50 protein-coding genes and 3 tRNA genes are annotated in these 48,857 nt (G+C 63.7%); 24 read left to right on the top strand and 29 right to left on the bottom strand.

Going from position 1 to position 48,857, the window contains the following annotated elements; all coding sequences use genetic code 11:
• Window positions 1-534 precede the first annotated feature (534 nt).
• The 6 genes from B5X69_RS16610 to B5X69_RS16635 form a co-directional block, all read right to left on the bottom strand.
• The gene (locus B5X69_RS16610) at window positions 535-1,494 is read right to left on the bottom strand and encodes a sensor histidine kinase (RefSeq protein WP_079639720.1); all 960 of its coding nucleotides are present in this window, start codon (window positions 1,492-1,494) and stop codon (window positions 535-537) included.
• Between the two features lie 281 nt (window positions 1,495-1,775).
• The gene (locus B5X69_RS16615) at window positions 1,776-2,447 is read right to left on the bottom strand and encodes an OmpW/AlkL family protein (protein ID WP_079639721.1); all 672 of its coding nucleotides are present in this window, start codon (window positions 2,445-2,447) and stop codon (window positions 1,776-1,778) included.
• Window positions 2,448-2,661: 214 nt separating this feature from the next.
• Window positions 2,662-4,128 (bottom strand): S41 family peptidase, encoded by a 1,467-nt coding sequence (locus B5X69_RS16620; RefSeq protein ID WP_079639722.1) that lies wholly within the window; start codon window positions 4,126-4,128, stop codon window positions 2,662-2,664.
• Window positions 4,129-4,167: 39 nt separating this feature from the next.
• On the bottom strand, window positions 4,168-4,896 hold the full coding sequence (locus B5X69_RS16625) for an RlmE family RNA methyltransferase (protein WP_079639723.1): 729 nt from the start codon (window positions 4,894-4,896) through the stop codon (window positions 4,168-4,170).
• Window positions 4,893-5,987, bottom strand: a complete 1,095-nt coding sequence (locus B5X69_RS16630) for a Ppx/GppA phosphatase family protein (RefSeq protein ID WP_079639724.1) — start codon at window positions 5,985-5,987, stop codon at window positions 4,893-4,895. The genes B5X69_RS16625 and B5X69_RS16630 overlap by 4 nt, the downstream gene beginning before the upstream one ends.
• Window positions 5,988-6,173: 186 nt before the next feature.
• Entirely contained in the window at window positions 6,174-6,569 is a 396-nt protein-coding gene (locus tag B5X69_RS16635) for a glycine zipper 2TM domain-containing protein (RefSeq protein ID WP_079639725.1), read from the bottom strand.
• A gap of 193 nt (window positions 6,570-6,762) precedes the next feature.
• Here B5X69_RS16635 and B5X69_RS16640 point away from each other — a divergent pair, with 193 nt between their 5' ends.
• Entirely contained in the window at window positions 6,763-7,770 is a 1,008-nt protein-coding gene (locus B5X69_RS16640; RefSeq protein WP_079639726.1) for an esterase-like activity of phytase family protein, read from the top strand.
• A 14-nt stretch (window positions 7,771-7,784) separates the two neighbouring features.
• Here B5X69_RS16640 and rpmB read toward each other — a convergent pair whose 3' ends face one another.
• Window positions 7,785-8,078 carry a 50S ribosomal protein L28 gene (gene rpmB / locus B5X69_RS16645; protein WP_079639727.1) on the bottom strand — a complete coding sequence of 98 codons (294 nt, stop codon included), beginning with the start codon at window positions 8,076-8,078 and terminating at the stop codon, window positions 7,785-7,787.
• A 138-nt stretch (window positions 8,079-8,216) separates the two neighbouring features.
• Between rpmB and tadA the strand changes: the two genes are divergently transcribed.
• The gene (gene tadA, locus B5X69_RS16650) at window positions 8,217-8,672 is read left to right on the top strand and encodes a tRNA adenosine(34) deaminase TadA (RefSeq protein WP_079639728.1); all 456 of its coding nucleotides are present in this window, start codon (window positions 8,217-8,219) and stop codon (window positions 8,670-8,672) included.
• A gap of 103 nt (window positions 8,673-8,775) precedes the next feature.
• Here tadA and B5X69_RS16655 read toward each other — a convergent pair whose 3' ends face one another.
• Complete coding sequence (locus B5X69_RS16655; RefSeq protein WP_079639729.1) at window positions 8,776-9,480, bottom strand: NAD-dependent deacylase; 705 nt, start codon at window positions 9,478-9,480, stop codon at window positions 8,776-8,778.
• Between the two features lie 146 nt (window positions 9,481-9,626).
• Between B5X69_RS16655 and dapB the strand changes: the two genes are divergently transcribed.
• Window positions 9,627-10,355, top strand: coding sequence for a 4-hydroxy-tetrahydrodipicolinate reductase (dapB, locus tag B5X69_RS16660; RefSeq protein WP_079639730.1), 729 nt, complete (start codon window positions 9,627-9,629; stop codon window positions 10,353-10,355).
• A gap of 5 nt (window positions 10,356-10,360) precedes the next feature.
• Entirely contained in the window at window positions 10,361-11,014 is a 654-nt protein-coding gene (gene nth, locus B5X69_RS16665; RefSeq protein ID WP_079639759.1) for an endonuclease III, read from the top strand.
• Window positions 11,015-11,116: 102 nt separating this feature from the next.
• On the opposite strand, the gene bdcA is transcribed toward nth, so the two are convergent.
• Window positions 11,117-11,830 (bottom strand): SDR family oxidoreductase, encoded by a 714-nt coding sequence (bdcA, locus tag B5X69_RS16670; RefSeq protein WP_079639731.1) that lies wholly within the window; start codon window positions 11,828-11,830, stop codon window positions 11,117-11,119.
• Between the two features lie 77 nt (window positions 11,831-11,907).
• Here bdcA and B5X69_RS16675 point away from each other — a divergent pair, with 77 nt between their 5' ends.
• The 6 genes from B5X69_RS16675 (at window position 11,908) to B5X69_RS16700 (ending at window position 17,499) form a co-directional block, all read left to right on the top strand.
• The gene (locus tag B5X69_RS16675) at window positions 11,908-12,498 is read left to right on the top strand and encodes a TetR/AcrR family transcriptional regulator (RefSeq protein ID WP_079639732.1); all 591 of its coding nucleotides are present in this window, start codon (window positions 11,908-11,910) and stop codon (window positions 12,496-12,498) included.
• 60 nt (window positions 12,499-12,558) lie between these two features.
• Entirely contained in the window at window positions 12,559-13,932 is a 1,374-nt protein-coding gene (locus B5X69_RS16680) for a M20/M25/M40 family metallo-hydrolase (protein ID WP_079639733.1), read from the top strand.
• A 318-nt stretch (window positions 13,933-14,250) separates the two neighbouring features.
• Window positions 14,251-15,165 (top strand): IS1595 family transposase, encoded by a 915-nt coding sequence (locus tag B5X69_RS16685; protein WP_079639734.1) that lies wholly within the window; start codon window positions 14,251-14,253, stop codon window positions 15,163-15,165.
• Window positions 15,166-15,294: 129 nt separating this feature from the next.
• Window positions 15,295-15,609 (top strand): hypothetical protein, encoded by a 315-nt coding sequence (locus tag B5X69_RS16690; protein WP_079639735.1) that lies wholly within the window; start codon window positions 15,295-15,297, stop codon window positions 15,607-15,609.
• Window positions 15,610-15,692: 83 nt separating this feature from the next.
• Window positions 15,693-16,424, top strand: a complete 732-nt coding sequence (locus B5X69_RS16695; RefSeq protein WP_139375838.1) for a hypothetical protein — start codon at window positions 15,693-15,695, stop codon at window positions 16,422-16,424.
• Between the two features lie 574 nt (window positions 16,425-16,998).
• Entirely contained in the window at window positions 16,999-17,499 is a 501-nt protein-coding gene (locus tag B5X69_RS16700; RefSeq protein ID WP_139375839.1) for a hypothetical protein, read from the top strand.
• A 747-nt stretch (window positions 17,500-18,246) separates the two neighbouring features.
• On the opposite strand, the gene B5X69_RS16710 is transcribed toward B5X69_RS16700, so the two are convergent.
• The 11 genes from B5X69_RS16710 to B5X69_RS16755 form a co-directional block, all read right to left on the bottom strand.
• Window positions 18,247-18,609 carry a HigA family addiction module antitoxin gene (locus tag B5X69_RS16710; RefSeq protein ID WP_245798782.1) on the bottom strand — a complete coding sequence of 121 codons (363 nt, stop codon included), beginning with the start codon at window positions 18,607-18,609 and terminating at the stop codon, window positions 18,247-18,249.
• A 21-nt stretch (window positions 18,610-18,630) separates the two neighbouring features.
• Window positions 18,631-18,957, bottom strand: coding sequence for a type II toxin-antitoxin system PemK/MazF family toxin (locus B5X69_RS16715; RefSeq protein ID WP_079639739.1), 327 nt, complete (start codon window positions 18,955-18,957; stop codon window positions 18,631-18,633).
• On the bottom strand, window positions 18,954-19,211 hold the full coding sequence (locus B5X69_RS16720; protein ID WP_079639740.1) for an AbrB/MazE/SpoVT family DNA-binding domain-containing protein: 258 nt from the start codon (window positions 19,209-19,211) through the stop codon (window positions 18,954-18,956). Before B5X69_RS16720 ends, B5X69_RS16715 begins: the two co-directional genes overlap by 4 nt.
• An 83-nt stretch (window positions 19,212-19,294) precedes the next feature.
• Window positions 19,295-19,900 (bottom strand): site-specific integrase, encoded by a 606-nt coding sequence (locus tag B5X69_RS16725; protein WP_245798783.1) that lies wholly within the window; start codon window positions 19,898-19,900, stop codon window positions 19,295-19,297.
• A 98-nt stretch (window positions 19,901-19,998) separates the two neighbouring features.
• Window positions 19,999-20,427 carry a DUF6538 domain-containing protein gene (locus tag B5X69_RS22475; protein WP_425441522.1) on the bottom strand — a complete coding sequence of 143 codons (429 nt, stop codon included), beginning with the start codon at window positions 20,425-20,427 and terminating at the stop codon, window positions 19,999-20,001.
• Window positions 20,428-20,438: 11 nt separating this feature from the next.
• Window positions 20,439-20,514, bottom strand: a tRNA-Glu gene (locus B5X69_RS16735).
• 16 nt (window positions 20,515-20,530) lie between these two features.
• A tRNA-Glu gene (locus tag B5X69_RS16740) sits at window positions 20,531-20,606 on the bottom strand.
• A gap of 91 nt (window positions 20,607-20,697) precedes the next feature.
• The gene (gene recJ, locus B5X69_RS16745; protein WP_079639742.1) at window positions 20,698-22,479 is read right to left on the bottom strand and encodes a single-stranded-DNA-specific exonuclease RecJ; all 1,782 of its coding nucleotides are present in this window, start codon (window positions 22,477-22,479) and stop codon (window positions 20,698-20,700) included.
• Window positions 22,476-24,017 (bottom strand): PH domain-containing protein, encoded by a 1,542-nt coding sequence (locus tag B5X69_RS16750; RefSeq protein WP_176141650.1) that lies wholly within the window; start codon window positions 24,015-24,017, stop codon window positions 22,476-22,478. Before B5X69_RS16750 ends, recJ begins: the two co-directional genes overlap by 4 nt.
• Window positions 24,014-24,544 (bottom strand): PH domain-containing protein, encoded by a 531-nt coding sequence (locus tag B5X69_RS21580; RefSeq protein ID WP_176141651.1) that lies wholly within the window; start codon window positions 24,542-24,544, stop codon window positions 24,014-24,016. Before B5X69_RS21580 ends, B5X69_RS16750 begins: the two co-directional genes overlap by 4 nt.
• Window positions 24,545-24,569: 25 nt before the next feature.
• Entirely contained in the window at window positions 24,570-26,537 is a 1,968-nt protein-coding gene (locus B5X69_RS16755) for an alkyl/aryl-sulfatase (protein ID WP_139375840.1), read from the bottom strand.
• A 74-nt stretch (window positions 26,538-26,611) separates the two neighbouring features.
• Between B5X69_RS16755 and B5X69_RS16760 the strand changes: the two genes are divergently transcribed.
• Window positions 26,612-27,100 carry a flavodoxin family protein gene (locus B5X69_RS16760; RefSeq protein WP_079639744.1) on the top strand — a complete coding sequence of 163 codons (489 nt, stop codon included), beginning with the start codon at window positions 26,612-26,614 and terminating at the stop codon, window positions 27,098-27,100.
• A gap of 36 nt (window positions 27,101-27,136) precedes the next feature.
• Here B5X69_RS16760 and glpX read toward each other — a convergent pair whose 3' ends face one another.
• Window positions 27,137-28,108 (bottom strand): class II fructose-bisphosphatase, encoded by a 972-nt coding sequence (glpX, locus tag B5X69_RS16765; protein ID WP_079639763.1) that lies wholly within the window; start codon window positions 28,106-28,108, stop codon window positions 27,137-27,139.
• 132 nt (window positions 28,109-28,240) lie between these two features.
• Here glpX and B5X69_RS16770 point away from each other — a divergent pair, with 132 nt between their 5' ends.
• A complete protein-coding gene (locus tag B5X69_RS16770) occupies window positions 28,241-28,630 on the top strand; it encodes a hypothetical protein (protein ID WP_245798784.1) in 390 nt (129 codons plus the stop codon).
• A gap of 240 nt (window positions 28,631-28,870) precedes the next feature.
• On the opposite strand, the gene B5X69_RS16775 is transcribed toward B5X69_RS16770, so the two are convergent.
• The gene (locus tag B5X69_RS16775; protein ID WP_079639746.1) at window positions 28,871-30,199 is read right to left on the bottom strand and encodes a homoserine dehydrogenase; all 1,329 of its coding nucleotides are present in this window, start codon (window positions 30,197-30,199) and stop codon (window positions 28,871-28,873) included.
• Window positions 30,200-30,309: 110 nt separating this feature from the next.
• Window positions 30,310-31,197 (bottom strand): hypothetical protein, encoded by an 888-nt coding sequence (locus tag B5X69_RS16780; protein ID WP_079639764.1) that lies wholly within the window; start codon window positions 31,195-31,197, stop codon window positions 30,310-30,312.
• 264 nt (window positions 31,198-31,461) lie between these two features.
• Here B5X69_RS16780 and B5X69_RS16785 point away from each other — a divergent pair, with 264 nt between their 5' ends.
• The 6 genes from B5X69_RS16785 to B5X69_RS16810 all read left to right on the top strand — a co-directional run bounded on the left by B5X69_RS16785 (window position 31,462) and on the right by B5X69_RS16810 (window position 36,138).
• Window positions 31,462-32,115 (top strand): energy transducer TonB, encoded by a 654-nt coding sequence (locus B5X69_RS16785; RefSeq protein ID WP_079639747.1) that lies wholly within the window; start codon window positions 31,462-31,464, stop codon window positions 32,113-32,115.
• Window positions 32,116-32,174: 59 nt separating this feature from the next.
• On the top strand, window positions 32,175-32,981 hold the full coding sequence (locus B5X69_RS16790) for a MotA/TolQ/ExbB proton channel family protein (RefSeq protein WP_245798785.1): 807 nt from the start codon (window positions 32,175-32,177) through the stop codon (window positions 32,979-32,981).
• A 117-nt stretch (window positions 32,982-33,098) separates the two neighbouring features.
• Window positions 33,099-33,617, top strand: coding sequence for an ExbD/TolR family protein (locus tag B5X69_RS16795; protein WP_079639748.1), 519 nt, complete (start codon window positions 33,099-33,101; stop codon window positions 33,615-33,617).
• Between the two features lie 32 nt (window positions 33,618-33,649).
• Window positions 33,650-34,075 (top strand): ExbD/TolR family protein, encoded by a 426-nt coding sequence (locus tag B5X69_RS16800; RefSeq protein ID WP_053555280.1) that lies wholly within the window; start codon window positions 33,650-33,652, stop codon window positions 34,073-34,075.
• Between the two features lie 121 nt (window positions 34,076-34,196).
• Window positions 34,197-35,507 (top strand): UDP-glucose dehydrogenase family protein, encoded by a 1,311-nt coding sequence (locus B5X69_RS16805; RefSeq protein ID WP_079639749.1) that lies wholly within the window; start codon window positions 34,197-34,199, stop codon window positions 35,505-35,507.
• Between the two features lie 67 nt (window positions 35,508-35,574).
• On the top strand, window positions 35,575-36,138 hold the full coding sequence (locus B5X69_RS16810) for a superoxide dismutase family protein (protein WP_176141652.1): 564 nt from the start codon (window positions 35,575-35,577) through the stop codon (window positions 36,136-36,138).
• 45 nt (window positions 36,139-36,183) lie between these two features.
• Here B5X69_RS16810 and B5X69_RS16815 read toward each other — a convergent pair whose 3' ends face one another.
• Complete coding sequence (locus B5X69_RS16815; RefSeq protein WP_079639751.1) at window positions 36,184-37,791, bottom strand: spinster family MFS transporter; 1,608 nt, start codon at window positions 37,789-37,791, stop codon at window positions 36,184-36,186.
• 106 nt (window positions 37,792-37,897) lie between these two features.
• On the opposite strand from B5X69_RS16815, the gene B5X69_RS16820 reads away from it, so the two are divergent.
• On the top strand, window positions 37,898-38,380 hold the full coding sequence (locus B5X69_RS16820; protein ID WP_079639752.1) for a low molecular weight protein-tyrosine-phosphatase: 483 nt from the start codon (window positions 37,898-37,900) through the stop codon (window positions 38,378-38,380).
• On the opposite strand, the gene thpR is transcribed toward B5X69_RS16820, so the two are convergent.
• Window positions 38,293-38,904: an RNA 2',3'-cyclic phosphodiesterase gene (gene thpR, locus B5X69_RS16825; protein ID WP_079639766.1), complete on the bottom strand. Its 612-nt coding sequence runs from the start codon at window positions 38,902-38,904 to the stop codon at window positions 38,293-38,295. The genes B5X69_RS16820 and thpR overlap by 88 nt on opposite strands.
• 150 nt (window positions 38,905-39,054) lie before the next feature.
• Between thpR and B5X69_RS16830 the strand changes: the two genes are divergently transcribed.
• On the top strand, window positions 39,055-39,783 hold the full coding sequence (locus B5X69_RS16830) for a Bax inhibitor-1/YccA family protein (RefSeq protein ID WP_079639753.1): 729 nt from the start codon (window positions 39,055-39,057) through the stop codon (window positions 39,781-39,783).
• 279 nt (window positions 39,784-40,062) lie between these two features.
• On the opposite strand, the gene B5X69_RS16835 is transcribed toward B5X69_RS16830, so the two are convergent.
• Window positions 40,063-40,698 (bottom strand): glutathione S-transferase family protein, encoded by a 636-nt coding sequence (locus tag B5X69_RS16835; RefSeq protein WP_079639754.1) that lies wholly within the window; start codon window positions 40,696-40,698, stop codon window positions 40,063-40,065.
• Window positions 40,699-40,793: 95 nt separating this feature from the next.
• On the opposite strand from B5X69_RS16835, the gene B5X69_RS16840 reads away from it, so the two are divergent.
• Complete coding sequence (locus B5X69_RS16840) at window positions 40,794-41,555, top strand: competence/damage-inducible protein A (RefSeq protein WP_079639755.1); 762 nt, start codon at window positions 40,794-40,796, stop codon at window positions 41,553-41,555.
• Here the strand turns inward: B5X69_RS16840 and B5X69_RS16845 are convergent.
• Window positions 41,528-42,781 carry an MFS transporter gene (locus tag B5X69_RS16845; protein ID WP_079639767.1) on the bottom strand — a complete coding sequence of 418 codons (1,254 nt, stop codon included), beginning with the start codon at window positions 42,779-42,781 and terminating at the stop codon, window positions 41,528-41,530. The two genes, B5X69_RS16840 and B5X69_RS16845, sit on opposite strands and share 28 nt — an antisense overlap.
• 128 nt (window positions 42,782-42,909) lie before the next feature.
• Between B5X69_RS16845 and B5X69_RS16850 the strand changes: the two genes are divergently transcribed.
• The 3 genes from B5X69_RS16850 (at window position 42,910) to B5X69_RS16860 (ending at window position 47,881) form a co-directional block, all read left to right on the top strand.
• Window positions 42,910-43,704, top strand: a complete 795-nt coding sequence (locus B5X69_RS16850; protein ID WP_342745806.1) for a transglutaminase-like domain-containing protein — start codon at window positions 42,910-42,912, stop codon at window positions 43,702-43,704.
• A 515-nt stretch (window positions 43,705-44,219) separates the two neighbouring features.
• Window positions 44,220-45,212: a hypothetical protein gene (locus B5X69_RS16855; protein ID WP_079639756.1), complete on the top strand. Its 993-nt coding sequence runs from the start codon at window positions 44,220-44,222 to the stop codon at window positions 45,210-45,212.
• Window positions 45,213-45,289: 77 nt separating this feature from the next.
• Window positions 45,290-47,881 carry a TonB-dependent receptor gene (locus tag B5X69_RS16860; RefSeq protein ID WP_139375841.1) on the top strand — a complete coding sequence of 864 codons (2,592 nt, stop codon included), beginning with the start codon at window positions 45,290-45,292 and terminating at the stop codon, window positions 47,879-47,881.
• 357 nt (window positions 47,882-48,238) lie between these two features.
• On the opposite strand, the gene B5X69_RS16865 is transcribed toward B5X69_RS16860, so the two are convergent.
• Window positions 48,239-48,312: transfer RNA gene (locus B5X69_RS16865), tRNA-Gly, on the bottom strand.
• A gap of 130 nt (window positions 48,313-48,442) precedes the next feature.
• The gene (locus B5X69_RS16870; RefSeq protein ID WP_079639758.1) at window positions 48,443-48,733 is read right to left on the bottom strand and encodes a hypothetical protein; all 291 of its coding nucleotides are present in this window, start codon (window positions 48,731-48,733) and stop codon (window positions 48,443-48,445) included.
• Window positions 48,734-48,857 lie beyond the last annotated feature (124 nt).

Raw genomic sequence — 48,857 nt, forward strand, 5'->3', positions numbered from 1 at the left:
GCCGCTTCGTTGGCCGCGCCCACACACGAATGTCGCGTCGCCGCTCGACACGGACAATCTCAACATCCGACAGCCCTAATATGCCGTCGATTCCCTGATCAGCCTTCTTCTTCATCAGACTTGTCCTTCCTATGACAAGTCTAACCCAATTTCCCTCATCCCCCGTTCACGAGGAAGAGCCGATTTCCATATTATCAATAGTTTTCTGGAAAAATGGCGGTGTCGCCATTGGCCTGTAACGCCAGATGCAATGACCCAGCTAAAGGCAGCCCGGCGTTAAGGGACCGGCAAAGTGTCGCCCCTGGGGCGCGCTTCTGACCACGATCCATTTCGCGCCCTTCCGGTCTATGCCGCTTGCGCGAGTTGGCAACTGCACGAGCTGATCGATCCCAACGCGACGATCTGATCGGCAGATAAAGGCTGTAGCTTTATATTTCACCGGAAGGGCATTTCCAATAGGCCCAGTCGCGACGGCGCATCGACCATGCAAGTGGCAAGGCGGATAGGGCGTGCGTCACCGGACTGCGCCTGAGGTCATGCAATTTCCGGCTTCAGGCGGAAGCGGCAGCTAACGCCGCCGGGCGGAAACTCGTGCGCAAAATCGGTAAAGACCGGCAGCCGCGCGAGTAGCCTTGTTCCGAGGCCGCGTCTTTGGGGTTCGGTCACTTCGGGCCCGCCGCGCTCGTTCCAGTGGAAGCGGATTCCGGATCCGTCAGCTGGATCCTCCCAGTGAATGGCAACCTGCCCCGACGGCTGCGAGAGCGCCCCATATTTCGCAGCATTGGTGCCAAGCTCGTGAACGGCGATAATCATTGGCGTGCATTGGCTCGGCGGGATGGACACGTCGGGTCCATCCAGTGTGATGCCGCCATGATCGGAAAAAGGCAGAAGCGCCTCCTTGACCAACCATGCGAGCGGGCAGGGGCCCCAGCCGGTGCGCGTGAGCAGATCCTGCGCGCGGGCGAGCGCCTGGATGCGCGGAAGCAGGCGCTCGAAGAAGGTTTCGGCGCTCTCCCCCTGCTTCTCACACTGCCGCGCCAGTGCTTCGATAAGAGCAAGATGGTTCTTCGCCCGATGCCCGAGCTCGGCGGCAAGGTTGCGTTCGCGCTCGATCGTGGCTTTCAGTTCGACGACCGAACGGCGCAGCGTTTGCGCAACCAATATCATCAACGCGGAAGCGAGACCGAACAGGGCCGCGCTTAGCAGCGTTTGCGGGCCGCTCCAATTGTTCGCGAGCCAAACCCCAGACGCGACATTCGCGAGGATCGCAGACCCGATCGCGACGATGGTTCCTGGACGCCAACCGAGAAAAACGGCTGCCAGCAACACCGCGGGGAAATAAACGAGGTAGGGAAGGCGCGCGTCGAAGAAGGGGTTCATCGCGAAGCGAAGCAGCGTCGGAATTGCCAATGCGGTGAAAACCCAGCCGAGCGTCGCTGGAACGGGCCGCGACCCTTTGAGGATCGCGCGTTTAACGAAGTCGATCCGTGTCATATCTCACCCCTGAGACAAGATCGAAATTGGTCCGTTTGAATACCACGGGCGGAGTCGTGTCAAGCGGGTGCCGACACGGTCACGCTATGATGGAAATGAAAAATAATCAGGGACCTACGGTGCTCCGGAGCCATGCCCCCATTGCCCCTCGCAGCGGTGAAGGGGCGACGTCGATGGCAGCCACCGGAGCGAAAGGTGGCACCGCGTCCGGCACCGCCGATTTCGCAGGACGCAGCTCCGACGGGACGCCAGGCCGCGAGTCCGGCGCGGGCATGCCGAGGTCAAAAGCGCAAGGCGGCACCGACGCTCACGACCCAGGGATCAAGCGTGTGACGCGTCTTGAGTACCTCCGTCCTGCCCGCGTACCAGGTGGCCGTCGGGCGCAGGATATAGCGCTTGGTGTCGAGCGAGATCGCAAATCCGCGATCGTTGAGCGGAATATCGACCCCGGCTTGAAAGGCTGCGCCCAATTTGTCGCCCATCTTTTGCCGCGTCGCGCCGAGGGCCAGCGTGGTGGCACCGGGTTTCTCGTCGATGAAGATAAAATAGCTCGGTCCTGCGCCGACATAGGGCCGCATGCCCCCTTCCTTGCCGAAATGATATTTGAAAGTGAGTGTTGCAGGAACGATGCTCGCGTCGGACACGAGCGTCGTGCCGCCGAGCGCACCGCGGCCGCTCACGTCGTGCACGGTCACCCCGGCGATGGTTTCTAGTGAGAGGGTATCAGACAGGAAATATTCGATCGCGACCGTCGGCGCGACATTGTCATCGGCCTTGGACTGGGTTCCGGCGGGAAGGCCAATCTGGTCGGTCTTGATCGCGGTAATCTTGCCATCGGGCGCTACATAGGTTGCAAAGATCTTCACCTGCACGCCGCCGGATTTCGCCGTCGCCGTGCCGGGTACCATCATCGCAGCAACAAGCGCTGCGAGGGGGAGATGGAGGGCTTTCATGGGGTTTTCTCCTCTGTTGATGGAGACCCCATGAATGCGGTACCCGATGAGGGCATTGATCAGGCCCAATTTTTTCTTTGATCTTGGTCAACGAGCCACGCGCTTTCAAGCGCCGTTGATTGTCGCGTTGCAAAACACACGCGTCGCTCGCGGAAGAGTCTTCAGGAAAAGCGGGCCAGCCGCTTGCGACAGGCCTTGCGCTCCTTGCGCTCCGTCAGAACAGCCCCGGCAGTTCGCGCTGGGCGGTCGTCGGCTTCGCGGGAACGAGCATCTCGGGGCCCGGCGCTGGGCTTGCGGTCATGCGGCTCGCCGAGGCCGAGCGTGTGTCCGCGATGCGCGCGGTGCAGCTTTGCCCCGACAGGAAGTCGATTGCCGCGCGCACCGAGGCTTCGCGCGGATCCCCGAGCGGGAAGCCGAGATCGTCGTCGGCGGCGCAGCTGTTCGGGATTTTGGAAGCGAGGCCGTTATAATAGTTCCCCTGGCCATCGGCGTTCGTGAGCGCGAAGGCGATCACGCGCATCCGGTCGTCGCACGAGGCCTTGTCGAGCGCAATCTGGCCAACCGGCTTGCCATAGGTGTCACTGCCGACCAGCGTCATGTTGGGGCCGAGATAGGGGAGCATGCTGTTGATCACCAATTCGCTCGCCGACGCTGTTGATCCCGTGCCGATGAAGGCGAGCCGGGTCGGCGCGATCGACTGAGGCTGCGCTGTGAAAAAATGCTGGCTGTTCTCGGCTGATTTTTCGGGCCGGAACTTGATCTCGTCGAACAGGTCGCTCGCGTTGCGATTGCGCCCCAATAGATCGCCGAACAGCTCGGCGACCGATACGAGTCCGCCGCCATTGTAGCGCAGGTCAATGATGATGTCGGTCACGCCTTGATCGCGGAAATTCTGGAAGGCAGCGCGAAGCTGTGCGTTCGCCGAAGTGATGAAGGTGCGCAGGTTGAGATAACCGTAGCGCCGTCCGCCCTCGGTTATGATCTTCGCGCCATAGCGGTCCGAGACAGGGTCGATGTCATACTCGGCCTTGGTGACCGTGACGTTGCGTGTCCCCGATGCATCGGTGATCCTCAGCACGCGCGTCACCCCGGCTTCGTCAGGGCCGAGTGCGTTGATCAGCCCCGCCGTGCCTTCGGCCGCGACGATACTCGCAGTCGTGCGAAGATTGCTGCTGTTCGTCCCGATTGCCGAGATCTCCGCGCCCCGGTCGATTCCGGCTGCGAGCGCCGGGGCGCCCTCATAGGCTTCGGCAATGACGATGCGCTGGGTGAACGGGTTGTAGGCAAGACGGACGCCGAAGCCGGCGCTCGACCCGCTGGCATAATAGGCATCCTCCTCGGCGATCGAAGTGATGTAGGTGAAATAACGGTCCTTGCCCTGCGCACGCGCGGGCGCGAGCAGCGCGTCGATATAGGTCTGCACGTCGCCATAGCTCGCAGGGTTGACGTTGCCGGCGACATCGCTGGGGAACAGATACCATTCGTCGATCACCGCCTTGGCAAAGGCCTGGCGCGACGAGAGACTGCAGCCGGCGGTCGGCGTCGGCGTGGGGGTCGGAGACGGCGTCGGCGTGACGGTGACGGGCGGTGCGCTGCTGCCTCCCCCGCCTCCGCCGCCGCACGATGCCAGCATCAGCGCCGCGATCGTTACCGCGGCAACGGATTTGCCCGACCCATTCATTCTTTCTCTCCCCAGTCCGGCCCGCAGCCCCTCCTCGAGCTAACGGGCGCTTTCCTCTGCCTCGGCCGCTTCGGCTGCGTCGCTGCGCCCCTTGAAGCCCTGGGCAATCACATAAAGTTCGGGCGATCCCTTGCGGCTCGCAGGCGGTTTGGCGTGCTTGACGGTCGTAAAATGCCGCTTGAGCAGTGTCAGAAGGGTCCGGTCGGCGCCGCCTGCAAAGACCTTGGCGACAAAGGCGCCGCCGGGCAGCAGGTTCTGCACCGCGAAATCAGCGGCGGTCTCGGCAAGCGCAATGGTGCGCAGATGGTCCGTTTGCGGATGTCCAACCGTGTTCGCTGCCATGTCCGAAATGACAAGGTCGGGCGCGCTGCCGAGCGCGTCGATCAGCGCAGCGGGGGCTGTGTCATCCATGAAATCCATTTCGAGGATCGCAACCCCCTCGATCGGCTCGCAGGCCAGAAGGTCGATCCCCGCCACCCGCGCGCGCGGGTTTGCCTTGCGCACAACCTGCGACCAGCCGCCGGGGGTGATCCCGAGATCCACGACCGCGCGTGATTTTTTGAGGAAGCCGAATTTCTCGTCGAGCTCGATCAGCTTGTAGGCCGCGCGCGAGCGATAACCTTCTGCCTGCGCGCGGCGGACATAGGGATCATTGAGCTGCCGCTGCAGCCAGCGCGTCGACGAGGCGGTACGCCGCCGCGCGGTCTTTACCCGCTCGTGCAGCCCGCCGCGTCCGCTTCGACCCCCGCTGCCTCCCTTGCGGCTCATTTGCGATACTCGCGGCGGATCACCGGAACGGTGCGGCTCTGTCCTGCCAGCGTACGCAAGATGCCCTCGCGAATGCCCCGGTCGGCTACCCCGATCCGCGCCGCGGGCCAGAGGTCGATGATGCTTTCAAGAATCGCGCAGCCCGCGACGACGAGGTCGGCGCGCTCGCGGCCGATGCAGCCGATCTCCGCGCGGTCGCTAAGGCTTGCTTCCGCGAGCCGGCGGCTGATTGCCCGCATCGCATCGGCAGGGACGACCAGCCCGTCGACCGCGCGCCGGTCGTAGCGCGGGAGATCGAGGAAAACGCTGGCGAGCGTCGTTACAGTGCCGCTGGTCCCGAGCAGGCGCAGCGGCTCGCCGGCGAAGCGCGACGCGCGCTGGGCGAAAGCGGCAAAGGCATCGCGCGTCACCGCGCGCATTTGGGCGTAGCTTGCCTGCCGGGCTTCGAGACTGTCCTCGGCTGGCGGGACATGTTCGGTAAGAGATACGACACCCCAGGGCACGCTGATCCAGTCTCGGATCGTAATCTCCTGGCCATCCGAATCGACATGCATCAATTCGGTCGACCCGCCGCCGATATCGAAGATCAGCGCGGGGCCGTCGCCGGGCTCCATCAGATTGTGACAGCCGAGCGCTGCGAGTCTCGCCTCTTCCGCCGCCGAGATCACATCGAGCACGATACCGGTTTCGCGCCGCACCCGACTTGCCAGTTCGTCGCAATTGGCAGCGCGGCGGCATGCTTCGGTCGCCACGGCGCGCGACAGTGTGACGTGGCGGCGGCGGAGCTTGTCGGCGCAAATGGCGAGCGCACTGACCGCGCGGTCTATTGCAGCCTCACTGATCCGCCCGCTGGAGTGCAGCCCCTCGCCAAGGCGAACGATGCGCGAAAAGGCGTCGATCACGACCAGTTCGCCATTCTGCGGCCGCGCAATCAAGAGGCGGCAGTTGTTGGTGCCGAGATCGATTGCGGCATAGCTTTTTGGTCGCGTGAACGCGGTGGGGCGGAGCCCGGGGGCACCCGTCTTTCTGTTTTTCGTCACCGCTGCACCGGTGCGCGGCGGTCGCCCTGTTGGCGCTGCCATTTGCCGCATGACTATTTTGACCTGTCTTCTCACCCGCCCGCATGGTTGCGAACGTGCACTTGGCAGCAAGATTAGGCGGGGCCGGCGATGATGGCAAGTTGGATCCCGGGGGGCGGGCGCGCAAACAAAGCCCCCCGCCGCGCGAATGCGGCCGGGGGGCAGGATGGAGTAGTTTGTTGGAGGTCGGGTCAGCCCTTAGCGGCAGCCGTCATTCCCCTTGTCGATCGCGCGGCCAGCAAGGGCGCCGATTGCGCCGCCGATGATCGTGCCGACGGTCTTGTCGCCTCGGCCCGCGATTTCATGGCCGGCAAGACCGCCTGCCACCGCGCCGATGATCGTGCCGCCGGTGCCCTTGTCGCACTGGCGATAGTGGCGGCGATCGTTTCGGTAGTTGCGGTTATTGTAATAGCGACGGTCGGCGCGGCGATCGTAGCGACGGTCATAACGACGATCGTTGCGGTCGTAGCCGGCATAATAGTTCGAATAGCCGTTGCGGTCATAATAGCCGGTCTGCGCAGCGGCGGGGGTCGCCATTCCCAGCATCGCGGTGGACATCAGGGCGGCGATGGAGAGCGTCATCATCTTTTTCATCGTCTTGCTCCTTCTTCCTTCAGTGGCCCTTCCTGGGGGCGGTGAATCGATGAGGCTGTTCTGCGCGATTCGCATTGAGCCAAGCCTGAACATCGCTGTCGGCCTTCGTTCAGCTTCGGTTGCCTGAGGTTCAGTTTTGCAAGGAGGGCATGGGCTCTTTTCTTCGGCGGCCGGCCCCTCTACGTCGACGCCAATGCGCCGCCTTCTTCCTGCCGCCCTGATCTTTGCCCTTCTCGGTCCCATGCCCGGCACAGCGATGCGCTTTCCGGTGAACGACTATAGGCAAGAGGTGACAGCGCGTCCGCTCGGCTTTGCAGAGGAGGAGACAGGGATGCTCCGCTTTGTGCGCGGCTGGCATCTCACGAGCCCGCACAGCCGCTTTGGCGGACTGTCGGCGGTCACGGTCATGGCGCCCGGCCGGTTCCAGTTCGTCTCCGACACGGGCTATTGGACGCGGCTCACCCTTCAGCCGGGTGGCGAGGTGGCGGCGGTCCACATCGCCGCGCTGCCCACACCCGACGGCCGGAAGCGCAAGAAGTCGATGATTGACGCCGAGGCGATGGTCTTTGACTCTGCGAGCGGAACGAGCCTTGTGGCGTTTGAGGGCACGAACCAGATCTGGCGCTTCGATCGGGGGCTGTCGCGGATCGAGGCGCGCACCGCTCCTGCGGCGATGCGGCGCTGGTCGGCCTATGCGGGCCCCGAGGCAATGGTCCGCCTCGCCGACGGCCGCACGATCCTGTTTTGTGAGGCGCCGGGCAAGAATGCGCGCGGATCCGAGGCGCTTGTCTTCGCCGGCGATCCCGTGACGGCGGACTCGCCGCCCGTTCGCTTTTTCTACGATGCCGAAGGCAAGGGCTCGGTCAGCGACGCCGCGCTGCTTCCCGATGGGCGAATCCTCCTCGTCCATCGCAGGCTGGGCGCCGACCCCGTGTTCACGACGATTCTCGGCGTTCTCGACCCCGCGAACATCGGCCCCGACAGGCTCGTGCGTTCGCGCGAAATCGGACGGGTGCCGAAGCGGCTTGCCGATAATTTCGAAGGCGCAGCGGTCGAGGTGCGCGATGGTCGCACCTGGCTCTGGCTTGTCTCGGACGACAATTTCAACAGCTGGCAGCGGAGCCTGCTGCTGCAATTCGAACTCGTCGGTCTGCCCGACAGCAAAAAGGCCGCGCGGTCGTCCGGCGGCCTTTTGCTTTAGCGGCTGGATGAGGCTCAGGCGGCCTTTTCGGCCAGCTTCTTCGCCACTTCCTTTTTCACCTTGCGGGCGTTTGTCGACAGCTGATCGTCGCTGGTCTTGAGCAGCCAGTTGTCGAGACCGCCGTTATGCTCGACCGAGCGCAGACCGTGGGTCGACACCCGCAGCTTCACGCCGCGGCCGAGGGCGTCCGAAAGCAGAGTCACATTCTGCAGGTTGGGCAGGAAGGTGCGCTTGGTCTTGTTGTTGGCGTGGCTGACATTGTGGCCAACCTGGCGGCCCTTGCCGGTCAGTTCGCAAATGCGCGACATGATGCTCTTCCTCGTCAAAAAATTCGGGTCGGCGTCCGGGCGCTTCCCGAAAAACGGGGAAGGGCAAGACCGGATGGGCCGGGAAAGGCGCGCGCTTATCGGCTTGCCGGGGATTCGTCAAGCGATTAGCTGTGGGAAATGTCCCCTTTTCCTATGCCCGAACCGATGCGCCGCGCGCTCGATCTTGCGCAGATCGCCGCCGACTGGGGCGAAGTGCCGGTAGGCGCGGTAGTGGTCAAGGACGGTGCGATCATTGCCGAAGGCCACAACCGCCCCCGCGAATCGCATGATCCGACGGCGCACGCCGAGATTGTCGCGATTCGGGCCGCCGCGGCAAAACTCGGCAATGAGCGCCTCGACGGCTGCGACCTTTATGTGACGCTGGAGCCGTGCGCGATGTGCGCCGGCGCGATCGCCCAAGCCCGCATCGGCCGGCTCTATTATGGGGCGGACGATCCGAAGGGGGGCGGGGTCGTCCACGGCCCGTGCCTCTTCGCGCAGCCGACCATTCACCATCGCCCGGAGATCTTCGACGGCATTGGTGCGGGCGAGGCGGCAGCGCTGCTGCGGGATTTCTTTGCGAAGCGGCGGTAAGGGTCCGCTCGATCTATCAAGACGCGAGAACCCGGATCAGGTCCGCGGACAAGAGAGATGGGCGGGCTGCTTCCCGAAAGGGGTTGCCCGAGCGGTCACTCCCTCAGCCGCCAAGCACTTCCTCCACCCACGCCGGGACGAGCACGGTGGCAGGACCATGGCGCGCTGCGTCGAACCAATAGCTCCCTTCGCTCGGCTCGAGGTTGAGCTCGAGCGTCCGCGCGCCATTTGCCCGGGCCTCGCGTACGAAGCCAGCTGCGGGATAGACGGCGCCCGATGTGCCGATCGACACGAAAAGATCGGCGCGGTTGATCGCGTGATATATCTCGTCCATCCTGTAAGGCATCTCGCCGAACCAGACGACGTCGGGACGCAGATATCCCGCCATGCCGCATGCGGGACAGCCGGGGCGGTTGATCAGCGGGCCCGTCCACGGGCTTCGCTGGTCGCACGCCGTGCACCTGGCATTGAGATGCTCGCCATGCATGTGAATCAGCCTCTTCGCGCCAGCGCGCTCGTGCAGATCGTCGACATTCTGGGTCACGATCAGCAGCTCGCCTGGCCATGCGGCATCGAGCCGGGCCAGTGCCTCGTGCGCTGCGTTTGGGGCTTTTTCCTGGATCGCGGCGCGCCGTGCGTCGTAGAAGCGATGGACGAGGTCTGGGTCGCGCACGAACGCCTCAGGAGTTGCGACGTCTTCGACGCGGTGCTCCTCCCACAGTCCGCCGGCGTCGCGGAAGGTATTGATGCCGCTTTCGGCTGAGACGCCCGCGCCGGTCAGAATGACGATATTGCGAATCGAAGACATGCGGTTCCCATATCCGCCCGCATCTCGATAAGTCGAGAGACGCTGAATGCCGCCATCCCCGGTTCGCGGCGAGGATCATTTCTGGCGTGCGTCTCGACTTCGCCCGGGGCGGGGGGCTAAAGGGGAGGAAAGAGAGGGGACGCATTATGACCAGCATCGGTATCATCGGGAGCGAGGGCCGGATGGGCGTTGCGCTTGCCGCTGCGATATCGGAGGCAGGGCAGCGCAGCTGCGGCGTGGACAAGGGCGGTAATGTCGCCAAGGTGGCGGCGGCGGCTGACGTGCTCGTCGATTTTTCGTCGCCTGGGGCGCTGGAGGCGACGCTCGATGCCTGCGTCGAGGCGAAAAGGCCGATCGTCATCGGTACGACCGGGCTTGAGGAGCGCCACCATTATCTGATCGACGATGCAGCAAAGGACATAGCCGTTCTCCAGACCGGCAACACCTCGCTCGGGGTCACCTTGCTTTCGCATCTCGTGCGCGAGGCGGCATCGCGGCTCGACCCCGAATGGGACATCGAGATCCTGGAGATGCACCACCGCAACAAGGTCGATGCGCCGAGCGGCACTGCGCTGCTCTTGGGCGAGGCGGCCGCCGCGGGCCGCGGGGTCGAGCTTTCCAAATGCTCCGAACGCGGCCGTGACGGTGTCACCGGCGCGCGCGGTCATGGCAAGATTGGCTTTGCGAGCCTGCGCGGCGGCACCGTCGCGGGAGACCATGACGTGATCTTTGCCGGTCCCGAAGAGATGATCACCCTGTCGCATCGCGCTGAAAACCGCATGATCTTTGCGCGCGGTGCGGTGAAGGCGGCGTTGTGGCTGATCCATCAGAAGCCGGGGCGTTACACCATGCCGCAGGTGCTGGGGCTATCGTGAAGACGTTGACCGGGACGGAGGTTTTCGAGTTCTTTCGCCGCCTTGCGGACCTCGATCCGGACCCGCAGACCGAGCTTGAATATGGCAATATTTATCAGTTGCTCGTCGCCGTGGTGCTCTCGGCGCAGGCGACCGACGTCGGGGTGAACAAGGCGACGCGCAAGCTGTTCGAACTGGTGAAGACGCCGCAGGAGATGCTCGATCTCGGCGAGGAGGGGCTGAAGGAGCATATCAAGACGATCGGGTTGTTCAACGCAAAGGCCAAGAATGTCATTGCGCTGTCGCAGATCCTCATTCGCGAATATGCCGGCGAGGTTCCCGCCGACCGCGACGCTCTGGTCGCGCTGCCGGGCGTCGGTCGCAAGACCGCCAATGTCGTGATGAATTCGGCTTTCGGGGCGGAGACCTTCGCGGTCGACACCCATATTTTCCGCGTCGGCAACCGCACCGGTCTTGCGCCTGGAAAAACGGTGCTCGCCGTTGAAAAGCAGCTGGAAAAGAAGGTGCCGGGTCCGTTTCGCATTGGCGCGCACCACTGGCTGATTCTTCATGGTCGCTACATCTGCAAGGCGCGCACTCCCCAGTGCTGGCGCTGCCCGGTTGCAGATCTTTGCCGCTACAAGCCCAAGACGCCAGCGCCACAGGGGAAAAGTGTATAATCTCCCAGGGGCACGCTTGGGATGCGCGGATCTTTGCCCACCTCCTACTTGTCCAAGAACCGGGCGATGAAGGGCGGCCGCGGCGGCCGTCCCTCATGAACCTCAAGCGCCGAATGCGCCATCGATCGTGTGCATCGCGCCGGTGACGAAACTCGCCTCGGGACCGGCGAGCCAGGCCACCATTCCGGCTACTTCTTCGGGACGTCCGTGGCGCTTGATCGCCATGAAGCCGTGCAACATATCGCGCATCGGACCGTCTTCAGGATTGGCATCGGTGTCGATCGGGCCCGGCTGCACGACATTGATCGTGATCCCGCGCGGTCCGAAGTCGCGCGCCAGTCCGCGCGCCATGCCCTGCAGCGCCGACTTGCTGAGCGCGTAGGAGGCCATGCCCGGGACGGGCATGCGGTCGCCGTTGACCGAACCGATCACGATGATGCGCCCCCCTTCGGGCATGTGCCGGGCAGCTTCGACCGCGGCATGATAGGGAGCGGTCACGTTGATGCGGATCAGCCGGTCTACCTCGTCGGGGTCGAGATCGAGAGCGTCGCCGAAGAGTGCGATGCCGGAATTGACGACGAGGATATCGAGCGGACCGCACTCACGTACCCGCGCAATCACTGCGTCCCGGTCGGCACTGTCGGTCGGCACGGCGGCGGCGCCGGTCTCGGCCGCGACCTCCTCAGCGGCCTCGCGCGAGCCATTGTAGGTGAAGACGACCTTTGCGCCTTCGGCCACAAAGCGGCGAACGATCGCGGCGCCGATGCCGCGGCTGCCGCCCAGAATCAGAACCGATTTGTCATGGAATGCAGACATGGGGAGAATTCCTTGCTAATTAATGTAGGGGTCACTACATAAAAGCGGGTATTCTTTCGTCAAGGCTTTTTGTAACGATGATTACAAATAGATCTTCAACGCGTGGGCGGCCGCGGCGCTTCGACCCTGACACTGCGGTTGCGGTAGCCGAGCGGCTATTTCACGCGCGGGGTTATGACGCGGTCAGCGTGTCGGACCTCACCGATGCGCTGGGGATCAATCCCCCGAGTTTTTACGCAGCCTTCGGTAGCAAGGCCGGTCTCTATGCGCGCGTGCTCGATCATTGGGGGGGCACCGGTGCCATCCCGCTCGACCAGATCCTGCGGGAGGACGTGCCGGTCGCCGATGCGCTCGCGGCCCTGCTCGAGGAGGCGGCGCGGCGCTACGCTGCCGACCCTGAGGCAGCCGGCTGCCTCGTCATTGAAGGCACGCGCTGCAATGATGCCGACGCCCGAGAAGCGGCGTGCGCGTTAAACCGCGCGGCAGAGGACAGGATCCACGATTATATCGCGGCGCGGTATCCCGCGAGCGCGGCTTCGGTGGCCGATTATGTATCCACTACCATGTCGGGGCTCTCAGCAAAAGCGCGCAACGGTCACGATCTGCCCCGCCTTCTCGCCACCGCGCGGCTTGCCGGCGGCACTCTGGCGCAGGCACTGGCTGGATGAGGTGCAAGCCGCCCGCCGATCCCCTCTTGCGAAGCGGTCGGCACGCGTCATACTTCCCGCATGCGCGATTTCACCGCTCCGTTCGCCCTTGCCGCTGCGATCCTCGCGGCAGCGCCGGTCCACGCCAAACCTGCCGACCCGGCGGCGGCGAAGAAAATCCTGATCGACAGCGTTGCGATTCCGACGGTCGAAGGTCGCGGCAAGGTGCCCGAGCTAGCAGCCTATTATGCCGGGGTGCTCAAGGCGGCCGGTTTCACCGATGCCGATATCGAGATCACGCCGATCGGCGAGACCGCGAGCTTTGCAGCGACGCTGAAGGGGAGCAGCAGCGAAAGGCCGATCCTGCTGCTTGGCCATATGGACGTGGTCGAGGCCGACGCGAAGGACTGGACGCGTGATCCTTTCGTGCCGGTGGAGGAGAATGGCTATATTTTCGGGCGCGGATCGGAGGATAACAAGTTCGATGTCGCGATGATGGTCGCGACCCTCGCGCAGCTCAAGAAGGACGGATTCAAGCCCAAGCGATCGATCATCCTCTTGCTTTCGGGCGACGAGGAAACCGCTATGGTGACGACGCAGGCGCTCGCAGCCAAATATAAGGGCGCCGAATTTGCCCTGAACGGCGATGGCGGCGGCGGGCTCATCGGCGAGGACAGCAAGCCCAAATATTACGCGCTCCAGGCGGGCGAAAAGACCTATGCCGATTTCACGCTCGAAGTGACAAATCCGGGCGGCCACAGTTCGCGCCCGTCGGACCCCAATGCGATCGTGCAGCTGGCGAATGCGCTGGCGAAGGTGGGGGCCTATCGGTTTGCCCCGCAACAAAATGAGTTGACCAAGGTGGGCATGCCGATCGTTGCCGAGCAGGTCGGCGGGGATATTGGCGGGGCGCTCAAGGCCTTTGCGGCAGACCCCGCTGATGAAAAGGCAATTGCGGCGATTCGCTCTGAGCCCGAATATGTCGGGCAGATCGGGACCACCTGCGTGCCGACGATGGTCAAGGGCGGCCATGCTGAAAATGCGCTCCCCCAACGCGCGACCGCAAATATCAACTGCCGCATCTTTCCTGGCGTGAGCGTCGAGACGGTGCGCGCCGAGCTCGAAAAAGTGATCGCAGATCCCGCGGTTGCAGTGAAGACTGATCCCGAGGCGACCGCCAGCGACGCCTCGCCGCTCCGCGCCGACGTCATGGCGGCGGTGACGAGGGCCGTGCATGCCCGCGCGCCGGACCTGCCGATCATTCCGGCGATGAGCGCGGGGGCAACCGACAGTCTCCATTTCCGCGCAGCCGGCGTGCCCAGCTACGGGGTCGCGGGCCTCTTCTCCAAGGCGAGCGACAGTTTTGCGCACGGTCTCAACGAACGTATCCCCGTCGCTGCGATCGCCCCGGCGCTTGCGCATTGGGACAGCTTGCTGCGCGACCTGTCTAAATAGCGGTGTCGCGCGTGCGCGGGACCGGAACCAAGGGTACAGGTAGCAAACAAAGGTGTCGCGATGGTGACCCCTACGGGAGGGGCTATTAGGCCCCCTTGAGGCACCATTTTTCAAGCACTTAGGCGTGTCTGGTGTCCGGCTTGTATCACAGCCCTGTTGCCATGCCAGTGGGATTTGCCACTCATTCAAATTGGCTGATATCAGTTGCCTAGGAGCCTTGTGGCACGGTGTGGACATAGCATGATCGCGGTCGCTTCATGGTTGAATGGGCAATTATATACTTGACAAAGCAGCCCATGAAACGGCATAGAATAGGGCATGACGAACATCACTGCCCCGCACTTTCACGACGAAACCAAAGCCCGTGAGCATTTGGAAGCGATCCGTTGGCCGGAAGGTCCGACCTGCCCCCATTGCGGTTCGTTCAACGCCACGCGCCTTGAAGGCAAGAAGCACCGCGCGGGCCTCGTTCAATGCAACGATTGCCGCGAACAGTTCACCGTCACCGTTGGCACCGTCTTTGAGCGTTCCAAGGTGCCGCTTCACAAATGGCTGCTCTGCAATCACCTGCTTTGCGCGTCCAAGAAGGGCATGAGCGCGAAGCAGATCGAACGTATGCTCGGCGTCACCTACAAAACCGCTTGGTTCATGTGCCACCGCATCCGCGAAGCCATGAAGGTTGATGAAACCGATGGCCCGCTTGGCGGTCCCGACGCCGTTGTCGAAGCCGATGAAACCTATGTCGGCGGCAAGGCCAAGAACCGCGCCACCCGTCGCCCCGCTCCCAAGAAGGCCGTTGTCGCCCTTGTCGAGCGTGACGGCCATGTTCGCTCGTTCCACGTCGCCAACGTCAACGCCAAGCACCTGCGCGGCCTTATCGTTACCAACGTAGATCGCCGCTCGCACCTTATGACCGACGAAAGCGTCGTTTACACCAGCGTGGGCCGCGAGTTTAACGGCCACAGCGTCGTGAACCACAGCGCCAAGGAATATGTGACCACCGGCGGCTTCAAGCACAGCAACACCGCTGAAAATTTCTTCTCCATTTTCAAGCGCGGCGTCATCGGCACCTATCACCATATGAGCGAGGCACACCTTGCCCGTTACACTGGCGAGTTTGATTTCCGCTACAACACCCGCACCATGACCGACGCCGAACGTAGCGCGGTCGCTCTGTCGCGTATCGGCGGCAAGCGCCTTACCTATCGGCGGACTGACGCAATCGCCGCCTGATTGGTTTCAGGCGCCGCGCCAGATTGGCGAGCGTCGAAAACGATGGTCGCGCTGAGTCCATCCATGTTGCGCCCCCGTCTCTGCTGACCCACAGTCGCCCCTCACTCATAACGAGTCGGGGGGTATGTGATGACTGACAAGGCATATGACGCAGCTTTCACGTTCAAGGACAACTTAGCCGCGACCGAGACGGTCGTTGACGGTGTGCATCTGATCCAGGTTCAAAACGGCATGGCGCGCGTGACCTTGACCGTAAGCCGTGGCGATCCACCTGCAAGCGGGTCGAAAAAGCCAACCGGCCAAAAGGTTGTAGCTGCCCGCCTTGTGATGCCGCTGAACGGCATGATCGAACTACACCGGCAGCTTGAGGGAATGATAAGCGGGCTTATTTCTCAGGGCGTTTTGCAGCGCGCGCCTTCTGGTGGGGCGCAGACTTTGCAGTAGGCCCGTTGCGCGCCTTGTGCGGCGTCGGCGGCGTCGCCAGCATCCGGCGAAGTGTCTCTAGCTCTTTTTGATCGGTGTCAGTCATGTCTCAGTTTAACCTAATGGACGCCCGTCTCAAACTCGAAAGGGCACGCGAACACATTCTTGATGTGGAACGTGCCGTCGAGAATCTCACCGCTCCTGAGCTTTACAAAATCTCGATCAAGCGTGATGAAGGCCCCTATCTGAGCGTTGATTTTGAGTCCCTCCATGATGAGGGCCAGTATCTTAGCACGATTATCGGCGACGCAATCGGGAACCTGCGAAGCTCCCTTGATTATCTCATGGGGGCTGTGGTTAAGCCACTTGGCGGCAACCCCGCGAAAGTAACGTTTCCCTTCGCCGACAATGAAAAAGGGTTCAAAGGCGAGGTTAGGGCACCCCCCCTTTTCCTGACCCCCGACCTTATCGCCATCTTCGATAAGATTGAGGCTTACGAAGGTGGGGCCGGTCGCAATCTTTGGGCCGTCAACAAACTGCGCAACATCGATAAGCACCGGCTGCTCGTCACCATCAACCACCTTGCTGGCATAAAGGCGAGTTGGAGGGTCGGAAGCTCCACGTTCACGGATTGCAGCATCTGGGTTGAAGCAGGCAAGCAAGGCAAAGCCATTAAAGCACCCGCAGCGAATTTCGAGTTCACAAGCGAGCCAGCACCTGTGTTCCAGGTAGTGTTCGACGAACCGTGCGTGACTTCGTTCACTGAAGTAGGCCCGTTTCTGCATCTCGCAGCGCGCGACATCGATAGCCTTCTCCAATCTTTGGAAAAAGTCTGATCTATCTAAAGTGCCAGCCTGTCCTCGAATCTCTGGCATAATGACCCTGCTTTGTCACGTATATAATTGCCGTTGAATGGCCGACGGCCCGTGTTGGTTTCACGACGAACTCCCGCCAATTTCTTCGCGGGTTGCTATCATAGCGTTTAGCATTTTTGTGCGTTGCAAAGATAAGGATAGGGAAACGCGACAGGTGATTAATCGGACAATACTGACAACTTTGGCACTGATGTCTCTAGCCATCGCCGGTCCGGCTTATTCGCAGGGTGGGAGCGCTTCAGCGACGACATCGGAGCGTGCACTTACCATCGCCGAACGTCAGGCCGCATGGTCGCAGAACAAGGCCGAGTATCGGCGGCGCGTCGCACAAGATGGTCAGGCCAGTGCGGATCGTTGGTTGGATGGACAAGCTCGTGCGATGCGCGGCGAACCGAGACCACAGCGGCAAACGCGCAAATCCAAAAAAGATTGCAAGAAGGTCCGCTGGGTCAATCGGGCAACCCCCGGCTTCGGTGGTGGACCGATGACAATGAGCCGCGTTGCCGTGTGTGCGGACTAGGGCATGAATGGGTCTATGACGGTCGACCTCGGGCGGAAATGTGCATGCGCCAAGCTAATTATTCCGCGCCCCGGCCCGGCTGATGGTGGTCTGGGCCTTGGCAAGCTGCCCCATTCGCTCGTCTGTCCTGCGCCGTTAATTCGGTGTGTGGGATTTTGCAGTTCAAGAAATATAGTGATTGTCATGCGAATTGCGGCTCTGGCTATTCTTTCGGCCATATGCTTCTCAACGAGCGCTCAAGCTCAGATCGACTGGCGTGCGCCCGGCGCGGCTGGAAAGGTGTGGGGGGACAAGATCGACGAGAATAACCGCGAAGCCCGCAACCGCACGCCGGAAGAGCGGGCGCGAGCGGATGCGGCCGATGCAGCGTGGGACGCTCCTCTGTCACAGGCCGATATTGCAGCGACACTGAAACGTAACCGGGCCGAATATGATAGGAAGCTACGGCTTGGCAAAGGCCATGCCGACAGGTGGCTGGACAGGACCGCTCGTCTGGAACGCCTTGAGCGCCAGTAATAAGGTGTCCGGCCAGCGTTCAGCAGTATGATAGCCAAGCTGTTGCTGGCCCGAATGGGGAAACGACTAAGCTGATTGCAATCAATTTCATCGGTTTCGTTACTTAGATTGTGCCGACTAATCGGCTTAAGAAATGAAATTGATTGCACAAGGTCAGTTATTCCGTGTCTTGGCCCGGCTGATAGCGATTAGGCCGATTGCACAATCACGGTCGATTAACGGCCAGCGGCAACTTTTTCGGTCAACCATTGGTCAGCAGCGCGATATCCGCGCTCGCGCATGATCTCTGCATAGCGTTGATGATGCCTTCGCATCGCAGCATGGAGCGCCTTCCCTTCGATGGGAGGGCGGTTCGATGAAGCGGCATTGGAATTGGGCGGGGTTGAGGCCCTGCCTTGTTGATGCTGGCGTATGCGAGCTTCCTGCTGCGCTTCGATATGATGGCCCACATAATCCTGCGCGGCTGCTGGAAGCGTAATCCCGGCGCTTGCGGAAGATGCCGCCAGAAGAAGCAAACTGCACCGGACCATCAATCGCACTCACCAATTCGTTGCTACGTTCGACCCCAATTCGTGTCGATATAGCTCTCACCTTTTCCGATGGAATTTCCTGACTTGCGTAGCGTTACCCGTGCTGTCGCTAACCGGAACCACGATGTTGCAATTAATTGCACGCCGTCAGAGGTGCCTTTCGTGGCCGTTTGCAGGCTCTGATAAGTAGGGATTATCGGAGGTTAGAGCCGCCCCGTCATACGGCGTCCTGCAAGCGACGCACGGGCGGTTGATCGTGCTGCCGGGCGCACCACAGATCATAGTTCGCTTGCATGGCAAGCCACGCTCGCGCTGTGCTGGCTCCTGCCTGTTCGAGCCGCACCGCGAGATCGGGGCTGATCGCCGCCTTGCCGTTCAGCACACGCGACAGGGCAACCCGCGAGATGGCGAGACGGTGAGCTGCCTCGGTGACGGACAGGCCCAGTTCGGCAATGACTTCATCGCGGAGCAGTTCGCCGGGGTGGGGAGGATTGTGCATCATTGTCATCGTTCCATGGCAATCCTGATAATCGACAAGCTCTGCGTCGGTCTCACCAAGATTGCCTGCCCGCCATTTCAAGTTTGACCCGAAGCGTGTGGTTTATTCAAAGATCGTCACAGCTCGCGCCAGAACTTCATCCATGATGGCCTGCGGCAAGGTTTCGACCTTGCGGCCATTGCGGGCGTCCAGATCAAGGACGCGGGGTTGATCGCATCGCACTACGCCGGTTGTCTTGGTGCCGGAGAGTGGGACGGCGAAACCAATGCGGCGTGCGAAATCACCGCCATTCGTGATCGGCATGATGACCGGCAAGCCGGTAGCCCGATTGAAGTCGTCGGGGGAGACGACGACAACCGGACGGTGCCCGCGTTGCTCGCGACCATGCGTGGGTTCGAGATCAACCATGTAGATGTCGCCGCGCTTCATATGAGTTCGCGGCCCACCGCAGGAGCGTCGATCCATTCCCGCTCTTCGGGCGGCATGGGCTGCGAATAGTCGGATGCAGCCAGCAACTCCGCCATGGTATAGCGGGGCCGCGTGGACGGTTCGACCACGAGCTTGCCATTGTGCACGGCCAAGCCGACGCTTGCGCCAGCGGACAGGTGCAGAACGTCGAGCAGCGCAGGGGGAACGGCAAGCATGACCGACCCTCCGACCTTGCGAAGATTTGTAGTGTGCATAGCCTTGCACCTCCATAAGTTATATTTCTATATAACATCCGGCGAGAAGGAGGTCAAAGGGTGCAATGCACCGTCCGCGCCATCTATAGCACCGTGCCTGCCGCGTTGTCGGTGAACATGTCGCCGTCACGAATATAGCGAGCCAGCATGGCGTCGCTCTTATGGCCGGTCTGCTGGCGGATTTTCCACGACGAGGCCCCGGCCATTGCGGCGCTCGTGGCAAGCCCGGCGCGGAGGGAATGACCGGAAAAGCTCGCAGGATCGAAGCCGGCCGCCTCCACGCGGCGTTTGATGATGGTGGCGACGGCATCCCCGGAGAGGCGATCGGGGGCGATACGTCCGTGCCGGTCGATGCTGCGGAAGATCGGACCTTGTTCGATCCCGGCATGGGTGAGCCAGTCGGTGAGGTGACGGACAGGGCACCAGCGCGTGCGTCCATGCGGGATAGCGATCTTGCGGCCTTGCCCGGTCTGGTCGGTCTTGGATCGGCGCAGATGCAGCACGATGCCCCGCCCGACAGGCTCAACATCGCTACAGTCGAACCCGACCAGTTCGGAGCGACGGAACGCCCCGGCGAACCCGATCAACAGCAGCGCCTTGTCCCGCATCTCGATAGGACGGTCGCCCATGCGCTCAAGCACCGCGAACAGGTCGTCGCGCTGCAACGCCTGCGCTTCGCGCTGGGCCATACCCTTGGTCCGGCGTATCCCCTGCATTGTCGCCCTGACGATCTCGGATCGGTAAGGATCATCGAAGCCCGAGGCCCGGTGCGCCTTTGCGATGGCAGCTACTCGACGCTGGATCGTGGTGACGGCATGGGTCTCGGCCAGAGTGGCAAGATATTCCGCGATGCTCTGCGGGGAGCATGGAATGTCCCGGCCTGATGCCCGAAAATGCGCCAGATCAGCCGCGTAGGCGCGCTGGGTGCCAGCGGATAGGGATGAGGATAGGAAGCGGCGCACCGGGCGTCCTCCAATGTGCGGCGGCGGCGCGCTTCCTTGGGGCTGTCAGTGCCCAGCGCACGGCGAACAAACTTCTTGCCGACTATATCGACAAGGTGGAGCGGCACGCGCCGATGATAGTGGTAGGTGTCGCCGCGCTTCAGCAGCCGTTGCATATCAGCCATCTTTTCCATGCCTCTTTGTATCACAGAATTGTGACCAGTGGGCACGTCTAAATGTCTGAAATCCGCCGTTCCTGCCCATTTCTGGGACATTTGGCGGGTTATGGTGACCCCTACGGGACTCGAACCCGTGTTTCAGCCGTGAGAGGGCCGCGTCCTAGACCGCTAGACGAAGGGGCCGTATCGACGATCGAGATGGTGACCCCTACGGGACTCGAACCCGTGTTTCAGCCGTGAAAGGGCCGCGTCCTAGACCGCTAGACGAAGGGGCCGTCGATCGGTGAAGCGGCGCCTTAGACGGGCGCGCACCCGTGGTCAAGCGCGGGGTCTGCCCTCGGCGCAAAAATATTGCGGCGCGGCGTTTCAATCGGCCCAGGCCGCGTCCTCGAGGTGGAGCTCAGCCGCCGGGCGGCTCCCCCAATCGTCCCGTTTCGCGCGCCCGGCGAGCCACAGTTTGCGCCCACCGCGCGCGTGGAGCAGCGCCTGGCCAAGTTCGGTATCGGCGCTGCGGAACGCGATCGCCTTGAAGCGTGCGCCGTCATCGCCCGACACAATGAGCCGCACATGGTCGGTGCCAACGATGCCCGATTCGACGATCCGCACCGGTCCGGTTGCGACGCGCGGCGCGGGCCAGCCGGCACCATAGGGACCCGCGCTCTCTATTGCGTCGCACCATAGCGGGCTGATGCCTCTAGGGGCGAGCATCGCGTCGATCAGCAGCGATTTGCCGCCACTTGCACGTTCGACATCGGCAGCGAGGCGCTCATTGAGAAAGGCGCCGAGTGCGTCGAGCTTGCCGGGGGCCACCGTCAGCCCCGCCGCCATCGCATGGCCGCCGCCCGCGACCAGCAGTCCCGTCTCCTTTGCAGCGAGGATCGCAGCGCCAAGGTCGACGCCCGAGATCGAACGGCCCGAACCCTTGCCGATGCCATCCTCGCAGAGCGCGATGACAATCGCGGGACGGTGGAGTTTTTCCTTCATGCGCCCGGCGACTATTCCGATGACGCCGGGGTGCCAGCCCGCGCCCGCGACGATCGCGACCGGCGCATTGGCGCACGCGGCGCTAGCCGCTATCGCCTCGTCGAGCACCGCGGCCTCGATCGCGCGCCGCTCTTCGTTGAGCCGGTTCAGCTCCTGCGCAATCTCGGCCGCCTCGTTCGGGTCGGTCGTGGTGAGTAGCCGGACGCCGAGGTCGGATTTGCCGACGCGGCCACCCGCATTGATCCGCGGGCCAAGGGCAAAGCCCATATCGCTCGCACTCGGCGGCTTGGTGAGCCGCGCAGCGTCCATCAGCGCGGCAAGGCCGATATTGCCGCGCCGCGCCATCACCTTGAGACCCTGTGCCACGAGCGCGCGGTTGAAGCCGGTTAACCGGGCGACATCAGCGACCGTGCCCAGTGCGACGAGGTCGAGCAGCTCGATGAGCGCGGGCTCCGGCCGCTGGCCGAAAAATCCGCGTGCGCGCAGCGTGCGCAGCAGCGCCGCGCCGAGCAGGAAGGCGACCCCGACCGCAGCCAGATTGCCGTGGGCCGCGGCTTCTTCCGCTTCATCGAGCCGGTTGGGGTTCACCACCGCAAAGGCGTCGGGCAGCGAGGTCGCGCACTGGTGATGGTCGACGACTATCACCTCGACGCCGGCAGCCTTGGCCTCGGCGATGGCGTCGAAGGCCTGCGCCCCGCAATCGACGGTAACAACGAGCCTCGACCCCGCTTCGCCGATGCGGACCAGCGCTGCGCCCGAGGGTCCGTAGCCCTCCATCAGCCGGTCGGGGATATAGGCGCCGACCGGAACGTCGAGCGCGCGGAGCAGCCGCACGAGCAGCGCCGCCGAGGTTGCCCCGTCGACATCATAGTCGCCAAAGATCGTCACCGCCTCGCGTCCTTCGACCGCATCTGCCAGGCGGGCCGCCGCCGCCTCCATGTCGCGGAACAGCGAAGGGTCGGGCATGAAGCTGCGCAGGGTCGGAAGCCGCTGGCGCTCAACATCGGCGCGGGCAACCCCGCGCGCGAGCAGCAATTGGGTGACCAGGTCATCGGGGGCAAGACCCTCGCCCCCCATGTCGGCGCTCGCGCGGCGCCACTGCCACGGCTGACCGAGGATCGAGCGGTCAATGCCGAGAGCAAGGCGGCTTGCGGTCTCGCTCATGCGCGGGCCCCAGCGGCGAGAATGCGCTCGCGCAGCGCTTGCGCGGCTGCGAGCGGGATCGCCGGGATCTCATGGCTGCCGAGCGAACTGCCCCCGGGGACCCCGAAAACGAGCGTAGCAAGGCCGAGGGGACGGAGAATGAAGTCGGTCTTGAGGTCGATGCTCTGCACCGATGCGTGGGGAAGCAAGGTCGTCTTGGGCTTGAGCCAGCCGCGGCGGATCGCGACCATGCCAGGCAGGTCCGTCCAGCTGTGGAAGCGCGCGCTGAAGAGCGAGGCGGCGGCGATCAGCGCGGCAGCAGCGATGCCGAGTCCGCCGAGCGGTTGGCCGAGCATCATTGCGATCGCCCCCCCAGCCGCGGCGCAAAGGGCGCCAAAGAGGCCGCCGGCGGCGATAATCCGGTGGCTATGCTCCCAAGGCTGGCTGGCATCGGGGCGATGGATTGCGATTTCAGCGAGCACCGGGTCGATCTCCCCGAGGTGGCCGAAGGGGACGACCTGATGATCCTTCTCCTTCTCGCCGTCGCTTGCAAGGCTCTGGAGCCGCAGTTCGTGCCAATCGAACCGCTTTTTCAGCCAACCGGTGACGAGAATCGCCGCCTGCACCCGGCGCACCGGCAGGGCAACGTCGGTCCGCGTGGTCAGTCCGCGCGTGCGGCGCAGAGCGCGGGGTTCGCGGGTCAGGCGAAAATCCCAATTGGCAAGCACCATCATCAGCACCCCGCTCGCAAAGCCGATGAAGAGCAGCGAAAGAAGCGCGCCGACGCCGGCAATCCAGCGATGCGCGACGATCCATTGTTCAAACCCGTAGCGCTCAGCGAGGTCGAACCAGTCGAGCGGGTTGAAGATGTTGAAGTCGAAGGGCAGCAGGTCATCGAAAAGCTGCATGCCGGCCGCGACCACGGCGAGCGCGGCGAGCGAGAAATTGAACAGCCCGGCGATAAACAGCCGGCCCGGCGGCATGACGAAGAGCAACCGGTCTTCGGCCGCAGGGGCTATGGTCTTCGCGTCGTCATCGCGGCCCAGGAGCGCTGCGGCGGCGGGGACCGCGTCGCCGCGATGCGCGCGGATCGTCGAACGCAGCGCCTGCGCCGCACCGAGCCCAATCGCGTCGAGCCGCGCCTCGTCCTTCTTGTCGCCGCCCGCACCGGTCTCGAACCCGACCTTCGCAATGCCGAGCGCGCGCGCGATCAGCCCCTGTTCGATGCTCACGTCCTGGATACGGTCGAAGGGGATGGTGCGGTGCTGGCGCGACAATATGCCGCTTTCGATCACAATCTCGTTCGCGCCGACGAGAAAGCGGAAGCGCGCCCATGCGATCCAAGCCGTGACGAGCGAGATCAGCAGGAAGGCGCCGAATGCCGGGAGCACATAAACCCACTTCCCTGCAATACCGATCGCTGCGAGCGCGGGGAGGAAATTGAGCGTGCGCGGGCCGAGCCTGACGATCGCGAGCGCGAGCGTCGCGGGATGCAGTCGCTGCCACGGCGCGCTCTGGGCCGCGGTGTCGTCAGGAAGAGCGGCGAGGCTCCCTGTCATGCGAAGTCGGTCTGGATGTGGCGACGGATCTCCTCGCGCATTGCAGCGGCGAGGTCGGCGCGCAGGCCGGGCAACGTTACTGTGCTGTTGTGCGTGCCCGAGGTATGGACGACGAGGTGCGACAGGCCGAACCAGCGCTCGATGGGCCCCTGGCCGACGTCGATATGCTGGACGCGCACGAAGGGAACGATCGTGTCGGTACGAAAGAGCCAGCCGCGTGCGACGCGCAGTTGTCCCTCGCCGATCTTGAAACCCCAGCGCTGCGCGCGCCGGGCAGGGAAGGCGGTGATGGCCAACAGCGCAAGCAGCCAGGCGAGCACGCTCAGCAATCCGTAGGGCCCGTCCATCTCGCGCACCACGAACATGTCGAGCAGGGTTGCGCCAATCGCAATGGGCAGCATGTTGAACAGCGCCGAAATGCGCAGCACGTGGCGGAAGGCAGGATCGACCGGATCGAGCCCCTGGGCCGCGTTCAGCGCATGCGCATCGAAGGGATCGACGGGGCGAGCGGCAACGGTGTCGGTCATTCCCCCTCGATAGTCCGGCTGACCCCTAGGGCACAACTATATTGAAGCGCGGGTCGGCGCGCGGGTGGAGCGCGAACCATGAGAGGAATGCCGCGCGGTCGCCTTCGATGCGGATAGCGCCCGACTGCATCAGTGCGGGAAATTGCGTCTGCCCCATCATGACGTCGTCGAGCGTCCTTCGGGTGATCGTGATCGTCGCGGTGGGCGCGGCATCGGTGACGCCGTAGCGCGGGAACTCGACCCCGCCCTCCACGACCACGGCGACCGCTTCCTTGCTATCGGGGAGCAGGAACTGGAACACGCCCTTCAGTCCCGCGCCGCTCGCGGCGTCGAAGCGCGTTGCAAGCGCGTCGAAGAAGACCATGGTGGGGATCGCGCTCACAAAGCTGCGGCTCTGACCGTTGCTCGACGAGGCGGCGATCTCGGCGCCGCGCAGACTGGCGGCGGCGGCGAGATAATAATTGCGCCACGCCCCCGATTCCGCCTGATAGCCGAGCTGATCATAGGCAGAGGCGAGTGCGCTGCGCGCCGCAACATTGGCAGGCTCGGCGAAAACGAGCTTGTTCAAAAGCTCGGCTGCCCAGCGATAATCTCCCGACGCGATCGCCTCTTCGCCCGCGGCGAGCAGCTTGGCGGCGCCGCCTGCAAGGGCGACATATTTGAGTGCTGATTGTTCGGGCGGCAACGGGTTGAAATTGGCCGGGTTGCCATCCCACCAGCCGAAATAGCGCTGATAGGTTGCCTTCATGCCGTGATTGAGCGTGCCATAATAGCTGCGGGTCGAGAAATCCGCGGCCTGCACCGGGGCTTCGGCCGTCTGGTCGGCGAGCTCATGCAGCGTAGCGCCCCGGTTGGCGAGAAACAGGGTGCGATCATGGACGTAGCGATAGGCGCCGCGCTGGTTCGCCAGGAGGCGGCTTACCTCGCCCGCACCCCAGGTCGGCCAATGATGCGATGCCATCGCAACCTCGGCCGACCCGCCCCATTTGAGCAGCATCGCGTCGATGACCTTCGACCAGTGAAGCGCATCGCGCACCTGCGCCCCGCGCAAGGTCAGGATATTGTGCAGATTATGGGTGACCACTTCGGTCGTGTGCAGTGCCTTGTAGGCGGGAATGTAGAAGACGAATTCGGAGGGCGCCTCGGTCCCGCCCGCGTCGAGAAAGTCGAAGACGAGCCCGTCGATGGTCAGTTTCGCCCCCTTGGGGGGCACCGTTTCGGTCGGCTCCATATAGCCGATCGTCCCCGTCGAAAGCTTGGGGCCGAGCCCCGTGTCGACCTGCCCCGTCGGCCCCGGTGCGAGGATCGCGCCGAACATGTAGAGCGCCCGCCGCCCCATCGCGCCGCCCGCGAGGACATTCTCTGCAGTAGCTTCTTCTGAAAAGCCGTGCGGGGCGATAATGCGGATCTTCTCTCTCGCGACCTGCTCTTTGGAGACTATGCCGCCGACGCCGCCAAAATGGTCGCTGTGGCTGTGGCTGAAGATCACCGCCTTGATCGGCCGCTTGCCTGACTTGGCCTCGACCGTGTCGGCGAAGAGCGTCCACCCTGCCGCCGCGGTCTCTTCGGACAAGAGGGGGTCGACGATGATCCAGCCGCTTTTGCCGCGGATGATCGTCATCACCGAAATATCATAGCCGCGGACCTGCCAGATCTTGCCTGGCACCACCTCAAAGAGCCCATGGACCGCGTTGAGCCGCGCCTGCCGCCACAGCGACGGATTGACCGTGTCGGGCGCTTTTTGCGCGTTCAAGAAAGCATAGGCCCTGCGGTCCCAGACGATCTGGCCGTCCTTGCCGGTGATCAGCCCGCCCGCGATCTCGGCGAGCTTGCCGCGCTCAGCGTTCTTGAAATCCTCCTGGTCGTCCAGCGGCAGCCGCTCGGCAAGCTCGGCCTGCGCCGCGCGCGTCGCAGCGGATGCCGCATCTTGCGCCCTGACGTCCGGACCCGCCAGCAGCACCGGAAGCGCCATCGCCATCCACGCCTGTTTCATCGCATTCCCTCCCTCGTGCCGAACGGCTTGCGCCCCGGGCCGGGGCTTGGCAAGCGGGCAGCTTAGGGAAGGCGATGGCGGCAGACTGCAAACTCCTTATCATTTGGCACAGCCGTACCGGGGGCAGCGAGGCGCTCGCCCGTGCGGCAGCAGAAGGCGCGGGCGATGCGGGCGTGCTGATGGCGGCGGACGCCGCCGCACCCGCCGACCTGCTCGCGGCCACCGGCTATCTCTTCGTCGGCCCTGAAAATCTTGCTGCGCTATCGGGCGCGATGAAGGAGATGTTCGACCGCTGCTATTATCCCTGTCTCGGCCGGATCGAGGGCCGCCCCTATGCGACGATCATATGCGCGGGGTCGGACGGGGAGAGCGCTCAGCGCCAGCTCGACCGCATCGCGACGGGTTGGCGGCTGAGGCGCGTCGCCGAACCGGTGATCGTCAACACCTCCGCGCAGACAGCTGACGCGATCCTCGCCCCCAAGACGATTCCCCCAGTCCGCCTCGCCGAAGCGCGCGCGCTGGGCGCGGCCCTGGCCGAGGGGCTGGACGCGGGAATTTTTTAAGCGGCGCGCTCAGACGCCTCTTGCGCGGCACAGGGCTCAGCCGATGCGGTGCTCGCCCCTCACCCAGCGCACGGTCCCCGACGAGGCGCGCATGACCACGCTTTCGGTGGTAAGGATGCCGCCGCGGCGATGCTTGACCCCGCGCAGCAACGATCCGTCGGTGACGCCGGTCGCGGCGAATATGACGTCGCCCTTGGCGAGGTCTTCAAGGTCATAGACGCGGTCGAGATCCTCGATGCCCCATTTCTTCGCGCGCAGCCGTTCATCATCGTTGCGGAAGATCAGGCGGCCCTTGAACTGACCGCCGACGCAGCGCAGCGCTGCCGCGGCGAGCACACCCTCGGGTGCGCCGCCTGATCCCATATAGATGTCGATATTGGTTTCAGGGTTGGTTGTCGCGATCACGCCCGCAACGTCGCCATCGGGGATCAGCGCGACGCCGCACCCGATTGCGCGCAGCTCGGCGATGATGCCCTCGTGGCGGGGGCGGTCGAGCACGCAGACGATGATATCCTGCGGCGACACGCCTTTCTCACGCGCGACCGCCTCGACATTCTCGCGCACGCTATTGCTGAAATTCACGATGTCGGGCGAATAGCCCGGCCCGACCGCCAGCTTGTCCATATAGACATCGGGAGCGTTGAGCAGGCAGCCCTCCTCTGCGATCGCGAGCACCGCGAGCGCGTTCGGGCCAGCCTTGGCGGTGATCGTCGTACCTTCGAGCGGGTCGAGGGCAATGTCGATCTTGGGGCCCTTGCCGGGCGCATTGCCGACCTTCTCGCCAATATAGAGCATCGGCGCCTCGTCGCGCTCGCCCTCGCCGATGACGACGGTGCCATCCATGTAAAGGTCGTTGAAGGCGGCGCGCATCGCCTCGACGGCAGCGGCGTCGGCGGCTTTCTCGTCCCCGCGTCCGATCAGCTTGGCAGCGGCGATCGCCGCGGCTTCGGTGACGCGCACCATTTCGAGCACGAGCACCCGGTCGAGGTTGCTGCCGCTTATCGTCATCCCTGGTCTCCAATTCCCTGTTGTCTTGCCGCGCCCGTCGGGCATGGTGCGCGCCATATGGCCCACCGCCGCGCTTGTCGAGAATGCATCGCCCGACTGGGCACCGCTTTGGGTGCGCTGTGCTTTGCGAGCGTGACGGCACCACAGGCCGGTGCGCTCGCCGCCGAGGAGCCGGCGGCCAATGCTGATGCCGCAATCGCCAATACGCAGGCGCTCGTCGACCCGATCCGGCGCTGCAAGCCCGCCGAGAGCGATGAGATTGTCGTTTGCGGCAGCGACACCGAGCGCTACCGGCTGCCCCCCGAATTGCGGGCAATCGCCAACGAGGGCCGCGAAGCGCCACCCAAACTGCCGCGCGCCGAAGCGAAGGCGATGAGCCTCGACAGGCTGCCTTATAACTGGGCCACCATCGGTGGACGCTATCCGCCTGGCCCTGAATATAATGCCCTCTATGAACTGATGAAGCGCCGCACCGACCCCGAAGCGGACGGGTCTGCGCCGCCCGGGGAAGGGGAGCCCTAGGCGAAGACCTTGGAGACGGCGGCAATCGCCGGCGCCCGTGCGCAGACTGAAGATCGGCTCGCCCGACAGCAGCAGGAACGGGATGATGACGCCGGGCACCACATAGGCCGCCAGCGCGCTCTTATGCTCAAGCGCAAAGGCGTGCGCGGCGGCGGGACCTCGACCAATGTCGATGTCCATGATGCGACCTGCCCCTCGCTTCCCGGTCAAGGGGGCAGGGGCGGCGGCGAAACAAGCTCCTCAGAGCGCGAGGATTGGCATATGCATCGGCTCGCCCACGACATGGTCCGACGCGGCGAGCGCGGCGAGCGCCGCGTGGATCGCGCGCGCGGGACCTTCGTGAGTGACGAGCGCGATCAAGACGCCGCCGCCCGCCTCGTCGCCGCGCTGGATGAAGCTTTCGATCGAAACGCCTGCATCGCGCATCGCTGTCGCGATTTCGGCGAGCACGCCGATACGGTCCTCGACGATCAGGCGGACATAATGTTTGCCGACCCGCGCCCCCGGGTCGGCGACGGGCGCCTCATCGAGCGCGCTGACGGGCATCGCAAAGGCGGGGCCATATTCGTCGCGCGCTATGTCGATAATATCGGCAACGATCGCCGAGGCCGTCGGTCCCGCGCCCGCACCCGCGCCCTCGAAGAAGAGACGGCCGACGAAATTGCCCTCGGCGACCACGGCGTTGAGCGCGCCGGGCACATATGCGAGCGGATGGTCGGCGGGAACGAGGCAGGGTTGGACATGCTGGTAGAGTGCGCCGCCTTTCGCAGGATCGCGTTCGGCCATGCCGATCAGGCGGACGCGGTGACCCAGCGCCTCGGCTTCGCGGATGTCGGCCGCGATGAGGTCGCGGATGCCCGTCGCGGCGACGGCGCCGATGTCGAGCCGCGTTCCGAAGCAGAGCGCGGCGAGAATCGACAGCTTGTGCGCAGCGTCGACACCGTCGACGTCGAACGTCGGGTCGGCCTCGGCATAGCCCTCGGCCTGCGCGGCGGCGAGCGCATCGGCAAAGCTTGCTCCTTCGCGCTCCATCAGGGTGAGGATATAATTGCAGGTGCCATTGAGGATGCCGTAGACGCGCGCGATCTCGTTGGCGGAGGCACCCTCGCGGATCGCCTTGATGACCGGGATGCCGCCGGCGACCGCGGCTTCATATTTCAGCGGCGTGTCCTTTTCCTCGGCGAGACGGGCAAGGTCGATACCATGATGCGCGATCATCGCCTTGTTCGCCGTGACCAGCGCCTTGCCTGCGCCAAGCGCCTGCCGCGCGAGGGTCAGCGCAGGACCGTCGGCGCCGCCGACCATTTCGACGACGACATCGATATCGTCGGCCGCGACCAGCGCGCCCATGTCGTCTTCCCAGCGATAGGCCGACAGGTCGACGCCGCGATCCTTGTGACGGTCGCGCGCGGAGAGGGCGACGATTTCGATCGGCCGGCCGGCGCGGCGCGCGATCAGTTCGCGATTTGCCTCAAGCAGCCGCACGACGCCACCGCCGACGACGCCGATCCCGGCGAGCGCGACCCGCAGCGGCGGGCGGGGTGTGGTGGGGGTGGGCGATGGCGACATGCTGGCACTCCGGTTCGGCGAGGCGGGCGGCGCCCGCGGGTGCGAGCGCACCTATCGGCTTTTTAGACGGATACAAGCCCGGCGGGGCTTCGGCGGGGCCAAGCCAGGCTTTACTCCTTGGGGGGCGTGCGCGTCCGGGTACACTCGCCGAGCGCGCCGAGCACGACCGCATAATCGGCAGCCGCTTTTCGCCGGTCCTCGGCGGGGGTGCCGGCGAGCTTCGAAAGTGGCAGGCTGCGCGGCAGGCCGCAGGCGAGACGATACCAGGCGAGCGTATTGCGTCGGGGCACGCCCGCGCCCTCGACAATTTCGCCAAAGGCCGCGGCCCAGGTCCGCGACCCGTCCGCGCGGGTGGTGACCACAAGCGAAACCGGCTCGCCGGTTGCGGTTTGGAGGAACAATTGGGTTTCCCCCTCCCCGGGGAGCGTCCCGGGAACGTGGAAGCCGTTGGCGATGCCGGTCACCTTGGGCGGCGCACCGGGTTTCACCAGCTCGGTCAGGATTGCGCGAAGCTGCGCCTCCGTCGCGGGATCCCAGGGGATCTGGGAATCGGGAGCGACGAGCTGTACGCTGCTCGTGCTTGCGGCGCCCGCCGCGCCGGCTGCGACAGGGCGAGCGAAGAGCAGGACGGGTTGCTTGCGCTTGAGCTTCGCCGGCTTTCCGTTTGACCCGAGCGGCAGGTCGACGAGATAGGAGATGCGCTTGGCAAGCGGTCCCGAGCCGCGAATCAGGCTTATAACCTCGGCTTCGACATAGAATCGCGTACTGCCAGCTGCGAGTCCCGGCGCCCGTTCGGGCTTCAGGACCGTGCTGTCGGCGATGCGCGCGTGCAGCACGATGGGGGCAATCGATGCGAGATCGGCAAGGTCGGCGTAAGTATAAGGGCTCGCGGACCCCGCGCTGGCCGGCGCGGCAGCCTGCATGGCCGAAACCGTCGAATTCCCGATGGTTAGGACGCTAAGGCTTGCGAGCGCGGCGGGGAGGATCAGGCGTGTCATCGGGTCACTTTCCGTCATTGCTAGGGCGCGGTTGAGCGCCGAAACCCCATCATGGGACAGGGCACATTAACCGCTGATAAAGGGTTTGCGAACTTGCCGCCACCGCGATAGGACGTGCGGCGAAGCGCCCGGAACAATATAACAGCCGGAAGCTGACCGCCGGGTCTCGCGGAACGCATCGGAAATCATCCGGGCATGTTTGGCAACCGAACCGTGCGGTATGGATTGGTGTCAGGATGATCTAGCAAGGAGCGTCGTCCCTGAATGGCTTATGGTGATAATGTCGACCCTAAAAACAGGGTAGTGGCGATTGTCTTGGTTGGTCTGTTTACTGCTGTGCTGGGCTATGGCCTGGTTAACGGTCTGAATATCAGTATCGTCAAGAAAATCGCAGAAAAATTGGACGTCGTAGACGTCGAAGAGCCGCCGCCGCCGGAGGAGCCGCCGCCGCCGCCGCCACCGGATAACAAGCTGCCGCCTCCGCCGCCTGTGGTGACGCCGCCCTCGCCGATTCCCCCGCCGGTGACGACGAATACGGTGCAATCGGTTCCGACGCCGCCCCCGGCGCCGCCGCCACCCGTCTATATTCCGCCGGCGCCGCCGGCTCCTCCCGCCGTCAATAGATCAGCGCCAGCAAAGCCCAAGGGTTCGCCCGGTCGCTGGGTAACCGACGACGACTATCCGGCGCGCGCGAAGCGCGAGGAACGCGCGGGAACCACCGGCTTTCGCCTGACGGTCGGCACCGATGGCCGTCCAACGGGCTGTGACGTCACATCTTCCAGCGGTCATTCCGACCTCGACGAAACGGCGTGCCGTCTGATGATGCGCCGCGCACGTTTCACGCCGCCGCTCGATAGCGATGGCAATCCCACAACGGGTACCTGGTCGAGCCGGTTCACTTGGAAACTCAACAACTAGGGCTCTTTGCGAGCCCCGCCATTTCAAGACTTTGACTTTTTTGAGAGGGAATAACCTATATGTTTAATCTGATCGCAAATGCCGCTGCTGCGGCGGGCAGCCACGATGCGGGGCTGTCCCTCATGCCCGCTTCGATGTGTGTGAAGACCGAAGGTGAGAACCCCTACGGCCTCATCCCCGCGCTGTGCGAAGGCGGCATTGTCTCGCAGATCACCTTCCTGGTGCTGCTGATCATGTTTGTCGGAACGCTCTACATCCTTTTCACCAAGCTGTTCGAGCAGAACAAGGTCATTAGCCAGGCCAAGGCGGTCGACGCCAATTTCTGGCGCGCGCCCAGCCTCGCCGATGGCGCTGCGAAGCTCGAGAAGAACAGTGCTTATCGCCAGGTCGTCGAAGACGGTCTTCGCGCCAGCGAAGAGCATAACAAGCTGACCGACCCTGTCGAAGCTCATGACTGGATGCACGGCACGCTTGAGCGTTCGCAAAACCACATCAACTCGAAGCTGAACGCGGGTCTCGCCTTCCTCGCGACCGTGGGTTCGACCGCTCCGTTCGTTGGTCTGTTCGGTACGGTTATCGGTATTCTTCGCGCTCTGGTGAAGATCGGTGCGTCGGGTCAGGCCTCGATCGACACCGTCGCCGGTCCGGTCGGTGAAGCGCTCATCATGACCGCCATCGGTCTGATCGTGGCGGTTCCCGCGGTGCTCGCCTTCAACTGGCTCCAGAGCCGCAACAAGTCGATCGCCCGCCGCCTCTCGACCTTCTCGAACGACGTTCTCGGCTCGATCATGTCGAACGGCCAGGTTAAGCCGGCTGCTGCCGCTGCGAAGCCGGCTGCTCCGGCCGCAGCGCCGAAGAAGGCCTGAATTTCCGGGAAAGCCGCTCCGGCTTAAGTCGGCTGGAGCGGATTTCCAGGACGGCGCGGCTGCCGGTTGGCACCCCGCCGGGCCATGATGAAAATTTTGTGACAGGATGCTAATCCTATGGCGATGAGTGTAGGCGACAAGGGCGAAGATGCCCCGATGTCCGACATCAACACGACTCCGCTCGTGGACATTATGCTGGTGCTGCTCATCATCTTCCTCATCACGGTTCCCGTGGTGCTGGAGACGGTGAACCTCAAGCTGCCGGCCGTGGTCTTCGAGCCGACGACGACCAAGCCGGAGAATGTGAACCTCTCGGTGCGTTCGGCGGACACGGACGGGGACGGCGAACCCAATGCTGAAAGCACGGCGTGCGAAGTCTATTGGGGCCAGACGCCGGTCGATTCGCGGCAGCTGCTTGAAAAGGGCCAGAAGAAGCTTGAGGATCTTCTCGCGCAGATCGGCGGTCCGCAGAATATCACCGAAGATAATTTCCCCGAAGTGCACATCCGCGGCGACATCAACACGCCGTACCAGTGCATCGGCGGGGTGATCTATACGATGCAATATGCCGGCTTCCAGAAGATCGGGTTCATTTCGGAGCCTGCGCCTGGTTCGGGCACGCTGGGCCGCCTCTAGGGTATCGCCCGCTAGATTGAAGGAATAATCCTATGGCCATGGCCGTTGGCGATCGGGACGAAAATGAACCGATGATGGACATGAACACGACGCCGTTGATCGACGTCATGCTCGTGCTCCTCATCATGTTCATCATTACAATTCCGGTCCAGACTCACGCGGTGAAGATCGATCTGCCCGTTCCGTCGGATAATCAGAACAACGTCGATCCGCAAAAGAACAAGGTGATGATCGACGCCGCCGGCACGATCAGCTGGAACGGCACCGCGATCGACCTGGCGCAGCTTGCGCAATATCTGGAAGAGACCAAGGCACTGCCGGTCGAACCCGAATTGCAGGTGCAGCCGGATCCCTTTGCTCGCTATTATATCGTCGACAATGTCATGGCGGTGATCAAGCGCAGCGGGGTCGGCAAGCTGGGCTTCGTCGGGAACGAACAATACGCCCGCGTTTTCTGATCATCGATCCTTAATGCGATTGTCGGAAAGGGCCGCGAAGCAATTCGCGGCCCTTTTCCATTGGGTATTTTGTCCTTAAGGACGCATCGCCGCCGTGCGCGGCGCAAGCAGAAGGTGCGCCATGAAAATCGCCATGATCGGAACCGGTTACGTGGGCCTGGTGTCGGGGGCCTGCTTCTCCGATTTCGGGCACGATGTGATCTGCGTCGACAAGGACGCGGGGAAGATCGAGGCGCTCGATGCGGGACGGATGCCGATTTACGAGCCGGGACTCGACGCGCTCGTCGCGGCGAATGTCGCGGCAGGGCGGCTCTCCTTCACCACCGACCTTGAGCCGGCGGTGGCAGAGGCCGACGCTGTCTTCATCGCGGTCGGCACGCCCTCGCGCCGCGGCGATGGCCATGCTGATCTTTCCTATGTATTCGGCGCCGCCGAGGAGCTTGCGGCGACGCTCGACCACGACTGCGTGATCGTCACCAAGTCGACCGTGCCCGTTGGCACGGGCGACGAGGTCGAACGCATCCTGCGCGACCAGGCGCAGGGGCGGGCGCACAGCGTTGCCTCGAACCCCGAGTTTCTGCGCGAGGGCGCCGCGATCGGCGACTTCAAGCGTCCCGACAGGATCGTCATCGGGGCCGAGGATACCCGCGGGGAGGCGGTGCTGCGCGAAATCTATCGCCCGCTCTTCCTCAACGAGGCACCGATCCTCGTCACGCGCCGCCGTACTGCGGAGATGATCAAATATGCCGCCAACGCATTTCTCGCGACCAAGATCACCTTCATCAACGAGGTCGCGGACCTGTGCGAAGCGGTGGGCGCGGACGTCCAGGACGTGGCGCGCGGCATCGGGCTCGACAACCGGATCGGCGCCAAATTCCTCCACGCCGGTCCCGGCTATGGCGGCAGCTGCTTTCCCAAGGACACGCTCGCGCTCTTGAAGACCGCGCAGGACAATGACGTTCCGCTGCGGCTCGTCGAGGCGACCGTGCAGGCCAATGATCTTCGCAAACGCGCCATGGGACGCAAGATCATCGCCGCCATGGGCGGCAACGCACGCGGCAAGACGGTCGCGCTCTTGGGCCTCACTTTCAAGCCCAACACCGACGACATGCGCGATTCGCCGAGCCTTGCAATCGTCCAGACCTTGCTCGACGCCGGCGCACGCGTCACCGCCTATGATCCTGAAGGCATGGCGATCGCAGCACCGATGATGCCCGAGGTCGAGATGAAGGACAGCGCCTATGCTGCGGCCGAAGGCGCCGATGCCGTCGCCATCGTCACCGAATGGGACGCCTTCCGGGCCCTCGACCTCGCGCGCCTGGGCGCCACGATGGCCGGCAGGCTTCTCGTCGACCTACGCAACATCTATCGCCGCGAGGAAGTCGCGCGCCACGGTTTCAGACACATAGCTATTGGAACCAGCGGCGATTAGGGGCATCATCCCCTTCGTGGATTCGCGGCGAGAGGCAGCGAGCCCAGCATAAACGAGGAGCTCGATGATGACGATCGGTTCGAAGCAGCTGGCGGGCATCGCCGCGGTCACGCTCGCGGCGCTGGGACTTGGGGCGTGCGCGACAATGGGAGGCGACACAAATGCGCTGCCTGTGCCTGATGCGACCGCGCAGCTCCATGACGCCCGCGGCGCGGATCGCGGCCGCGTCGACATCTTCAAGGATGACCGCGGCCTTCGGATCGAGGTGATCGCGCGCGGGTTCGAGGCGGGCACCTACGGCATGCACCTGCACGCGGTGGGGCAATGCACCCCGCCGAGGTTCACCAGCGCGGGGCCGCACTGGAACCCGACGGGTGCGCAGCATGGCCGCGACAATCCGATGGGGGCGCATCATGGCGACCTTCCCAATCTCGTGATCGAGCCCGACACCATCGGCCGCGCATCGCTTCACCTTGTCGGCACGCCCCTGGCGGGGGAGAACGCCCTTCTTGACGCCGACGGCGCGGCCTTCATCATCCACGCAGGGCCCGACGATTACCGGAGCGACCCCAGCGGCAACAGCGGCGATCGCATCGCCTGCGGCGTGATCGTGACCCCGCTCGCGAACTGAGAGGCAGAGCGCAGCGCCTCGGCGGCGCTGCGTCCGGTTCCTGGATCAGGACTCAACCGCCTGCGTCGCTCGTTCGGCGATCGTCGCCTCGGCCTGCGGCACGGCGCGATAGGCGTAAAGAAGAAGCCCAAGCGCGATTGGCGCAACGCCGATCAGCGACAAAATGCCGGTGCGCAGGTCGCCGATGAGCTTGCCATCGACAAAGGTGCCCGCGAGATCTGAAATCTGCCCGACCATATAGGGACCGAAGGAGAGGCCCACGAGCGTCGTGCCGAGGAAGAAGGCGGCCGTTGCCGTTCCGCGCATTCGGGGCAGCACGAGATCCTGCGTCGTCGCCGCCGCAGCGCCGAGCGCTGCGGCACCGAAAAGTCCCGCAAGGAAATTCATGATATAGAAGAGCGTCGGGTCTGCGGTCGTGTAGCCGATCCAGATCGGGGCGATCGGCGCTACGACGCCAAAGATGATCATCCAGATGCGGCCAGACGGATTGCGTTTGCGCAGCTGATCGGCCGCCCATCCGCCGAGGATCACGCCCACGAAACCGCTGAGCGCGCCATTGCCTCCCAGGATGATCGCAAGTTCCTGCTTGGGAAGGCCGAGCACGATTTCGGCATAGGGCGCCGACCAGAAAGCCAGGGCATAAGCGGCGAGACTGACGAGGCCATAGCCGAGCGTTGTGCAGATGAACGCCGGCGTGCCCCAGATCAGGCGGAAGGTCGCAGGGTCATTGGCGCGAAGCGCGCTCGCCCAGGAAAAGACCGCATAATAGCCAAGCGCGACCGCGGTCCATTGCGGGACATTGCCGGTCAGGCGGATCATCCACAAGGCGAAGGCGGCGACGGCTGCTGCAAAGCCTATATTGACCGCGAGCGCCCTCGGCCCCCGCTTTGCCGCGCCCCACAGCGTCAGCGGCGGGACGATCATCGAGAGATCCTTCCCGAATTCGCGAAATGGCGTCGGCGACCCCTCGGCGGGGGCGCCGTCCATCGCGCCGCGCACGGGTTCGCGCAGGCTTGCGACCCACAGCGCGAGGACAAGGCCGGGAATGCCGACCGCGAGGAATGCGGCCTGCCAGCCGACAAGCCCCATCGGCCCGCCCGCCGGCCAGGCCTTGTTCCACGCCTCGACGATCAGCGCGCCGATGAACAGCGACACACCCCCGCCGAGATAGAGCCCCGAGGAATAGATGGCGAGGGCGGTCGCCTTTTGTCGCTTCGGGAAATAGTCCGAGATCAGCGAATAGGCGGTGGGACTTGCGGTCGCCTCGCCGACCCCGACCCCCATGCGTGCGAAGGTGAGGCTGATCTTGTCATAGGCAAAGCCCGACAAGGCGGTCATGGCCGACCACAAGGTCAGGCCGATCGACAGCAGGCGGACGCGGCTCCAGTTGTCGGCAAGGCGCCCGAGCGGGATGCCGAACAAGGCATAGAAGACCGCAAAGGCGGCGCCGCCGAGAAAGCCCATGTCGCCATCCTTGAGCCCAAGATCGGCCTTGATGTCGACGGCAAGGATGCTGATGATCTGGCGATCGATAAAGTTGAGGATGTAGACGATGACGAGGACGCCGAGGACATACCAGCTGTATGCAGTTGCGCGCGGCTCCGCCTCTGCGCCTTCGGCGCGAGCCTTTGCCTCATTTATCGTGTCAGCCATCTGGCACCGCGCTCCCTCGCCCATTATTGTTGGTCGACATGGCTAGCAGAGCCGCGAAGCAGCGCAAGTTGAAAGTCGGTTCAACTTTTGGAGCAACGATACGACGATGAAACACGACCGATCCGATGTCCCGGCGATCCTGTTCCTGTGTCTTGGAAATATCTGTCGCTCGCCGCTCGCAGAGGGCGCCGCGCGTGCGGCCTTTGCCGAAGCGGGGATTGCAGCGAGGCTGGATTCGGCGGGCACCGGCGACTGGCATGTTGGCAAGGCGCCCGATCCGCGCGCCAAGGCCGAGGCGCGGCGACGCGGAACCGACATTGGCGCTCTTTGCGCCCGCCAGCTTGTCGCGGCGGATTTTCGGCACTTCGACCTCATCCTTGCCGCCGACACCCAGAATTTGCGCGATGCGCGCGCGATCCGGCCTTCCGATGCGACGGGCGAGCTCATGCTGATGCTCGATCTTGTGCCGGGGCGCGCGGGCGAAAGCGTCGTTGATCCCTATTATGGCGACGAGGGGGGCTTTGCGGCGACCTGGGCCGACGTCAGCGCAGTCGCCTCGGCGCTCGTGTCCAAATTCTCAAGCAGGTAGCGCGCGACCGGGTGATAGCGCGAGCCTCCGTGCGCGAGCTCGCTCTCGAAGAGAATGACATGGCCGAAGAGAAAGGGCGCGCTTGCAAGATCGCCGTGAAGCGCGAGATAGGGCGCGACTGGTCCTGCCGAGCGGTTGAGCCGCGCGAGCGTGATATGCGGCGTGAAGGCGCGCGTCTCGGGAGCGATACCGACGCGCATGAGGCATTGGTCGACCTTGCGGTGGAGCGCAGCGAGCGGTGCGTGCGGGGCGACACCCGCCCAGAGCGTGTGCGGGCGGCCCTGCCGCTCGAAAATCCCGACCCCTGAAATGCGCGCCGTGACCGCAGCGGCGTGGAGGACGCCGAGCGCGGCGGCGATATCTTCTGCGCGGTGTCGGTCGACCTCGCCGATGAAGCGCAGCGTGAGATGGAGCTGTTCGTCGCTCTGCCAGCGTGCCGCCGCCAGTCCATGCATCGCGCCAAGGAGCTCGGCGCGAATGGCGCGCGGCGGGCGTAGGGCGACGAACAGGCGGTGTGTGGACATGGCGCAGCGAAGCATAGGCGCCCCGCCGCGCGGGGTCACGCTTGCTCGCCCCCAATTCCAGTTTTTACCGGTTTCGCTTGAAAGCCGCGGATAAAATGCCGATATTGCTCGGACGGCCGGTATGGTCTGGCCAGTGATGGAGATTTGACAATGGCGAATTGGAACGACCCCAATATGGCGGCGTCCGGTTTTGGCGCCGTCCGTACGGCGGACGGAGCCGTTGATGCCGGTCTGCGGTCGTACATGCTGTCGGTTTACAACTATATGGGCTCGGGGGTGTTGCTGACGGGCATCGTCGCAATGCTGGCCTATAATTCGGGCTTTACGGCCTCGATGATCGGCAGTCCGCTGATGTGGGTGGTGATGCTCGCGCCGCTGGCGTTCGTGATGGTGTTGAGCTTTGGCATCAACAAGCTGTCGACGGGCGCGGCACAGGCGATCTTCTGGGTCTATGCTGCGGTGATGGGTCTGTCGATGTCGACGATCTTCCTCGCCTTCACCCAGACGTCGATCGCGCAGACCTTTTTCGCGACCGCCGCGGCTTTCCTGGGCCTTAGTCTTTATGGCTATACGACCAAGAGGGATTTGTCGGGCTTCGGCACCTTCCTGATCATGGGCGTGTTCGGCATTCTCGTTGCCATGCTGCTCAACGCGTTCATCTTCCAGTCGGGGGCGCTCAGCCTTGCGATCAGCGTCATCGGCGTGCTCGTTTTCGCGGGCCTCACCGCCTATGACACGCAGAAGATCAAGAGCATGTATTTCTATGTCCGCGACACCGATTTCATGGGCAAGTCGGTCGTGATGGGAGCGCTGAGCCTCTACCTCGACTTCGTCAACATGTTCACCTTTTTGCTCAACCTGCTCGGCAGCCGCGAATAAGCGCACCGGCAGATACACGGCACGAAAGCCCGGCGAAGCACTCGCCGGGCTTTTTTCATGGGAGGGGACCGATGAAATAACTGGGTCTGCTGGCCGCGCTGGTCATGGCCTCGCCCTCGGCAGCGGCCGCAAATGAGGCGGGTCGTTCGATCGCGCCGCCTTCCGGCGGCGACCTTAAAAGCTATGCGGCCACATTTTTCCCCAGGCTGGCGAGGCCGATCTGAATGCCCTCGCCAATTGCCTCGACGACCCCGATCCTCCAGTGCGCGACGATTTCGCCTAGGCGGGGTTCGCCGCCTGCATCTCGGCAATGAGTCCGTTGTCGATCTCTTTGGCCCTCTTGTAGGCCGCGCGCTCGCGCAGCGGTGCGACATAGGCCTCGAAAGCGGGACGCGCAGGGATGGTGCCGAACTCCATACCCCAGTCGATCTGGCTCCCGACATAGACGTCGGCGGCGGTGAAGCGCTCGCCGGCGACATAGGTCTTGCCCGCAACAGCACGCTCGAGTGCGCCGAGCGCGAGCTCGAGGGTCCCGAATCCCGCCGAACGTTGCTGGTCGGCGTCGGGCTCGATCCCGAAAAATTTGGCGGTGATCGCCTGCTCGACGGGGCCGGCGGTGAAGAAGAGCCATCGATAATAATCGGCCCGATCGGGGAGCGCGGGCGCAAGCCCGGCGGCAGGAAAGGCATCGGCCAGATAGGCGCAGATTGCAGCGCATTCGGTCACCACCTTGCCAGCATGGACGACCGCAGGCACTTTTCCCATCGGATTGATGGCCAGATAATCGTCCGCTTTCATCGTCGTGCCAAAATCAAGCAGGCGCGTTTCATAGGGGGCGCCCACTTCTTCGAGCATCCAGCGCACGATCTGCCCGCGCGACATGGGGTTGGTGTAGAATATGAGATTGTCGGCCATCCATCATCTCCCGTCGATTCGTCTGGAACATATCAGGAACATAGCCATCCTTCCAGCGGGCTTGTTTTGTCACGGCAGCGGGTTAAGGCAAAGGGATGAGCGACGAACGCATCTGGACCGCTGCCGTGCTGGTGATCGGCGACGAGATTCTCTCGGGCCGCACCCAGGACAAGAATGTCGCACAGATTGCGACCTGGCTCGACGTGCAGGGGATTCGCTTGCGCGAAGTGCGCATTGTTCCCGACGTCGAGGCCGAGATTGTCGACGCGTTGTCCGCGCTGCGCGCACGCTATGATTATGTTTTTACAACCGGCGGCATTGGCCCGACCCACGACGATATCACCGTCGATGCGGTGGCAAAGGCTTTGGGCGTGGAGGTGGTGATCCACCCGCAGGCACGCGCGATCCTCGAGCGCTATTATTCGGCGCGCGGGGGCGAGCTCACTGAAGCGCGGCTGCGCATGGCGCGTGTTCCCGCCGGCGCCGAGCTCATCCCGAACCGCATGTCGGGCGCGCCGGGCATCCGCATCGGCAATCTCTTCGTGATGGCGGGGGTCCCCCATATCACCGCAGGCATGCTCGACGCGCTCACCGGCGAGCTCGAGGGCGGCGCTCCGCTCGTCGCCCGCACGATCGGCGCCTGGGCGCCCGAAAGCGAAGTTGCCGACATTTTGCGTGCGGCCGAGATTGCCCATGCGGGCGTCGCGATCGGCAGCTATCCTTTCTTTCGCGAGGGGCGAACCGGCGCCAATTTCGTGATCCGATCGACCGATGCCGATGCCGTCGCAGCCTGCGTTGCGGCGGTGACCGCAGGTGTAGAGGCCGCCGGCTATACGGTGACCGACGGGGGTATCTGAGCCGGCATCTCTGCGTCCCCCGTCCGCGCGGCGCGCGGCATGCGGCGCAGCATCAGGGCCGCGAGCAGTCCGAAAAATGCCGCCACCAGGAAGGCCGCGCCGGGGAAATGGACGGGCGCGCTTCGTCCCGTGAACCATGCCATCGTTCCGGTGAGCAGGAGGGGCGCGACGAGTTGGCCAAAGCCCATGACCATCGCCGAAATCCCCTGGACCTCGCCTTGCGTGTCGGCCGATGCGCGGCGCGACATCATCGCCATCAGCGCCGGCTGCACCGGCGATTGCAGCGCGATCGGGACGAGCAGGAGGAAGGCGCCCCACGTCGTGCGGACGAAGGCGAAGCCGACAAAGATCGCGACCGCGACGAGCAGACCGAAGGTGGCTGCGTCGCGCTCGCCGAAGCGCGCGACCGCGGGGCCGACGACGAAGGTCTGGCCGATCGCGATCATCACCCCGACCGCGGCGAGGCTGGCGCCGATCATCCCCGGGGTCCAGCCGAGCTGCGCGATGCAGTAAAAACTCCATGTCATCGGATATACGAGGCTCGCAATCTGCCAAAGCAGTAGGACCAGCGCGGCGCCCTCCATGCCGGGGAGCGCGCGCATCGCCCGCCAGGCGCCGAGCGGGTTGGCGCGCCGCCAGTCGAAGGCGCGGCGCCGCTCCGCCGGCAGCGTTTCGGGAAAGATGAAGAGGCCATAGAGCATGTTCGCCGCTGCAAGCACCGCTGCGGCCACGAACGGTGTGCGCGGCCCAATCTCCCCGAGGAAACCGCCGATGACCGGCCCCGCAACGAAGCCGATCCCGAAGGCCGCGCCCACGAAACCGAAGTTGCGCGCGCGTTCCTCCGGGCGCGTGACGTCGGCAATCGCGGCCTGCGCGGCCGCGTAGCTCCCCCCGAAGAAGCCCGACAAGGCGCGGGCGATGAACAGCCAGGGCAGGGTGTCGACGACAGTCAGCAGAATATAGTCCGCGGCGAGCCCGGCGAGCGCGAGCAGGAGCACGCGCCGCCGCCCGACGCGGTCCGACAGATTGCCAAGCAGCGGCGAGCCGAAAAAGGTCGCGACCGCCATGACGAGGCCGATCCACGCGCCGACCTCGATCGCGTCCGGCAGGTCGATGCGCCCGACCTCCATCACCAGCTGCGGCAGCACCGGCATGATAATGCCGAAACCCACCGCGTCCATGAAGATGGTGGCGACAATGAAGGGGATGGTGCGCGAGGCGGTCATGCTGAACCTTTGGAGTGGACGGCGCCGGGCGCGCGGGCGCCCCCATATCGTCTCAAAGCGCTTTGCGCATCCTTGCATTTGCGTGTAGCCCGCCATATTCGCTGCGGCGCGCCACCGAATGACCCTCCGTGCGTTATCTCTCGATGAAGTTCCAGATCTCCGTCCTCCTCGATTATCGTCTCCCCCAGCCCATCTATCTGATGCTTCAGGTCGAAGCCGCAGCGCTTCCGGGTGAGCAGCATGTCGCGCGCTCGCGGCTCGATGCGGGCACGCCTGAACATTTCGCCCGTATCGCTGCCCCCGACGGGATTGGCGAGCGGATCTGGGTTCGCTGCGGCGGGCGGCTGCAGGCGCGTTATTCGGCGATCGTCGAGGTCGAGCGCCGCGATCGGCCGCTCGAACCGCTCGCGCAGGTGCCGCTTCATCGCCTGCCTCCGGGCGTGGTCCAATATCTCAACGAATCGCGCTATTGCCCTTCGAACCAGCTCGTCCCCTTTGTAGAGGCCGAGTTCGGCCACATCGCGGGCGGCGCAAAGATCGCGGCGATGCGCGACTGGATCGCGCGGAGCTTCACTTATGCTGCGGGCACGAGCGACACTGGGACGACCGCGATCGACAGCTTCCTCGCGCGGCGCGGCGTGTGCCGGGATTATGCGCATGTCCTTGTCGCCCTTGCCCGTGCCGCCGATTTCCCCGCGCGCGTCGTCAGCGCCTATGCGCCCCTTGTCGAGCCGCAGGATTTCCATGCTGTCGCCGAGGTGTTTGTGGGCGGCGACTGGCATCTGATCGACCCGACCGGAATGGCATGCGCGAAAGACCTCATCAAGGTCGCGGCAGGCCGCGATGCCGCCGACATTTCCTTTCTCACCGCCTATGGCGAGGCGCAGCTCGTCGACCAGCGGGTGAGCGTGAAGCCCGCCTAACCACCGGGAGCGTCTGGAGCGAGGAACGGCCAGTCATGCCGCGCTTCCCCCGCGCAAAGTTCGGCGCCATCGCGCCCCTCTGCGCTCGGCTTTTGCCTCGCGGACGCGAGAGCAGGCGGACAAGAATTACGCGATCCCTTCTTTGGAGAAAGGCCTCGGAAAATCGATCGTGAACGCTGTGAACCCTTGTCGGTATTTTTAACAGAAAAGGTTTCATAAAATGCAACCATGGAGGCGCCGCCGATCCGTGTGAGCTGCAAGGGAAAATCTATCGCAGAGCCCAAGGGCGCAACATTAAAAATATGATATTTCAAATATATATGATCAGAAATCCTGTTCCGTGTGCGCGAGGAATTCATATATGTCGGGTGGATCGTCCCGCGCTGAGACATGCAATTTTTAGGCTTACTAAAGTAGCATATCACACTATCAAGGTTGCATGAAGGCGACTCGGGTCGCAACGAGCCTTCGTATCAGCGACCAAGCCCGCAGCGCGGGCCGAGTGGGAGACTATCATGACCAGGAAAATTGCATCGCTTGCCGCGGCAAGCGCGATTGTACTCGCGTCGATCGCGAGCACGGCGGCATGGGCGGTTCCGACCCAGGAGCCAATGCCGCAAGGGCCGGACGCGGGAACGCTGGCGGACATGCAGTCGCAATGCGACGCGATCGCCGCAAGCTATGATACGGCCAATGGCGATGTGTGGACGGGGGAAGTCGTGCTCGGCGGCGCGACGCTGGTGAGCGGTCCAACCGAAACCGGCCCGCGCACGATCGATGAAAGCTCGATCGAACTCATCGGTCCCTATGTCCCGGCAACGTCTGAGATTCGCGGCGATCCGTTCCGGATCGGCGGTAGCGTCAACCTGTTTGGCGACCAATGGTCGACGGCGGGCTACTGGCCCGATCACAGCTATAATTATACCGCCGATTTCGAATCGACCTTCCGCTATGACTTCAGCTGCAACATCAACTTCGAAAAATATTATCCGGCCGAGGTCATTCATCACCGCGCGGTTGGCGTCTACGTCTTCAACGATGACGGTACAGGCAATGATGAAGATGCCGTTCGCGCCAACTGCGAGCAATATACCGATAACGGGCAGCCGTGGTGGGGAGATCCTTATCGCCCCAGCCCGGAAAATCCCCGCTGCAAATTCGAAGGTACACCCGCTTACGATGAAATCATCGATGAGCATTTCGATCCGCCAGTCCTCTTTGCAACGGTTGCCGGCACGCCCATCGACCAGGTGCAGACCGACAATCTTCCGGGCTTCGAGGCGCATGGCGGCCGCATCGATGTGACGGGCGAATTCCATATCGGTCAGGTTGTCGTCTGCATTTCGCCGAGCAGCGGAAACAAGAAGGGCAACCCGGGCGAATGGCGCCAGCAGAACGACTACACCGGCGACAAGTGCACGACCGACTGGTTCAAGGTTGCCCCGTGGGGCGCCGGGACGGAGAGCAGCAACGGCACCTATATTTCGGTGCCGAACTACTCGCTGTAAGGCGAACCAAATGGTCTGAGGAACGCCTCGCCGGTTCAGGCCGGCGAGGCGTTTCGTCTTCGAGGGGGGAATGAATCGTGACATGCGCTTCGCGCCTTGGAGCGCGGACCTGGCTGGGTTGCGGCTGCTCGCTCGCTGTCCTGGCGTTCGCATCGCCCGCCATGGCCCAGGATGTTTCTGCCGTCGCCGCGCCGGAGGCGCCGGCTGATCAGCAGGACAGCGATGTCCCGCAGCCGGACCGCAATATCATTATCGTCAACGGCCGGCGCGTCGCCGTGACTGCGATCGAGGACGAGCCCGCTGAGCAAAGCTACGACAGCGATGCGATCGCATCCTATGCTGCAAGCACGCTCGGTGAAGTCGTGTCGCAGATACGCAGCGAGAATGGCGACACCGACCCGGTGCTCCTCGTCAACGGTCAGCCCCTTAGCGACCCCGACGACATTGCCGATATCCCCGTCGAAGCCGTTGCCCGGATCGAGACGCTGCCGCGCGGCTCCGCGCAGCGCGTGGGGGGCAATGCGGGGCAGCGTGCCTACAATATTGTCCTGCGCCCCTCGGTTCGCAGCCTTACCCTCACCGCAAGCCGCGAAACCGCGACCGAGGGCGGCTGGGGCAATTCGCGCGGCGAAGCGATCGTCACCTACATAAAGGGTCGTGATCGCATCAACCTCACGTTTCGCGGCGGCCAATCTGGAACGCTCTATGAAACCGAGCGCGACTTCATTCCGCGATCCGTTGCCATTCCCTATTCGCCGCTTGGCAATCTCCTTCCGGCCTTCGGAGCTGAAATCGATCCCGCGCTCACTGCGCTCGTCGGCGTTCCGGTGGGCAGCGTTGCCATGCCCGCGGGAATTGATAATCCCTCGCTCGCGGATCTTGCGCCCGGCGCCAATCGCCTCAATCCCGTCGGTGACGGGGCATATCGCAGCTTGCGGGGCTCCTACCGTCCCATCGAACTTTCGCTTTCGGGGAATAAGGAACTGGCCACCTGGCTTGCGCTCTCCTTCAACGGCAGGCTCGGCTGGAACGTCAACCGAAGCGCAAGCGGGCTTCCGACCGGACGCTTCGTCATCCCGGCGTTTCACCCGCTCACGCCGTTTGCCAGCGGAGCAAGCCTGCTCCTCAGCGATGCGGCGCGTCCCTTACGAAGCGAAAGCAGGTCGAACTTTCGCTCGCTGTCGGCAACGCTCAATGCCAACAAGGGGAGCTGGCGCGCGACGCTGTCGGGTCGGTGGGATGAACGGCATTCCGCCTATACTTCGCGCTTCAGCGGCCCGCTTACCGGCGGGGCCAATCTCGTGCCTGCCGATGTCAATCCGTTCGACGGCTCGCTCGCCTCGCTCATTCCGATCAGCGAGCGGCGAAGCAGCAGCCGCGGACGAAATGCTGCCTTGCTTATCGATGCCGAAGGGCCGGTGGCCGAGCTTTGGGCGGGCCCGCTTCGCTTTCGCGCCGCAACGGGTGCTCTTTGGACACGCTACCGCGCCGAGGACACGTCGGGGCCAAGGTCGCTCGATCGCCACGAATATAGCGGCCGGCTCGGCGTCACCATTCCCTTGACGAGCCGCGCTAAGCCCTTCCTCCCCGACCTTGGCGACAGCGAACTTGCTCTCGACATCGGACGAACCGACCTCGGCCGCTTCGGGTCGCTCAGGCGCCATTCTTTCGCATTCAGCTGGCAGCCCGCCGATTGGCTCCGCGTCGTCGCTCTCGATAGCCGCGAGGACCGGGCGATTGTGCCCGAACTTCTCTCGGCGCCGATGGTGATCACCCCCAATCTTCCCTATTTCGATCCGCTCACCGGAGATACGGTCGACGTCACCGCGATCTACGGTGGCGGCGGTGATCTGCGAAACGAGGAACAGCGAACCCGCAGCGTCGCGCTCACGCTCACGCCTTATCGCAAATATGGCCTCCAGCTCGACGCCGAGTACAGCCGCAACGATCTGCGCAACCAGATCGGCGCGCTCCCCCCGCCAAGCGCGGCTATTGTTGCAGCCTTTCCCGATCGCTTCCAGCGCGACGCAAATGGCACGCTTATTCTCGTCGACAATCGCTCGGTGAACTTTGCGCGGCAGCGCGGCGAGCAACTGCGCTTCGGGCTCAGGCTTGCCTTCCCCCTGTCGGGCGCCGTGCCCGGGGCAGGTGGAAGCACGGCGCCGCGATCGTCATCCGCGCCCCGGCCCTTGCCGCTGCGCCTCCAGGTCAATGTGTCGCACACCTGGCTCCTCAATAATCGCACCGTCATTCGCGAGGGATTGCCCGAGATCGACCTTCTGAACGGCGGCGTGGTGGGGCTATCGGGCGGTCAGCAGCGCCACTATACGACGGGTAGCATCGCTCTCACCCAGGGCGGGAGCGGGGTCCGGATCGAAGCGCAGCGCCGCGGTGCGAGCAATATCGTCATCGGGTCGTTCACCGATCCTGATCTCCTCGCATTCGGGGCGCTCACCACCATCGACCTGAAAGCGTTCGCCGACGTCGGCCGGGCCTTCCCCCGCAGCAAGGCGCTGAAGAATGTGCGCTTGACCGCCTCGTTCGACAATCTCCTGAACAATCGCCAGCGTGTGGCCAACCTCGCGGGCGAAACCCCGCAAGCCTACCAGCCAATTCGCCGCGACCCGATTGGCCGGACTTTCCTTGTCGAATTGCGCAAGGTGTTCTGATGTAACAATCCGGTGCGCGCCTGCTTGTCGCGACGGTATCGAAAAGCTGCTCAATCGTCGGCTCTTAATGGATGCAGGCGGCTCCAATTCCGTGAAAGGCGCGATTTTTGCTCGCCTACGGGCAGGGACATGCCAAGCCTATCGAATTAGCCGGCGATGGCTTTCGCAGAAATCGGGCGCCTCAGATCGATCATGCGCCCCAATATGGGTCGAATATGCTCAAGTCCGATTTTTTCGGAAATTTGCGAGCTAAACCTAGAGAAAGTCGGAAAATCGCCGCTCCCGGATAGCTTACCCATAAATTTCAGTTCAACGCCTGAAGGTAAATCCGTGGTCTGGGCTGGACACATGTGGATTTGGAGCGGGTGAAGGGAATCGAACCCTCGTCGTAAGCTTGGGAAGCTTCTGCTCTACCATTGAGCTACACCCGCATTTCAACGACTTGCCTGACTTTCAACGCCATTTCGACAATGGTTCTTGCAGGAGCCGGTCGAAGACATCACCTTTGCCGCCATCCGCATCCTCGGTCAATGGGATTGATGCCGACAAGGGTGCGGCCGATCAAATCTTCAGCCGGAATATTTCGCCTTGCGCTTCAAGGCGAAGCTCATGGATCATGTCGATCCGCTCTCCGTCCCAGTGATAAAGGAAATGTCGCCCCTGCACAGGCTTTGCAGTGACTTCGAGCCAGAAGACGGCAATGCACTCGCCGCCGGGGGCGAACGGCGGGATAAGCGATGCCGTCCTTGCCCTCTGCGACGGTGAATAATCGTCAGGCGCAAGCACCTCGGAAAAATCGTCGGATCGAATGTCGACGAGCTTGAAGTATACGGCGCGGACCAACTCGCGCATGTCCGATATCCAGCTTTGGAACTGTTGCGCCTAGAGTCGATTTCGGTTTGATTGAATCGACAGGGGATTCCCTAGGGGGTCGATTTCTGATTCAACCTGCTGGCTGAGCAGGAGGTCGGCATGG

The organism is Sphingopyxis flava, from assembly GCF_900168005.1.
Classification (GTDB): domain Bacteria; phylum Pseudomonadota; class Alphaproteobacteria; order Sphingomonadales; family Sphingomonadaceae; genus Sphingopyxis; species Sphingopyxis flava.

Excerpts from the sequence above, each read along its gene's own strand:
- B5X69_RS16610 (WP_079639720.1), bottom strand. The coding sequence starts at position 1,494 with ATGACACGGATCGACTTCGTTAAACGCGCGATCCTCAAAGGGTCGCGG.
- B5X69_RS16615 (WP_079639721.1), bottom strand. The coding sequence starts at position 2,447 with ATGAAAGCCCTCCATCTCCCCCTCGCAGCGCTTGTTGCTGCGATGATG.
- B5X69_RS16620 (WP_079639722.1), bottom strand. The coding sequence starts at position 4,128 with ATGAATGGGTCGGGCAAATCCGTTGCCGCGGTAACGATCGCGGCGCTG.
- B5X69_RS16625 (WP_079639723.1), bottom strand. The coding sequence starts at position 4,896 with ATGAGCCGCAAGGGAGGCAGCGGGGGTCGAAGCGGACGCGGCGGGCTG.
- B5X69_RS16630 (WP_079639724.1), bottom strand. The coding sequence starts at position 5,987 with ATGCGGCAAATGGCAGCGCCAACAGGGCGACCGCCGCGCACCGGTGCA.
- B5X69_RS16635 (WP_079639725.1), bottom strand. The coding sequence starts at position 6,569 with ATGAAAAAGATGATGACGCTCTCCATCGCCGCCCTGATGTCCACCGCG.
- B5X69_RS16640 (WP_079639726.1), top strand. The coding sequence starts at position 6,763 with ATGCGCCGCCTTCTTCCTGCCGCCCTGATCTTTGCCCTTCTCGGTCCC.
- rpmB (WP_079639727.1), bottom strand. The coding sequence starts at position 8,078 with ATGTCGCGCATTTGCGAACTGACCGGCAAGGGCCGCCAGGTTGGCCAC.
- tadA (WP_079639728.1), top strand. The coding sequence starts at position 8,217 with ATGTCCCCTTTTCCTATGCCCGAACCGATGCGCCGCGCGCTCGATCTT.
- B5X69_RS16655 (WP_079639729.1), bottom strand. The coding sequence starts at position 9,480 with ATGTCTTCGATTCGCAATATCGTCATTCTGACCGGCGCGGGCGTCTCA.
- dapB (WP_079639730.1), top strand. The coding sequence starts at position 9,627 with ATGACCAGCATCGGTATCATCGGGAGCGAGGGCCGGATGGGCGTTGCG.
- bdcA (WP_079639731.1), bottom strand. The coding sequence starts at position 11,830 with ATGTCTGCATTCCATGACAAATCGGTTCTGATTCTGGGCGGCAGCCGC.
- B5X69_RS16675 (WP_079639732.1), top strand. The coding sequence starts at position 11,908 with ATGATTACAAATAGATCTTCAACGCGTGGGCGGCCGCGGCGCTTCGAC.
- B5X69_RS16680 (WP_079639733.1), top strand. The coding sequence starts at position 12,559 with ATGCGCGATTTCACCGCTCCGTTCGCCCTTGCCGCTGCGATCCTCGCG.
- B5X69_RS16685 (WP_079639734.1), top strand. The coding sequence starts at position 14,251 with ATGACGAACATCACTGCCCCGCACTTTCACGACGAAACCAAAGCCCGT.
- B5X69_RS16690 (WP_079639735.1), top strand. The coding sequence starts at position 15,295 with ATGACTGACAAGGCATATGACGCAGCTTTCACGTTCAAGGACAACTTA.
- B5X69_RS16695 (WP_139375838.1), top strand. The coding sequence starts at position 15,693 with ATGTCTCAGTTTAACCTAATGGACGCCCGTCTCAAACTCGAAAGGGCA.
- B5X69_RS16700 (WP_139375839.1), top strand. The coding sequence starts at position 16,999 with ATGACGGTCGACCTCGGGCGGAAATGTGCATGCGCCAAGCTAATTATT.
- B5X69_RS16715 (WP_079639739.1), bottom strand. The coding sequence starts at position 18,957 with ATGAAGCGCGGCGACATCTACATGGTTGATCTCGAACCCACGCATGGT.
- B5X69_RS16720 (WP_079639740.1), bottom strand. The coding sequence starts at position 19,211 with ATGCACACTACAAATCTTCGCAAGGTCGGAGGGTCGGTCATGCTTGCC.
- B5X69_RS16725 (WP_245798783.1), bottom strand. The coding sequence starts at position 19,900 with ATGGCCCAGCGCGAAGCGCAGGCGTTGCAGCGCGACGACCTGTTCGCG.
- B5X69_RS22475 (WP_425441522.1), bottom strand. The coding sequence starts at position 20,427 with ATGTCCCAGAAATGGGCAGGAACGGCGGATTTCAGACATTTAGACGTG.
- recJ (WP_079639742.1), bottom strand. The coding sequence starts at position 22,479 with ATGAGCGAGACCGCAAGCCGCCTTGCTCTCGGCATTGACCGCTCGATC.
- B5X69_RS16750 (WP_176141650.1), bottom strand. The coding sequence starts at position 24,017 with ATGACAGGGAGCCTCGCCGCTCTTCCTGACGACACCGCGGCCCAGAGC.
- B5X69_RS21580 (WP_176141651.1), bottom strand. The coding sequence starts at position 24,544 with ATGACCGACACCGTTGCCGCTCGCCCCGTCGATCCCTTCGATGCGCAT.
- B5X69_RS16755 (WP_139375840.1), bottom strand. The coding sequence starts at position 26,537 with ATGAAACAGGCGTGGATGGCGATGGCGCTTCCGGTGCTGCTGGCGGGT.
- B5X69_RS16760 (WP_079639744.1), top strand. The coding sequence starts at position 26,612 with ATGGCGGCAGACTGCAAACTCCTTATCATTTGGCACAGCCGTACCGGG.
- glpX (WP_079639763.1), bottom strand. The coding sequence starts at position 28,108 with ATGACGATAAGCGGCAGCAACCTCGACCGGGTGCTCGTGCTCGAAATG.
- B5X69_RS16775 (WP_079639746.1), bottom strand. The coding sequence starts at position 30,199 with ATGTCGCCATCGCCCACCCCCACCACACCCCGCCCGCCGCTGCGGGTC.
- B5X69_RS16780 (WP_079639764.1), bottom strand. The coding sequence starts at position 31,197 with ATGACACGCCTGATCCTCCCCGCCGCGCTCGCAAGCCTTAGCGTCCTA.
- B5X69_RS16785 (WP_079639747.1), top strand. The coding sequence starts at position 31,462 with ATGGCTTATGGTGATAATGTCGACCCTAAAAACAGGGTAGTGGCGATT.
- B5X69_RS16790 (WP_245798785.1), top strand. The coding sequence starts at position 32,175 with ATGTTTAATCTGATCGCAAATGCCGCTGCTGCGGCGGGCAGCCACGAT.
- B5X69_RS16795 (WP_079639748.1), top strand. The coding sequence starts at position 33,099 with ATGGCGATGAGTGTAGGCGACAAGGGCGAAGATGCCCCGATGTCCGAC.
- B5X69_RS16800 (WP_053555280.1), top strand. The coding sequence starts at position 33,650 with ATGGCCATGGCCGTTGGCGATCGGGACGAAAATGAACCGATGATGGAC.
- B5X69_RS16805 (WP_079639749.1), top strand. The coding sequence starts at position 34,197 with ATGAAAATCGCCATGATCGGAACCGGTTACGTGGGCCTGGTGTCGGGG.
- B5X69_RS16810 (WP_176141652.1), top strand. The coding sequence starts at position 35,575 with ATGACGATCGGTTCGAAGCAGCTGGCGGGCATCGCCGCGGTCACGCTC.
- B5X69_RS16815 (WP_079639751.1), bottom strand. The coding sequence starts at position 37,791 with ATGGCTGACACGATAAATGAGGCAAAGGCTCGCGCCGAAGGCGCAGAG.
- B5X69_RS16820 (WP_079639752.1), top strand. The coding sequence starts at position 37,898 with ATGAAACACGACCGATCCGATGTCCCGGCGATCCTGTTCCTGTGTCTT.
- thpR (WP_079639766.1), bottom strand. The coding sequence starts at position 38,904 with ATGTCCACACACCGCCTGTTCGTCGCCCTACGCCCGCCGCGCGCCATT.
- B5X69_RS16830 (WP_079639753.1), top strand. The coding sequence starts at position 39,055 with ATGGCGAATTGGAACGACCCCAATATGGCGGCGTCCGGTTTTGGCGCC.
- B5X69_RS16835 (WP_079639754.1), bottom strand. The coding sequence starts at position 40,698 with ATGGCCGACAATCTCATATTCTACACCAACCCCATGTCGCGCGGGCAG.
- B5X69_RS16840 (WP_079639755.1), top strand. The coding sequence starts at position 40,794 with ATGAGCGACGAACGCATCTGGACCGCTGCCGTGCTGGTGATCGGCGAC.
- B5X69_RS16845 (WP_079639767.1), bottom strand. The coding sequence starts at position 42,781 with ATGACCGCCTCGCGCACCATCCCCTTCATTGTCGCCACCATCTTCATG.
- B5X69_RS16855 (WP_079639756.1), top strand. The coding sequence starts at position 44,220 with ATGACCAGGAAAATTGCATCGCTTGCCGCGGCAAGCGCGATTGTACTC.
- B5X69_RS16870 (WP_079639758.1), bottom strand. The coding sequence starts at position 48,733 with ATGCGCGAGTTGGTCCGCGCCGTATACTTCAAGCTCGTCGACATTCGA.